At 49.4% G+C, this 57,671-nt stretch carries 44 protein-coding genes and 21 pseudogenes (2 of these 65 cut by a window edge); 28 read left to right on the top strand and 37 right to left on the bottom strand.

Annotation, left to right across the window (positions count from 1 at the left end):
- From AC0T7J_RS21140 to AC0T7J_RS21125, 4 genes and pseudogenes are all read left to right on the top strand, one after another.
- Window positions 1-659: pseudogene (locus AC0T7J_RS21140) on the top strand (SDR family oxidoreductase) (it extends 82 nt beyond the left edge of the window).
- Between the two features lie 25 nt (window positions 660-684).
- Window positions 685-897, top strand: a pseudogene (locus AC0T7J_RS21135) (methyltransferase); the annotation flags it as partial.
- 1,160 nt (window positions 898-2,057) lie between these two features.
- A complete protein-coding gene (gene bamA, locus AC0T7J_RS21130) occupies window positions 2,058-4,484 on the top strand; it encodes an outer membrane protein assembly factor BamA (RefSeq protein WP_473796714.1) in 2,427 nt (808 codons plus the stop codon).
- Window positions 4,485-4,819: 335 nt separating this feature from the next.
- Complete coding sequence (locus AC0T7J_RS21125; protein ID WP_473796711.1) at window positions 4,820-5,749, top strand: glycosyltransferase family 9 protein; 930 nt, start codon at window positions 4,820-4,822, stop codon at window positions 5,747-5,749.
- An 883-nt stretch (window positions 5,750-6,632) separates the two neighbouring features.
- On the opposite strand, the gene AC0T7J_RS21120 is transcribed toward AC0T7J_RS21125, so the two are convergent.
- From AC0T7J_RS21120 to AC0T7J_RS21095, 6 genes and pseudogenes are all read right to left on the bottom strand, one after another.
- Window positions 6,633-6,893, bottom strand: a complete 261-nt coding sequence (locus AC0T7J_RS21120) for a glycosyltransferase family 9 protein (protein ID WP_473796708.1) — start codon at window positions 6,891-6,893, stop codon at window positions 6,633-6,635.
- 954 nt (window positions 6,894-7,847) lie between these two features.
- Window positions 7,848-8,588, bottom strand: a complete 741-nt coding sequence (locus tag AC0T7J_RS21115) for a DUF481 domain-containing protein (protein WP_473796789.1) — start codon at window positions 8,586-8,588, stop codon at window positions 7,848-7,850.
- Between the two features lie 222 nt (window positions 8,589-8,810).
- Window positions 8,811-9,197, bottom strand: coding sequence for a hypothetical protein (locus AC0T7J_RS21110; RefSeq protein ID WP_473796705.1), 387 nt, complete (start codon window positions 9,195-9,197; stop codon window positions 8,811-8,813).
- A gap of 40 nt (window positions 9,198-9,237) precedes the next feature.
- The gene (locus AC0T7J_RS21105; RefSeq protein ID WP_473796786.1) at window positions 9,238-9,729 is read right to left on the bottom strand and encodes a tannase/feruloyl esterase family alpha/beta hydrolase; all 492 of its coding nucleotides are present in this window, start codon (window positions 9,727-9,729) and stop codon (window positions 9,238-9,240) included.
- Window positions 9,692-9,850 carry a hypothetical protein gene (locus AC0T7J_RS21100; RefSeq protein ID WP_473796798.1) on the bottom strand — a complete coding sequence of 53 codons (159 nt, stop codon included), beginning with the start codon at window positions 9,848-9,850 and terminating at the stop codon, window positions 9,692-9,694. Before AC0T7J_RS21100 ends, AC0T7J_RS21105 begins: the two co-directional genes overlap by 38 nt.
- Before the next feature lie 668 nt (window positions 9,851-10,518).
- Window positions 10,519-10,999 (bottom strand): annotated as a pseudogene (locus tag AC0T7J_RS21095) (integrase core domain-containing protein); the annotation flags it as partial.
- Between the two features lie 63 nt (window positions 11,000-11,062).
- Between AC0T7J_RS21095 and AC0T7J_RS21090 the strand changes: the two are divergent.
- A pseudogene (locus AC0T7J_RS21090) lies at window positions 11,063-11,392 on the top strand (DUF3313 domain-containing protein); the annotation flags it as partial.
- Window positions 11,393-11,898: 506 nt separating this feature from the next.
- Window positions 11,899-12,387 carry a GNAT family N-acetyltransferase gene (locus AC0T7J_RS21085; RefSeq protein ID WP_473796702.1) on the top strand — a complete coding sequence of 163 codons (489 nt, stop codon included), beginning with the start codon at window positions 11,899-11,901 and terminating at the stop codon, window positions 12,385-12,387.
- 50 nt (window positions 12,388-12,437) lie between these two features.
- Here AC0T7J_RS21085 and AC0T7J_RS21080 read toward each other — a convergent pair whose 3' ends face one another.
- The 4 genes and pseudogenes from AC0T7J_RS21080 to AC0T7J_RS21065 form a co-directional block, all read right to left on the bottom strand.
- Window positions 12,438-12,854 (bottom strand): GNAT family N-acetyltransferase, encoded by a 417-nt coding sequence (locus AC0T7J_RS21080; protein WP_473796699.1) that lies wholly within the window; start codon window positions 12,852-12,854, stop codon window positions 12,438-12,440.
- 251 nt (window positions 12,855-13,105) lie between these two features.
- The gene (locus tag AC0T7J_RS21075; protein WP_473796696.1) at window positions 13,106-13,330 is read right to left on the bottom strand and encodes a thioredoxin domain-containing protein; all 225 of its coding nucleotides are present in this window, start codon (window positions 13,328-13,330) and stop codon (window positions 13,106-13,108) included.
- Between the two features lie 421 nt (window positions 13,331-13,751).
- Window positions 13,752-15,422 carry an alginate lyase family protein gene (locus AC0T7J_RS21070; protein WP_473796693.1) on the bottom strand — a complete coding sequence of 557 codons (1,671 nt, stop codon included), beginning with the start codon at window positions 15,420-15,422 and terminating at the stop codon, window positions 13,752-13,754.
- Window positions 15,423-16,167: 745 nt separating this feature from the next.
- Window positions 16,168-16,335, bottom strand: a pseudogene (locus AC0T7J_RS21065) (IS3 family transposase); the annotation flags it as partial.
- Between the two features lie 65 nt (window positions 16,336-16,400).
- Between AC0T7J_RS21065 and AC0T7J_RS21060 the strand changes: the two are divergent.
- A pseudogene (locus AC0T7J_RS21060) lies at window positions 16,401-16,770 on the top strand (transposase); the annotation flags it as partial.
- 123 nt (window positions 16,771-16,893) lie between these two features.
- Window positions 16,894-17,085, top strand: a pseudogene (locus AC0T7J_RS21055) (phage integrase family protein); the annotation flags it as partial.
- Between the two features lie 139 nt (window positions 17,086-17,224).
- Here AC0T7J_RS21055 and AC0T7J_RS21050 read toward each other — a convergent pair.
- The 4 genes and pseudogenes from AC0T7J_RS21050 to AC0T7J_RS21035 all read right to left on the bottom strand — a co-directional run.
- The gene (locus AC0T7J_RS21050; RefSeq protein ID WP_473796691.1) at window positions 17,225-17,539 is read right to left on the bottom strand and encodes a CcdB family protein; all 315 of its coding nucleotides are present in this window, start codon (window positions 17,537-17,539) and stop codon (window positions 17,225-17,227) included.
- A 2-nt stretch (window positions 17,540-17,541) separates the two neighbouring features.
- The gene (locus tag AC0T7J_RS21045; protein WP_473796688.1) at window positions 17,542-17,778 is read right to left on the bottom strand and encodes a type II toxin-antitoxin system CcdA family antitoxin; all 237 of its coding nucleotides are present in this window, start codon (window positions 17,776-17,778) and stop codon (window positions 17,542-17,544) included.
- A 417-nt stretch (window positions 17,779-18,195) separates the two neighbouring features.
- A pseudogene (locus AC0T7J_RS21040) lies at window positions 18,196-18,674 on the bottom strand (DUF4113 domain-containing protein); the annotation flags it as partial.
- 135 nt (window positions 18,675-18,809) lie between these two features.
- A pseudogene (locus tag AC0T7J_RS21035) lies at window positions 18,810-19,215 on the bottom strand (integrase core domain-containing protein); the annotation flags it as partial.
- Between the two features lie 4 nt (window positions 19,216-19,219).
- Here AC0T7J_RS21035 and AC0T7J_RS21030 point away from each other — a divergent pair.
- Complete coding sequence (locus AC0T7J_RS21030) at window positions 19,220-19,840, top strand: sensor histidine kinase (protein WP_473796783.1); 621 nt, start codon at window positions 19,220-19,222, stop codon at window positions 19,838-19,840.
- 132 nt (window positions 19,841-19,972) lie between these two features.
- Here AC0T7J_RS21030 and AC0T7J_RS21025 read toward each other — a convergent pair whose 3' ends face one another.
- Complete coding sequence (locus tag AC0T7J_RS21025; protein WP_473796685.1) at window positions 19,973-20,272, bottom strand: relaxosome protein TraM; 300 nt, start codon at window positions 20,270-20,272, stop codon at window positions 19,973-19,975.
- Window positions 20,273-20,894: 622 nt separating this feature from the next.
- Here AC0T7J_RS21025 and AC0T7J_RS21020 point away from each other — a divergent pair.
- Window positions 20,895-21,427: pseudogene (locus AC0T7J_RS21020) on the top strand (lytic transglycosylase domain-containing protein).
- 22 nt (window positions 21,428-21,449) lie between these two features.
- Here AC0T7J_RS21020 and AC0T7J_RS21015 read toward each other — a convergent pair.
- The 10 genes and pseudogenes from AC0T7J_RS21015 to AC0T7J_RS20970 all read right to left on the bottom strand — a co-directional run.
- Window positions 21,450-22,270, bottom strand: a pseudogene (locus AC0T7J_RS21015) (DUF932 domain-containing protein).
- A 123-nt stretch (window positions 22,271-22,393) separates the two neighbouring features.
- Window positions 22,394-22,972 carry a hypothetical protein gene (locus tag AC0T7J_RS21010; RefSeq protein WP_473796682.1) on the bottom strand — a complete coding sequence of 193 codons (579 nt, stop codon included), beginning with the start codon at window positions 22,970-22,972 and terminating at the stop codon, window positions 22,394-22,396.
- A 717-nt stretch (window positions 22,973-23,689) separates the two neighbouring features.
- The gene (locus AC0T7J_RS21005; RefSeq protein ID WP_473796679.1) at window positions 23,690-23,980 is read right to left on the bottom strand and encodes a helix-turn-helix domain-containing protein; all 291 of its coding nucleotides are present in this window, start codon (window positions 23,978-23,980) and stop codon (window positions 23,690-23,692) included.
- Window positions 23,977-24,309: pseudogene (locus AC0T7J_RS21000) on the bottom strand (type II toxin-antitoxin system RelE/ParE family toxin). The gene AC0T7J_RS21005 and the pseudogene AC0T7J_RS21000 overlap by 4 nt, the downstream one beginning before the upstream one ends.
- Window positions 24,310-24,427: 118 nt before the next feature.
- Window positions 24,428-25,019 (bottom strand): annotated as a pseudogene (locus AC0T7J_RS20995) (N-6 DNA methylase); the annotation flags it as partial.
- A 779-nt stretch (window positions 25,020-25,798) separates the two neighbouring features.
- A pseudogene (locus tag AC0T7J_RS20990) lies at window positions 25,799-26,083 on the bottom strand (MOFRL family protein); the annotation flags it as partial.
- A 20-nt stretch (window positions 26,084-26,103) separates the two neighbouring features.
- Window positions 26,104-27,294: an IS4 family transposase gene (locus AC0T7J_RS20985; protein WP_473796676.1), complete on the bottom strand. Its 1,191-nt coding sequence runs from the start codon at window positions 27,292-27,294 to the stop codon at window positions 26,104-26,106.
- A gap of 80 nt (window positions 27,295-27,374) precedes the next feature.
- Window positions 27,375-28,358, bottom strand: a pseudogene (locus AC0T7J_RS20980) (glycerate kinase type-2 family protein); the annotation flags it as partial.
- A 2-nt stretch (window positions 28,359-28,360) separates the two neighbouring features.
- Window positions 28,361-29,454, bottom strand: a pseudogene (locus AC0T7J_RS20975) (tartrate dehydrogenase).
- Between the two features lie 14 nt (window positions 29,455-29,468).
- Window positions 29,469-30,231, bottom strand: a pseudogene (locus tag AC0T7J_RS20970) (MFS transporter); the annotation flags it as partial.
- A 580-nt stretch (window positions 30,232-30,811) separates the two neighbouring features.
- On the opposite strand from AC0T7J_RS20970, the gene AC0T7J_RS20965 reads away from it, so the two are divergent.
- The 3 genes from AC0T7J_RS20965 (at window position 30,812) to AC0T7J_RS20955 (ending at window position 34,100) form a co-directional block, all read left to right on the top strand.
- Window positions 30,812-32,461: a methyl-accepting chemotaxis protein gene (locus tag AC0T7J_RS20965; RefSeq protein WP_473796673.1), complete on the top strand. Its 1,650-nt coding sequence runs from the start codon at window positions 30,812-30,814 to the stop codon at window positions 32,459-32,461.
- A 719-nt stretch (window positions 32,462-33,180) separates the two neighbouring features.
- Entirely contained in the window at window positions 33,181-33,330 is a 150-nt protein-coding gene (locus AC0T7J_RS20960; RefSeq protein ID WP_473796670.1) for a hypothetical protein, read from the top strand.
- 593 nt (window positions 33,331-33,923) lie between these two features.
- Window positions 33,924-34,100, top strand: coding sequence for a hypothetical protein (locus tag AC0T7J_RS20955; protein WP_473796667.1), 177 nt, complete (start codon window positions 33,924-33,926; stop codon window positions 34,098-34,100).
- 1,148 nt (window positions 34,101-35,248) lie between these two features.
- Here AC0T7J_RS20955 and AC0T7J_RS20950 read toward each other — a convergent pair.
- Window positions 35,249-35,539 (bottom strand): hypothetical protein, encoded by a 291-nt coding sequence (locus tag AC0T7J_RS20950; RefSeq protein ID WP_473796664.1) that lies wholly within the window; start codon window positions 35,537-35,539, stop codon window positions 35,249-35,251.
- Between the two features lie 822 nt (window positions 35,540-36,361).
- On the opposite strand from AC0T7J_RS20950, the gene AC0T7J_RS20945 reads away from it, so the two are divergent.
- On the top strand, window positions 36,362-37,237 hold the full coding sequence (locus AC0T7J_RS20945; RefSeq protein ID WP_473796661.1) for a LysR family transcriptional regulator: 876 nt from the start codon (window positions 36,362-36,364) through the stop codon (window positions 37,235-37,237).
- Window positions 37,238-37,832: 595 nt separating this feature from the next.
- Here the strand turns inward: AC0T7J_RS20945 and AC0T7J_RS20940 are convergent.
- The 7 genes and pseudogenes from AC0T7J_RS20940 to AC0T7J_RS20910 form a co-directional block, all read right to left on the bottom strand.
- Window positions 37,833-38,929, bottom strand: a protein-coding gene (locus AC0T7J_RS20940; protein ID WP_473796659.1) for an IS3 family transposase whose coding sequence is annotated in 2 segments (ribosomal slippage) — window positions 37,833-38,668 and window positions 38,668-38,929 — 1,098 coding nt in all. Because the reading frame shifts where the segments join, the coding sequence is not laid out codon by codon here.
- Window positions 38,930-39,006: 77 nt separating this feature from the next.
- Window positions 39,007-40,112: pseudogene (locus tag AC0T7J_RS20935) on the bottom strand (IS3 family transposase).
- 94 nt (window positions 40,113-40,206) lie between these two features.
- A complete protein-coding gene (locus AC0T7J_RS20930; protein WP_473796656.1) occupies window positions 40,207-40,851 on the bottom strand; it encodes a LysE family translocator in 645 nt (214 codons plus the stop codon).
- Window positions 40,852-41,387: 536 nt separating this feature from the next.
- Window positions 41,388-41,726 carry a hypothetical protein gene (locus tag AC0T7J_RS20925; protein WP_473796653.1) on the bottom strand — a complete coding sequence of 113 codons (339 nt, stop codon included), beginning with the start codon at window positions 41,724-41,726 and terminating at the stop codon, window positions 41,388-41,390.
- Entirely contained in the window at window positions 41,723-41,968 is a 246-nt protein-coding gene (locus tag AC0T7J_RS20920; RefSeq protein WP_425028380.1) for a hypothetical protein, read from the bottom strand. Before AC0T7J_RS20920 ends, AC0T7J_RS20925 begins: the two co-directional genes overlap by 4 nt.
- 36 nt (window positions 41,969-42,004) lie before the next feature.
- A complete protein-coding gene (locus tag AC0T7J_RS20915) occupies window positions 42,005-42,928 on the bottom strand; it encodes a DUF1281 domain-containing protein (RefSeq protein WP_473796650.1) in 924 nt (307 codons plus the stop codon).
- A 516-nt stretch (window positions 42,929-43,444) separates the two neighbouring features.
- A complete protein-coding gene (locus AC0T7J_RS20910; protein ID WP_473796647.1) occupies window positions 43,445-43,729 on the bottom strand; it encodes a helix-turn-helix transcriptional regulator in 285 nt (94 codons plus the stop codon).
- A gap of 537 nt (window positions 43,730-44,266) precedes the next feature.
- Here AC0T7J_RS20910 and umuD point away from each other — a divergent pair.
- Entirely contained in the window at window positions 44,267-44,686 is a 420-nt protein-coding gene (umuD, locus tag AC0T7J_RS20905; protein ID WP_425012993.1) for a translesion error-prone DNA polymerase V autoproteolytic subunit, read from the top strand.
- A gap of 14 nt (window positions 44,687-44,700) precedes the next feature.
- Window positions 44,701-44,802: pseudogene (locus AC0T7J_RS20900) on the top strand (Y-family DNA polymerase); the annotation flags it as partial.
- Between the two features lie 116 nt (window positions 44,803-44,918).
- Here AC0T7J_RS20900 and AC0T7J_RS20895 read toward each other — a convergent pair.
- Window positions 44,919-45,356: a GNAT family N-acetyltransferase gene (locus AC0T7J_RS20895; protein WP_159870772.1), complete on the bottom strand. Its 438-nt coding sequence runs from the start codon at window positions 45,354-45,356 to the stop codon at window positions 44,919-44,921.
- A 464-nt stretch (window positions 45,357-45,820) separates the two neighbouring features.
- Here AC0T7J_RS20895 and AC0T7J_RS20890 point away from each other — a divergent pair.
- From AC0T7J_RS20890 to AC0T7J_RS20880, 3 genes and pseudogenes are all read left to right on the top strand, one after another.
- A pseudogene (locus AC0T7J_RS20890) lies at window positions 45,821-45,952 on the top strand (DNA polymerase V subunit UmuC); the annotation flags it as partial.
- A gap of 73 nt (window positions 45,953-46,025) precedes the next feature.
- Window positions 46,026-47,009 carry a tyrosine-type recombinase/integrase gene (locus tag AC0T7J_RS20885; RefSeq protein WP_473796642.1) on the top strand — a complete coding sequence of 328 codons (984 nt, stop codon included), beginning with the start codon at window positions 46,026-46,028 and terminating at the stop codon, window positions 47,007-47,009.
- Window position 47,010: 1 nt separating this feature from the next.
- Window positions 47,011-49,133 (top strand): annotated as a pseudogene (locus tag AC0T7J_RS20880) (tyrosine-type recombinase/integrase).
- Between the two features lie 72 nt (window positions 49,134-49,205).
- Here the strand turns inward: AC0T7J_RS20880 and AC0T7J_RS20875 are convergent.
- Both AC0T7J_RS20875 and AC0T7J_RS20870 read right to left on the bottom strand, forming a co-directional pair.
- Entirely contained in the window at window positions 49,206-49,673 is a 468-nt protein-coding gene (locus AC0T7J_RS20875; RefSeq protein ID WP_473796639.1) for a GNAT family N-acetyltransferase, read from the bottom strand.
- 107 nt (window positions 49,674-49,780) lie between these two features.
- Window positions 49,781-50,677, bottom strand: coding sequence for a PhzF family phenazine biosynthesis protein (locus AC0T7J_RS20870; protein ID WP_473796636.1), 897 nt, complete (start codon window positions 50,675-50,677; stop codon window positions 49,781-49,783).
- Between the two features lie 273 nt (window positions 50,678-50,950).
- Here AC0T7J_RS20870 and AC0T7J_RS20865 point away from each other — a divergent pair, with 273 nt between their 5' ends.
- Window positions 50,951-51,403 carry a GNAT family N-acetyltransferase gene (locus AC0T7J_RS20865; protein ID WP_473796633.1) on the top strand — a complete coding sequence of 151 codons (453 nt, stop codon included), beginning with the start codon at window positions 50,951-50,953 and terminating at the stop codon, window positions 51,401-51,403.
- A 411-nt stretch (window positions 51,404-51,814) separates the two neighbouring features.
- Here AC0T7J_RS20865 and AC0T7J_RS20860 read toward each other — a convergent pair whose 3' ends face one another.
- Window positions 51,815-52,351 (bottom strand): GNAT family N-acetyltransferase, encoded by a 537-nt coding sequence (locus AC0T7J_RS20860; protein ID WP_275103466.1) that lies wholly within the window; start codon window positions 52,349-52,351, stop codon window positions 51,815-51,817.
- 361 nt (window positions 52,352-52,712) lie between these two features.
- Between AC0T7J_RS20860 and AC0T7J_RS20855 the strand changes: the two genes are divergently transcribed.
- From AC0T7J_RS20855 to AC0T7J_RS20820, 8 genes are all read left to right on the top strand, one after another.
- Window positions 52,713-53,633 (top strand): alpha/beta hydrolase, encoded by a 921-nt coding sequence (locus AC0T7J_RS20855; protein WP_473796629.1) that lies wholly within the window; start codon window positions 52,713-52,715, stop codon window positions 53,631-53,633.
- A 366-nt stretch (window positions 53,634-53,999) separates the two neighbouring features.
- Window positions 54,000-54,335, top strand: coding sequence for an integrative conjugative element protein, RAQPRD family (locus tag AC0T7J_RS20850; protein ID WP_187493239.1), 336 nt, complete (start codon window positions 54,000-54,002; stop codon window positions 54,333-54,335).
- Window positions 54,335-54,577, top strand: a complete 243-nt coding sequence (locus AC0T7J_RS20845) for a TIGR03758 family integrating conjugative element protein (protein ID WP_110412171.1) — start codon at window positions 54,335-54,337, stop codon at window positions 54,575-54,577. The genes AC0T7J_RS20850 and AC0T7J_RS20845 overlap by 1 nt, the downstream gene beginning before the upstream one ends.
- A gap of 29 nt (window positions 54,578-54,606) precedes the next feature.
- Window positions 54,607-54,996 carry a TIGR03745 family integrating conjugative element membrane protein gene (locus AC0T7J_RS20840; RefSeq protein ID WP_258996256.1) on the top strand — a complete coding sequence of 130 codons (390 nt, stop codon included), beginning with the start codon at window positions 54,607-54,609 and terminating at the stop codon, window positions 54,994-54,996.
- Between the two features lie 13 nt (window positions 54,997-55,009).
- Entirely contained in the window at window positions 55,010-55,375 is a 366-nt protein-coding gene (locus tag AC0T7J_RS20835; protein WP_067437301.1) for a TIGR03750 family conjugal transfer protein, read from the top strand.
- Window positions 55,372-56,028 carry a PFL_4703 family integrating conjugative element protein gene (locus AC0T7J_RS20830; RefSeq protein ID WP_067437299.1) on the top strand — a complete coding sequence of 219 codons (657 nt, stop codon included), beginning with the start codon at window positions 55,372-55,374 and terminating at the stop codon, window positions 56,026-56,028. The genes AC0T7J_RS20835 and AC0T7J_RS20830 overlap by 4 nt, the downstream gene beginning before the upstream one ends.
- Window positions 56,028-56,945, top strand: a complete 918-nt coding sequence (locus AC0T7J_RS20825; RefSeq protein ID WP_473796624.1) for a TIGR03749 family integrating conjugative element protein — start codon at window positions 56,028-56,030, stop codon at window positions 56,943-56,945. The genes AC0T7J_RS20830 and AC0T7J_RS20825 overlap by 1 nt, the downstream gene beginning before the upstream one ends.
- Window positions 56,935-57,671, top strand: partial view of a TIGR03752 family integrating conjugative element protein gene (locus tag AC0T7J_RS20820; protein WP_473796621.1) — the start only. The gene runs 805 nt beyond the window's last position; the window shows 737 of its 1,542 coding nt (coding positions 1-737); its start codon is at window positions 56,935-56,937; its stop codon lies beyond the right edge, outside the window. Before AC0T7J_RS20825 ends, AC0T7J_RS20820 begins: the two co-directional genes overlap by 11 nt.

Below are 57,671 nucleotides of genomic sequence, written 5' to 3'. Positions count from 1 at the left end.
CGGAAGGTGGCAATGTAGCCATAACCGGGCTTAATGAAGAAAGACTGGAGCGTGCACGCAGTCTGCTTCCTGCAGCTTCGCTTATTCTGAAAAGCGATGCTGCAAGCGAAACTGACATACATGGGCTGGGTGAGGCTATTAACGACTAGGGCTCACTTGATGGATTATGGCTAAATGGCGGCTTTGCTGAAGTAGGCTCTCCGGAATCTGCAACGGCAGATTCTTTTAATCGTATGATGAATGCTAATGTGCGCGGTCCGATGCTACAGCTGGCAGCCCTCTCCGAATCGCTTAATTCAGGCGCGTCCATTTTGGTAACTTCTTCCTCCTCTGTCTGTGAAGGTGCGGCGATGACAAGCCTGTATGCAGCGACGAAAGGTGCCGTTATTGCTAAGGTCAAAAGCTGGGCATCTGCGCTGGCTGAACGCGGTATCCGCGCCAACACATTAGTGCCGGGTCCGATTGAAACCAACTTCAGGTACTTTATGCCAGAAGAGTCACGTCAGCAGTTTGAAGATTTTGTGGTAAGCCAGGTTCCTTTAGTCCGTGCAGGAAGAGCAGAAGAGGCCGCTGCAGTTGCACTTTTCCTTCTGTCCGATGACGCATCTTATGTTACCGGCAGCCAGTATGCTGTAGATGGTGGACTGGTTCATTACTAAAGTTTTTTAAGGAGAGTAAATTCATATGCGCATTCCGGATTATCCTTCACAAGATTCCGATAAATGGGCTCAGGTAGATGCCTGGTTTTCTGAAAAGCTAGCCCCTGAGGATTCAGATTCAAAATACGCTCTCGCTAATAACTCAGATCAAGGTTTGCCTACACATGACGTATCCTCTTTGCAGGTAAAAATACTGGCTATTTTCATGCAAATGTCACGTGCCGTTCGTGTTCTTGATACTCCTCTTCAGATTCCAGCAGCGCCAGCAACATGCCCTCAAGACGGTGCTTTCTGAATTTTTCCACCTATTTGAGGATAGCCTAGTCAACCCGGAAAGCAAAGAGTAGCATCCGGCGGCTTTTCCTGCGAAGAGCATGACGTAACCCGCTGAAATGAAAATGTCAGAACAGGCGAGACATACCGGAGAACAGACCCTAGGTGCTGCATATCTGGTCAACATCCTGAATTTAATAAGTAAGCAGCAGAGAGTAATAATTCATGCAAACTCCGGCATCGCTTTACTACCTGCAACAGTTATTGTCAATTTGAGCGGGCAAGGTCAAATTGACATAATGTTGTAATAGGACGGTTGGTCAATAAAAAAAGCAAACAGGCAGGTGAGGTGACAGTAAAGACCATTATGCCGAATTACGCTGCTATGCACATTACGTCAGCATTCTGATAGAAGCACACGCGATAAAGATTATTTAAACGACATAAATAAAATAACTCTAATATTAATAAATAATTATGGTTAGATTATCATATCATATATTTAAAGTAATGGCAAGTCGCCCGTCATAATATATAAAACCTATAGACTTAACACTCAATATATAAATGAATGGGCACAAAAAACACCTTTCGATATGATTATTAAGCAGTAAATTCACAGTGGCGAAAAAAATATTAAAATTATGTATTTCTACGCCGATTTAAAAGATGATGAGCCTAAAGATCTTTTTGATAATTTTTTTCTGTGAGAAAAAATGGATATCATAATGTGTCATCAATATGACACCCTACGATATGACAACATAAAAGATTTTAGCATTTTTTGTCAAAATATTTATCAATGGTAAAAATAAATTTGAATGCTTAACCTTGAATTAGAACAAGCCCAAAAAACTTTCAGCCGCGCATCATTTCGCTGGTATTACTTTCAGATGCCAGATAGAACCTGAAAAAAATCATACCCGATAACTGAAAATTCATCAGGTTAATTGCATTTTATTGTAATTAAAATGAAAAAACATTTAGTTGCAGGAATTTAAATTGATACTAACTGTCTCATAACGCATTACTTATACCAAACAACATATGTCTATGACATCTTGCACCTTTCTTTTTAAAAGCAATATGTATGGCCTTTCAGACTGATCGTCAGGACAATCAAGAATGAGAAAGTTAATTACCGGATTACTCTTCATCGCGACCTCTGCTGCGGGCTCAGGTGTACTTACGATAAATAACATTGAATTCGAGGGGTTGCAGAGAGTTACCAGAGGGGCAGTGCTGCTTACAATGCCGGTTCACGTGGGTGAACAGGCGGACGATGAAGAAATTCGTCAGACCATTCGCGCCCTTTATGCATCCGGTAACTTTGATGATGTCCAGGTGTTACGCGATGGGAATAGCCTCATTGTCAAAGTGAAAGAACGTTCAGCGATTGCCAGCATATCTTTCTCCGGTAATAAGGCGCTTAAGGAAGACCAGCTCAGGCAGAACCTGGATGTGTCAGGTATCAGAGTGGGTGAAGCTCTTGATCGCACCATGCTTTCAGATATTGAAAAAGGACTGGAAGATTTCTATTACAGCTCCGGGAAGTACACGGCCAGCGTCAAGGCGGTTGTTACGCCACTGCCCCGTAACCGGGTAGATCTTAAATTTATATTTAATGAAGGTGTGTCGGCAAAAATTCAGCAAATAAATATTGTCGGCAATCAGGCTTTTCCTTCCGATGAGCTCATCTCTCACTTACAGCTCCGGGACGATGTACCCTGGTGGAACCTCGTCGCCGACAGAAAGTATCAGAAACAGAAACTAGCCGCCGATCTTGAAACGCTCAGAAGTTACTATCTGGACCGCGGCTATGCGCGTTTCGCTATTAATTCCACTCAGGTCAGTCTTACACCCGATAAGAAAGGAATATATCTGACCATTAATCTTCACGAAGGCGATGTTTACCATATATCGCAGGTCATATTTACCGGTAATATGTCCGGACATGCGGCGGAAATCGAAAAAATCGCTAATTTCCCGAAGGGATCACTGTATAGTGGCGCGGCCATAACGGCCAGTGAAGAAGCTGTGAAATCAATGCTCGGGCGCAATGGGTATGCGTTTCCGCAGGTCAGCACGCAGCCCGAAATTAACGATGCAGATAAAACAGTAATTTTACATGTCAACGTCGATTCTGGTCGTCGCTTTTACGTCCGCAGGATTAAATTCAGCGGCAATGATACTTCGCGGGATGCCGTCCTGCGCCGGGAGATGCGGCAGATGGAAGGTGCCTGGCTGGCAGGAGACAAGCTTGAACAGGGTAAGGCTCGGCTGAACCGCACGGGTTATTTTGAGAGTATGGATGTCGACACCCAGCGCGTGCCGGGAAGTCCGGATCAGGTTGACGTGATCTACAAAGTGAAAGAGCGCAATACCGGAACGTTTAATGCCGGGCTCGGTTATGGTACGGACAGTGGCATCAGCTATCAGCTTGGCGTCAGCCAGGACAACTGGCTGGGGACAGGTAACACGGTAAGTTTTAGTGGTACAAAAAACAGCTATCAGACCTATGTTGAAGTCGGGGCAACCAATCCTTATTTCACCGTGGATGGTGTCAGTCTGGGTGGGAAACTCTTTTATAATGACTACAGCGCAGAAGACAATGACCTGTCTGAGTATACATTGAAAAGTATTGGCGCGGGCAGCACGCTGAGTTTTCCTGTCAGTGAAAACAGTAACCTGAGCACCGGATTTGATTATGTTTATAACCGCGTGAGCAACATGTCTCCGCAGGTTTCAATGTGGCGCTATCTGGGTTCACAGGGGATCCATCCTGCCGTAACAACTCGTACGGTCGATGATGACGGGGCGAGCGATGCGACCTACACCGCCAATGATTTTTTCTGGAATGCCGGCTGGGGATATAATTCACTGGACCGCGGCTTCTTTCCTACGTCAGGTTTAACGGCCGGGTTCAATACCAAAGTCACCGTTCCGGGTTCAACCAACAGTTACTACAAGAGCACGCTGAACGCCAGTGTTTACCTGCCGATCAGCAGTGACCACCGCTGGGTACTGATGGGCCGTACAAAAGCGGGATATGCAGATGGGCTGGGCGGCAAAGAGGTGCCATTTTACGACAACTTCTACGCTGGCGGTTCCAGCTCTGTACGCGGTTTTTCCTCGAACACTATCGGACCTAAAGCAGCTTATTACCGCTGTAATGGCTCTGAGAGCAGTATCAGTACCTGTCCGGTGACGAAATCCAGCGATGCGGTAGGGGGAAATGCGATGGGGATTGTAAGTGCGGAACTGATTACCCCGACGCCGTTTATCAGCGATCGTTACGCGGACTCGCTCAGAACATCGTTTTTTGTAGATGCGGGGAGCGTGTGGGATACAAAATGGCAGAATACGGTCGAGACGCGTGCGGCGGGCATCCCGGACTACGGCGATCCAACCAAGATCCGCGTATCGTCAGGGGTGGCCCTGCAGTGGCAGTCCCCTCTGGGACCGCTGGTCTTTTCTTACGCTCTGCCTCTTGAGAAATATGAAGGGGATAAGTCAGAACAGTTCCAGTTCAACATTGGTAAGACCTGGTAGCAACTTATCTGCCGGGGGATCTCCCGGCTTTATTTAACCCTGCGCTCACTCCGTCCAATTTTATACAGGCAGGTAGAAAATTATCTGGAATTCTTATGAGATTAAATGTTACGCAGAATACAGAAAGGGCGAAGGCAACTTATAGAAAAATCATTCATCTGTTTTTCATAAGCATTACAAATTTATCTTAAATCTTACTTTATATTTGTTGTTTCATGTTTTGATAGAATGATTTTATCAACTACCATATATATCGTCTGGTGAGACAAACCATTCCCTGACTGAGACACTTATTTTCTTCGCCGGCGTGCATGCCGGCTTTATTTGGAAATAATATGAAGATACTCATTATAGGTGCCGATGATGTGGTCACTAACCTTTCGGCTACGCCTTTTCTCAGAAAACTGGCCTGTAACGATCTCATTAAAATCGATATGCTGATTAGCACAGAACAGCAACCCTTATTTATTACTAATCCTGATATCAGAAAAATATTCAGAATAAACGCTACGTCCTGTCACTCACGATGCGGGAGTTTGATTTCCCGTGTGAGTTTACTGAAAACACTCATGACCATGCGTCAGGAAAGGTTCGATTGTATTATCTCTCTCAATTCAGTCAGTACCCGACAGTACAGAATGTGGAAAATACTCAGTGACGCAATGTGTGCCGGTTATTTCCAGGATGCTGACTTTATCGACTACTGTTACAAGCTGACTGGAGCTGATATTCTTGAAGAGTCTGAGAGAGTGCAAAGCCGAAAAGCCTCTTTGAAGCTGTATCCTGATCTGCAGTCTGCCATGTTGATAGCCAGATGCTACTGCATCTCTCTGACGGCTAATAATATCGGGATAGTCATTAACTCCGTAGTACGTGCCGGCTGGACCTCAGTGCAATGGGCAAAGCTCATACGTGAATTTGCAGTCCGGGGACGCGTTTTCCTTATATCAGCCGGGGATAAATCTATATCTGGCCGCCAGGACAGGGCACTCATGGCCGAAGCTGAATTGTTATGCAGCGACGTGGTCGTGACGGTGGTGACTACGACAAACACAGCCGATTTTATTGCCATGATATCCCTGTGTAGCAGATTAGTCAGTGCAGATCGGGACGCGGCCTGGATGGCCGCATCGCTGCACGTGCCGGTGATTTATCCCGGAACACACCCGGTGTGGGACATTCCGCCCGAATGTCAGCGCGTCAGTCACTCTGATGCAGAGGGAGTTTTCAGTACAAGTATCAGCAGTAATGGCTTTTACGGCTGATTTAAATCAGCGTCATACAGGTGGGTTCTGCCCGCCTGTCTATCCATTATTCCAACCGCACTGACTTCTTAAGAAGCTTTAGCGTAAGGGGCTTTGCACGACTTTTCTGTCCATGCTGATACCTCATAAGATGGGATACACAGGCTTGTCTCTCGGTCTGCCGGAAAAGGTAGCACATGCTGGTAGCCGGAGAAATCTACGTTAAAATGGCTGAAAAATTCGCCAATCATTTTTTCTGCATAGACTTCATTTATCCTGGTTTACAGAAAGTGCATATCCTTTTCTCTGAAGACAGCTTACCCCATGACTTTGCCAGCTTGGTAGGTCAGCATTCTGAGGATTTCTTTTTCTGTAGTCGTTTCAGGAGTGATCATATGCAGCCTCTTCCAGTGCGTTGATGAGTCTGCTTGTTACCATGCGAATAAAAAGCTGTCGCCTTAATGTCGTCGCCCGGATGCATGGGATTCGAATTGTCGCCGGGTGACCAGAAAGAAACGTGCGGCATCGGTAGTGCTCAGCGATAAGGCGGCCAAGCGTGATAAAGTTACCGGCGGACTACTGCTGGCCCGGTTTTCGCGCGCTTATCTGCAGAGCGATGATGCGCTCGCCTGGCGCAACGTCACAGGTCATCCTAACTTCGTTACCAGATCAGGGTTTGGGTAGACGCTACTCTTCCCGGGGATAAATCGGCGCAGCGGCGGCGCTTCCGTTACGGCTGTACCCAGCCTGAAAAGCCTTTGAGCAACGTGAAAGGTGCCCTTAGCCCGGGACACAAGCTTATCAATCAGCGGATGGGCTTCATCCCCGAATGCGATAACGCGCTGTGCGCCTGTGCCGGCAGCCCACCAGGCAGAATGCGGATCCCAGGACGATTAAGCGATGATTACCGCGCATCGTATTTTTCCTTTCTCAGCCTGAATATCGTTTTTACTCGTATGGCGGCGGCCAAGATAACGCCGACCAGGTTCTTACAGTGTTTGGATTTGCTGTACTGATGCACCTGGTTATGGCTGAACACCGGCGAGGCATAGCTGTTTGCCAGCACATCGGTGGTCACTCCGTAGATGGTGTACAAGTGCTCAATGAGCGGCGTGGCAAGTATGCTGTCGCCTATATTATCTCTGAAGATGACCAGTAACTTCACCTTAAATTATCTCTCTGAAATGATTAACGAAGGGTCAGATTCCGGACAATCATTTACGTTCAGCGAGGCTTTCCGGTTTTTTACCGAATTTCAAATACCGTGCATTAAGCTTACAATTGACATAACTTCTGCAGTCGCTAATTAATTTTTTCTTAGAGTAATTGGCATTAAGTTGTGCGTGAAGTTTTAGGCCAGAGAACTTCGCTGAGACACTGTGCAATCGCCCTGAGGCTGGATATGGTTAAAGCTGTTGAGACCGAAAACCATCCTGGCGTCAAATAAGTCTTACTGTCCAGTTTTTTTGAACTGCGCTGACGGGGGCTGACCACTGCGCAGGAACAGGGTCACCGGCGCGCTGAGTGTCCGGCATTAATCTACTGTCATTATCCGGAGTTTTTTGCTGAGGCAAGGCCGGCTGAGCGGATGGTGGCCATCGCTGAAGCGGGTGTAAATTACTTGCTTTCCGGAACGGTTGTGATGCTCAGGACACTGCCTGACATTGTTCCGGTGACTGTGTATAAGCCCCGGAGTGAAAGGTATTCGGAGGTGCCCCCGGAAGGCTGATAAACGTTCTGCATCATTCTCTCTGCTGAAGTTCGCCTGGCCTCAGGAATCAAGTTTACTGTTCAGGGCCGCCATCCGTCCAAAAACAGGCAGACTGCTGACTCTGCCTGCTGTCTTTATTTCGCAGATGCTTAACGTTAGCCCGGCCCGCCTCCGGGTCCGGGTCCGCCGCCTCGGGTCCGCCACCAGGGCCCCATCACGGTCATACGCAGCCTGAAAGTGATACTGTGCAGCTTAACGCCAGTAACAGAAGAACCATTTTTCTCATCTTCATCTCCTCAGAAGCTTTCTGCGCATCAGACAGGATGTCAGGCCGAATGCGTAGTTTGAAAAGGAATTAGCAGGGGAGCGAACATTGTTCTCCCGGTTCCGGAATGGAACATTACTGCGTCAGGGAATGTTATAAACAATGGACACCTGCGCTTTTGTGTCGGTTTTATCCGGCGCTGTGGAAGGCGGCCTGGAATTGTGCGTGTAGTTATATGTCACTTTCAGGGCGAACCTTTTATTCAGATTGACTCTCAGGCCGGTTTCGGAATTGAGAGTGGAATCTCTGGAGGCAACCACTGAAACGCCCTGTATAAAATAAGCAGAGTCAGTAAGCCTGTAAGAATAGCTAAGGGCTGTATAGACAAGCGCATTGGTCGTTCCGCTTCCGTCAGTGAATTCATCATGCCTGATGCCAGGGCCGGCCTCAGCGCGCAGAGTATGAAGCGGTCCGCTGAATATCTGCCAGCCGTATCCTGCTACCGTGGTGTAGCGGCCGCGGTATCCGTTGAATCTGTCGCCTGACCACCCGCTCTGTCCGAAGAGGAAATTTTTTCCATCCAGGTTATGGCGCAGGCGCAGGCCCGCCTGATATTTCTCAGAAGAACGGGTGTCATCAGAGCTGTAGTTGTAAGCTTGTCCCCAGAGGCTGTAAGCGTTCGCCTTATCAAACCAAGTCAGCGTCGAATCAGCCGAAATGGTGGACGTCCGGGAATTACCTTCCTGATGGGCGTAGCTGCCCTGAACGTTACCTGCAAAATCACTTTTAGCGATGGAAGGGTCATCAGTAACGGTGAAAATGTCGACGCTGGCCGTGGCCCCGGCCGAAAAAAGGCTTAGGGCAAATAATGGCATGCCACGCATTAAGGTCAGTACTTTCAATTCATCAGCTCATATGTAAAAAACAAAGCTTATATGGACTGAAAATCTTTTCCTGCGGGAACCTGCTAAGGCATCGTAAAATTCTTGGAGTTTTCCATAACTATGAGTAAATCTGGTCACGTCATGGCGTGACCAGACCTACAGCGCCTGATTTAACAAAATAGCAATATTCTCTATACGCGCTCTGTCAGCTGCACAAACCTGTCACCGGGATACCAGCCTGCCATTAACTACGCTGTACGTGCGCTGGTTATCAGGCCCCAGAAGGCTGCTTACCGTTGAGGCCGTCTTAAGGCTGTCATAGTCTGCTCGCACCAGGACGTAATTAGCGGCGTTGCGCGGGTCCCCCTTGCCGCGATAACGTGCCACATACGGGTAGGGAAATACAGGCCGCGTCATGGTGAAGGCCGCAGGGGATTCTGCATAAGGCAGCCCCTGCTTCTGTTCCCCGTGAAAGTGCGCGGATGCGTCCTGAACGCCTGCCTTGTCCGGAGGAGTTCCCGCAGGCAATCCCGAGGGTTGCTGCTCCACTAATGCTGTTTTACCTGCGGTCAGACTGGCCGGCACCACGCCTTTTTCCGTCCAGTCCATCAACGCTGAAAGCAGGTCGACCTGGTCCGGTCCCTAACCGTTAGCGCTGGGCCTCCATCAGCGCCTCACGTCCTCCGTCTGAGCACCCCATGAAATAGGCATATTGTTGCGGTTGTCCGTAGAAAGTCCGCATAACCGCTTTTGTAAATTGTGCCGTAACATGCTGCGCGCGGTAGGCAAAATCAATACGCTTCTGAGAGTCAAGCGCCCTAGCAGCGTCCATCATACTGCCCGAGTGGCCCATGTCGGTTGAGGATACGGCAAATTCACCGTTCATCGCCGGTATGCAGCCTTTTGCATTGGGCAGCCCAAGATTAATCTGGCCGCATAGTCCCCCGCAGCCGACCTGAAGCATGCACTGAGTCCACTTTGCTTCAGGTAAAGCTACCTGCACTCCGACAGAGGGTGAAAGCGTTGCGCTAACCAGACAGAAATTGCCCTGCGGGTTTTTCAGCTTCCGTGCGGAGGTGATGCTGACTCCAGCATCTACTCCCTCAGTTATGCTGGTTGCGCCCAAAGCCCTGCATGACATTACCGGCATTATGGGCGTCAAGGAATGAGAGGCTGCTTCGACCTGAGTCAATCCGGCGAGAAAAAAATAAAAGCACCGCCAGAACGCCAGGCACATATGGGAAATTCAGTCTGTCATTCATTTGCGGCTCCATAAGGTTTAGTCGGCACGGGCATCTAGGCTGGCATGCCGATCTGGTTGGTTCACCGGTAGAGGTCAATTGAGTTAGTCAGATATTTAACACAACATGAAAAGATTAATAAGGGATAAGTATTTACTTCTGAGGATTTTCCAGCATTCTCAGTGCAGAGATCAATGATTTATTCGCAGAGAAATGCCGAGAATCAATTTTTTCACATAAGAAATGAATTACCAGTTTATTGCAAATCTGTTAATAAACGCTGGGGTATAAATGGTAAATCCGGAACATATATCAGTTATCCTTGCGATCTCGCTTATGTCTGTAGTTTTCCCATTCCATATGTCCCCAAATCGAAAGCATGATGCAGTCCAACGCGTTAAGATAGGGTGGGGAGTAATGCCCAAACGGGATTAAAATAAGGGAGCTCAGTGAAATGCTTCCGGCGAGTCTGACGCCCCACTTAATAATTTCATGCATAGCACCACCTCGTTTATAGGATTTTATAAGCATGCTTCAACCGCCCTGAGTTTTCAATTACCCCACCTGCAAATGTTATTTTCTTTAATACTTCATGACAAAATAATGACAGTGATGTCCTAAATTGTACTACCATTCTTGTTAAATATAATTACATAAGTTCACGTAATGCAGATGGCTTGCCCCAATTATTAGATACAATGATTAGTTGGTAATGCCAATTTATTTACTTTCGGATTACCATTTTTCCATACTGCTGCGAATTCAGCAGGAATCTGGTAATTCAGCAATGAATGAGGTCTGGACTCGTTATACTCCTGTCGCCAGTCATTCATAATTTTCAAGGCATGAAGAATATTAATGAACCAGTGTTCATTCAGGCATTCATCCCGAAAGCGACCGCTGAAACTCTCAATACGTCCGTTTGGCTGGATAAGTCGCAACTGCACACCATGCTTAAAGGCACATTGCTAGAGCGCGGCAGGTAGATCCCGGGCCCTGATCGATTTTGATTGTCGCCGCATAGTCACGAAAGATCGCGATGCTGTCCAGAATACGCGTGACCTGAACGCCTGAAATACCAAAAGCGGCGGTGATCGTCAGACACTCTTTTGTAAGATCGTCCGCATAAGTCAGGCACTTAATCTGACGACCGCCGGCAGGTGTATCCATGCCTCATGTGGCTTATGAAGACATTACTAACATCGCGGTGTATTAATCAACGGGGAGCAAGTCAGCGCCGGGAATGCCCCTTCTCTCCGGCTAAAGCTGACGCTGACCGGCGCGGATACCACGCCACAGGTTGTGGGGACCTTTACGAAATTCGACCTGGCTGGCGGCCCTTATAATATTGTTCAGTCTGTGCGAGGCGGGCGCGGACTGATGAGCGGTTACGTCAACTATGCTGTGGAAGTGCAAGATGCCGCGACCGGTGAACTCCTGCTGGCCTACGTAACGGAGCAGTATCCTAATGCCATGAACGTGGGAGCTACGTTTGGCTCACTGAGTGCGGCCGAGACAGGAGTGGACAAAGGCGCTGAGCAGCTGCTGGAAAAACTGCGCTAAAGCAGGCGATAACCAGATCATGACGGCCTGTGAGCACAGGGATCTGTCAGTGTAGCGATCGCTGCACTGATGGGAAATGAATGGATGCAGGCATTGTTCATAAAAGCTACCCCCGCATCAAAAAAATCTGTGTTATGAATTCCCAATGTCCGCTCTTCGCTTAAAGCGGATGTGCCAAGAGTAACAGGCCTTCCCTATGCTCGTAGCAGACTAAACAGCTATCCTCATTCCCGGCAAAGCTTACTCCGTATATGGCGTAATGCAGGTCTGGATAACATCGTTCCCACGCGTAGCTGAAATGGATATGATTGCTCCAGAAAATCCAAGTCTGTTCTTATCTATAAATATATCCGCTCTTCGCTCATAGCGGCCTCCAGCTCAGTTAGCTTGTCCGCTTCGTGCCAGAAGCGGAAGTTTCACATGCACTCCTATGTAAAATACTGAAAGCCATCATAGATGGAACATTATGTTAAATTCAGTAGTTAAAACTGAATCTAGGATAGCGAATGTTCAGCATTTCAGAAGTAGATAAAAGTGATTCTGACCAGCTGTGGCTGGTAAGCGAACTCGATGCCTTTCAGAACGCATTATATCCTACAGAAAGTAATCACTGCCTGGATCTTTCAACAGTTACTGATGAGCAGCTCCGGTGCATTATCGTACGTGATGAAGGTGGCTTACCTGCAGGTTGTGGTGCTTTGCTATTTCATGAAAATGGCTCAGCTGAGATTAAGCGGGTTTATATTCGACCGGAATATCGGGGCAGGAAGCTCGGAGAACAGATAGTCAGCGCGATCGAGACGATTGCTTCAAAAAAGAATTCGAGCCTATTGCAGCTTGAAACAGGGATTCACCAGCAACCGGCGATAGCACTTTATCGTAGATGCGGTTATGAGATATGCAATCCATTCCCACCTTATGCAACAGATCCGTTGAGTGTTTATGCGTGCAAAAAATTCTTTAAATTCATGTTGTTATGGTACTTAAGGGTGTAGATGTAAAGTTATAATGTCCGCACCCCCACCTATGAACAGGCTATCTGGTTTTATCTGAGAGGCTTTTTCATTGAAGGTGATGTGTGAGCCACAAAACCATTCCGTTCATAAAAGGGTATCACCTGCTGTCGGGCATCAAGGAACACGAAGTTCATATCCCTGCTTTCTGATTCAGTAGTGGCAAAATCCAGCAATTTTTTCCCTATCCCTGTGCTTCTTAAAGCCTCGTCTACGATCAAATCATCAATATGGAGATGTGATCCTCTGGCCAGAGTATGAACGGGACGGAAACCCATCAAGCCAAGCATTTTCTCATTGCCAAATGCGCCAACAAGTTCATAACCGTTCAACGTCTGAATTCTGACGCTTTCGATAAATTTTTCTTTGGAAATGTTCCGTAGCTGTGAAATCAAACTGTGAGCATGATCCCATTCTAGCGGCAGTAACTTTCTGATTGAAATGTTCATAGTGCCTTGATTTCCATATAGGTTTCTGATTTTATAAGCTTATGAGCAATGATCCGCAACAGTGAAGTTATGTTTAACGTATTAGAACATTCAGTTGTCATAAGTGAAACGTCTGCACCTCGCTCATAACGGACCTTAGCCTGCAGTCAGTCCACCTTCCGCCACTAGAGTTATTAATCCTTCCCGGCAGCGCGAGCAACGGCCTGCTGCAATATGCCTTCGTTGACTACGCCGGGTATTACGGTGGTGTTCTAAACAGTGGGATTTTCTGCCGGCATGACGATAATGCCCGGCGTACCGGTGAGTCCAAGCATTTCCGCTAGCATGTTACTGCTCTCTAATTGTCGATCGGAATCGGCACTGTCATCGTCAGAGGAGGCACCGGCACCGGCTATTGAGACCACCTTTGCGATGTCTTCTGCGGTAAGCTTCCCTTCGTTATGCCGGGTTCCGGAAATCCCGTTGTGGTAGGTCATGTAGGCATCCGCGCCCTGCTTTCGATAAATACTCAGCCCCTTTAAGAGGCCTGCGTCGATTCCGGATGTCGCCTCGCATGAATCGGGACATAGCTATGCTCATCATTGTCAGGGGGCGTCCCTGTAGTGCCGTGACCACCCCAAAGACGGGCGTAAAGCGGAGCAGGCAGGGGCGAACGCGCAGGCCGCACGCGCCGCCGGAGCGGACTGAATGTCCCGCGCACGGCGGGACGGGTGAGCAGGACGGGAAGTGGCAAAAGACGAGGAGCAAAGCGACTTCCTTTTCAAATTTATAATAATTTCGGCAATAACGTCTAATTAAGCTTCACATTACTTATTTAACCTTTACTGGTACCGCCAGTGAACCGACTTGGCTTTAAAGCGATTTTTTATATATTCAGCTTTTAAATCATCAGCTTTTTTAATCAGAAACACCCAAATCTTTCGGGTTTGGATAAAGTATTAGCCATCTGCTATTGTCATTTGCAACCCTAGTTGCGCTCGCAGAAATACGATGAGTATTTGGATCCATATACACATAATGATTATTATCTAATGATAATAACGTGCCATTACCATTCCCGCTATCTGTATAAACAAATGTTTCTTTGTCAGAGATTTCATTAGAAGATGCAATTATACTACCATCAGAAGTTACAGATAAATATTTACCAGTATATATTGAGCGAAATGCAAAGTGGTTTTTAGTTATATACACCATCTTAAAAGCAGTTTTATTTGATGGCGTAGTTTCCTTTGCTGTTACTGGTACTGAATCGCCGCTTACGCTAATCATTTCCCCTGAATCATATGAGTTTGTGCTAACACCTGAATTTTCCATTATAACGTACATATCATTTGAAATGGATGGTGAAGTAGCACTTAGTAAACCTTCATAGGATGGGGAATCGAAATAGAATTTTCCTATAGGCAAACGACTAATCACTTCTTTTGCATACGGTAGTTTAGTGTCGGATACACCCGCCGTGGTGAATAAACTGATAGCTCCTCGATATATTGGCCTGAACTCCCCCCTGAAACGAGAAGAAATAGTTAGCCCCGGTGTCCAGGAATTATTTTTTCTCATGTCATCAAGTGTATACCCCTTTCCTGCAATTGGTGTATATGGAACTGAATATCCCAAATTATATTTAGCGATATATTCCACCGCATTTAATAATGGATAGCTATCATTAGGGTAGCTTACCATATCTGCACCAGATTTATTAAATTGGCGTTGGTTGTATCCCATTTGAGCAGCTATTAATAATAAACCTAAACCACCTTGCGCATGTGCCTGGTCACGTCCACTTTCTTGTAATTGTCCACTATCATTTTGTATATAGTGAATCACTGAGCCGTTGCCTTCTCCATTTTTAAAGTATTCAACAGCATTATTATATAAAGCGGAGTCATTTTTCCATACTCCAAGACTCATATTGTATACGATGTCTGCAGCATCCCAGTTTCCATTCGCCCAACCGCCATTAACCTGACCATAGGTGCTAGTTAAAGGGTAAAAAACGTCTGTCATCATTTTAGTAAAGTTACTGATATCGGAAGAAGACCACCCGCTATTGCTATAACGTAATAATTCAGCTGCATTTAGTAATTTATAACCATTGAGACTGGCGGCAAGTTGTGCGTCTTTCCCCTGGATGGATTTTAGAACCAGAGACCATTTATTGAGGATGTTTATAGCCGCTTTAGAATAGGCAGTATCACCTGTCAAAGCCCATTCAACTGCAAGCAGGAAGGCGGCTGAAGCACTGTTTTCTAAACTTCCATAGCCATCATTACCATGGGCCGTGTCGTTTCTATATACAGTTTCTACCGGATCAGAAGAATATAAAGAACTCGCCAAGTAATTAGACTGTAATATTTGCCAGTCAGTATTCCAAGGGTTTTTCTTGTTAGTTAAGGCATTCTTCATTCTATCCAAGTCAGCTTGGGTGTAGATCATACCAGGATGGAGAAAAACTGCGCTGTTATCCTGTGCATGACTTAATGGAATCCTAACTGTAGTTAATAATAATATCACAACAAATCCTAATGAATTTTTTGTGAATCTCTTTTTCAAGTAAGCACTCATAATTTCCCCTATTTCCTATAACTTCAGCCTATAAATTTTATTGATGTTTTCAAATTTTATCATTGCTGCTTTAGAAGCATAGTATCTGAATAGTTAAAAAAACAAGACTGGATAATTTTTTAAATTTGACTTCCTGCATACTTCATTAGTAGATGACACTAGATAGCAAGATTCCATTACATTCTATTGCATTCTATTGCATTCTATTGCATTCTATTTTTCCTGTTCACCTCATTAGCTACGTTAATGTTTCACCATCATTGCAGCAGAGATTAATAATGCAATCAATTTAAATATTGGTGGAAATTGTCAAATTCGTCCGTTTAGTCTTTACATTTCACTAAAATATAATATTTAAGCCCATAAAATTTTACTGTGCGAAAGCTGAATTAAATAAATTATCCAAATAAATGAATTGCTTTTAATGCTTTTTTTAATAGGTGTCATTAAGTCTATGCGTATATAACCGCTTCAGCTCCACTCATGTTTTTTCTCTTGGCCAAAAATCAATGCAGTTGCAGTTCAAGTACGTTCTGTGGTGCTCACATCCGTAAATCCGAAACGACCGAAGCGCTGCTGATGCGTTAACCTTTCAGGAAAATACGGGCGTATGCAGTCGTACTGCTAGACAGGTGAACCTGCTCGGCATCACCAACGCATTGGAGCTGGCACGTACCCTCCACGCTTTTATATATACGGAAGACTTTTCGGTGGTGCAGACTGGAAAGAATGGTGCGTGAGCTGTAAGCGGCAGACGTTCTGTTGCCAGACTTTACGACGTCGTCTGCGTTTTACGCCCACAGCCCGCTCAGATAATAAAGGCCGTAAACCCGCTTGTGGTTAACGCAAAGACCTTCACGCCGCATAACCGGTAATTAAAACAACGGCGTTCAGGTGCCAATTCTGTGATGCGAAGTGAATCGCCACAGGTTTAACAGACACCACCGGGTCATTTAAGATGACTTAAAAAAGGTGCCCATGAGCGGTAAGCGTTATCCCGAAGAGTTTAAAATTGAAGCGGTAAAATAGGTTGTTGTTCGCGGCCATTCCGTTTCCAGCGTGGCAACACGTCTTGATATCACCACGCACAGCCTCTATGTTTGAGTAAAAAAGTACGGCCCTGACTCGTCAGCCAACAAAATTCAGTCTCATGCCCAGTCTGAGATCCGCCGACTTCAGAAAGAACTAAAGCGGGTTACCGATGAAAGAGACACATTAAAAAAAGCCGCGACGTACTTCGCAAAGTTGTCCGACTGAGGTACTCCTTTATCCGTGACAACAGATTGTGCTGGCCTGTACGTATGCTCTGTCGGGTGCTGGATGTCATCCCAGTGGGTTTTATGCCTGGCTTCAGATAATGGCTACGAAAACAATAAGCATGTCATTGCTCCTTCAGTGCCACAGCCTGAGCTCAGCTATTCAGCTGCGACTGGCGCGCTCTGCCTGTCAGGCTTATGTACAAGCTCCGGGAATTGCCCGGGGGGATTTCAGCCTGGCGCCGCCCTACCCTTACGTGCAGCTGGCCACGCTCAAGCAGCGCGGCGAGAAAGGTGCCCACGGCCCAGGCAGGGCACTGTCAGGTGTGGGCCCTCACCGGCTGATTCCTCTGTCCGATCCGCAGTACGTGGCCCAGTTGGAGATGATGGCCGCGACGCTCAAAATAAATCACATTTAGGGGTCTGATGCTCAGTGGAACGAAAACTCACGTTTGTGTTTCATAAAATGCTGGCATGGATCATTAGGGGCAGATTGTTTGATAGGGTTCTGGCTTAGAACCCCTAAGGGCCACATCGTAGGAGGCATTAGATACCGTCGAGAAGAAAATCAATAGCAGCTTTGATCTCTGCACGATAAAGAGATGCATCGCAGAACACAGCCCCCAAAGCACGAGCGGGAATGCTCGCCATTTCATGCGTCATTACGGCATATTCGTTGTCATCAGTCAGTCTAATAAGCGGAACCAGCCGTTCAGGGCGCGTGCTGCTCGGGTACTTTTCAACAGGCAGCAAGGGGATCACAATCCTGCGGTTTAACTGCCCGATAATATCGCTGGTAACATTGAGCAGCAGGGGATAGACGGCGCTTTTCCCGGTATTACTGTATACAGTGAACTGCATTCTTAAAATGTCCTGTACTCATCGCTGAAACAACCGTGTTCATCATGAAAGCGGTTTAGAGCTTCCAGCGCTTCGCTGTTTTCCTCCTGCCATTTTTTTGCCTCGTACTGACGAAGTTCACTGTCGAGGGCCGTGGTCAGAGTAGCACTGAGATTAATTCCGGCCTCACGCGCACGGCTGAGTAAGTCACGTTCTACGGTCATGGTAACGCTTTGTGTTGCTCGTTGAGTTATAGCCATAAATACCCCACGTTAAATCCCGTGTAATTAACACTGCTAATCACACGTAGTATAACACAGGAAAGTAATTTTGAGGGAGAAATAGCTTAACGTGAGTTTTCGTTCCACTGCGCGTCAGCCCCCTTTTAAATGAAGAAGTGTTGATGGAAATACAGCAACTACTGACGCATATGCGTCGGCAGGGGATAATGCTTATAACTATTAGCCAGTAAGCCGATATGTTTAAGGGGCCTGTCCAAAGACGCCGTCCTGCCTTTGAAGAATGGCTTTATCAGCTTGCTCATGGTGACGCTACCGCGCGGGCGTACTTACCATGGAAAACGCCGGGCAGGCCTCTCTACGCTGTTGATGAATTCTGGCAGCACTCTTCTTGAGATATGAGGGCTTGAGGCGTACACAACACTCTCCTGGAACCGGCTACATCACGCGCGCTAGCGGGATGTAGCTCCAGCGTGTGGTCCACGCCGGTGAGAGCATGTCCCGCTTCATTTCCATTCCGTATTCACGCCCTGACCGGCAAACCACAAAATGCCCAGCCCGGATTGATTGATCCCATCCAGAACCTTCATCAACTGTGCACTGTTGGCACGTGGCTTATCCTCATCGAACTGGTTGAGTTGACTGACGCCGTTCGGCGTAAAGTCATCGAGCATTATCCCGGCCTTCATGTAACGTCGTCCTTCAGGCCATATGCGGTCGAGCGAACGCATGGTCGCGTCAATCACATCGCGCGAGTCCTGCGTCGGAATAGTGAGGTTCTCACCGGCGCTATTGCCATAAAATATCTCACTCTGCGCATGCGGCGAGGTTCGAATAAAGACGCTGATGCGCTGGCAGTACTGGCGCTCCTTTCTGAGCTTCTCCGCGGCTCTGGTTGCATACTGACATAGCGCCTCCTGCATCAGCACCTTTGACGTAAGCAGCTGATTTGCTATAAATGCTGCCTAATATCTCATCGTTCGCATTGCCAAGTGAGGTAATTTTAATTATCCATAAAGATGGTGACATGGCCCCAGTATTAGATACAACGATCAGTTAGCAATGTCGGTTTGTTTACCTTCTGATTTCCCATTTCCCAGCCCGCTGCAAATTCAGCTGGCGTCTGGTAATTCAGCGATGAATGTGGTCGACACTCGTTATAATCCTGCCGCCAGTTATTAATTATTTTCCGGGCATGAAGAACATCGCTGAACCAGTGTTCATTCAGGCATTCATCCCAAAAGTGGCCAATGAAACTCTCAATAAATCCGTTCTGCGTTGACTTGCCAGACTGGATTAAGCGCAACTCAAAACCATGCTCAAAGGCCCATTGATCGAGCGCGCGGCAGGTAAATTCCGGGCCCTGATCGGTTCTTATCGTTGCCGGATGCCACGAAAAAGCGCGATGCTGTCCAGAATACGAGCGACCTGAACGCCTGTAATCACGGAAGCGGCAGTGTCCATTCAGAAAATCCAGTTATCTTCTGATATGATCAATGTTAGAGGGGGTGTTTTAAATTCTGAAAAATATCTTGCTAAAATCACATGCCACTCTAATAAGCTTTATCAGCAGACAAAAGAAATACTTGAGTTTTCTAAAATAGAGATCGGTAATGTTGGTGTTAATAACCTAAGCTTTTATACTGAAAACGCTTTAAACGCTGGCTTATCTCTCTACAATGAAAGCAATACCAATAAGATAGAATGCAACATATATCCGCAGAACATTCTCATCAATGCAGATAAACAAAAAATCACATCAATAATTTATAACATTATTGACAACGAAAATAAAAACAATCATTACGGGTTGGTTAAAGTGCGGCTTAGAGTGGCTAAGTCGCACTTATTTGTAAGAGTCAGTGACACAGGCTGTGGGTTTGATACCAGAAAACTCAATCTGCTTTTTCAGCCATTCAATCAGGGCGCTGAGAGTGAAACCCGACAAGGTCTGGGCCTGGGACTGTCAATTGTTAAAATTTATCATAAAACAATGAAGAGGAATGTCAGTGCGCGTTCGAAAATTAATGAATCAACCTTTATGATCAGAGTGCCTGTAACTGCAATTGATAAAGAGTCTTAATTATCCTGAAAGAAGTCCGCCGTGCCCGGACTCCTTTTCCATTATTCGCTCTCGTCTGGTTTAACGAAGTGCCTGTTATCTGCATCGCTTTCTGAGTTGTCTATTTCAGTCAGGTACTGGCTCAACAGGGAATCAATACGCTCCGTCCCCCCCGCCTCCCGTTGAGTTGACATAAAGCTCAGTCATCATCGTTAGTAATATCATTATGCCTTCTTTACTGCCGCTGACTTTACGAAGCAGCTCACGATTAAACTCACGCTGGTTAAACGTATCTTCTGTGTTTTTAGCTTTGTGCATAATCAGGCCTAACCTGAGAAGTTCATTACATGTGGAGGAAAGACTGACCTCAGCAGGACTTGCTCCATTCTGTATGTCCAGAAGATAAATATCCCTGATTTCCTTTTCAATTTTATCTTTGACGTAGATACCCATTCTTCCCGTTAATTCTTCTCCTGAACGTATTATTTAGGATTTTATAATAACTTTCCCAATTTGTGTCATGTTCTCCTGTCCGACCCTCCTCGCTTTTCAGCTCTATGAAGCACTAATGTGCATGCAATTTGAGTCCTATACAGGTAGTCGTAAGCGACACCATTATGTCGTAGGGTGTGACACTGTACGATATACAACACTATGATTGAACTAATTAACAACACTCCTACGATATAACATCGTAGCAAGCAATGACAACAGGTAGTAGAAACCTACGATATCATGTCGTAGGAAACGACACTACTTTGTCGTAGTAACCTACGATAAAACAGATACATACAAGTTAAAGCAAATACCAAACTTCACATAAGCGTATGATTTTAAAAAAAATAACTGCAACATGAAATCTTGCGTGGGGTGTGATGAAATCTTACCCCCGAAGAGCGGCTTGGTAAATAACGCTATCCTGCTGAATTCTTTATATCCCTAACGGGGTTTATCTCCAGCCCGCCAGCGCAACGTGCGCGTCTGTAACGAATTATCTTGCAAGCGATGATCTGAGCGGGTATTTTCCACACGAACCCTCCTGGCGCTTTACGCGCACGTACGTGAGATTATCAGAATGAAAATATTTGCTGCTCTCGCGCTTGCCGCTGTATTCAGCGCGCAGGCTGCGCCGGAAATGTGTTTCACAAAAGCCGGTCAGGATTTCGGTATTGATCCGCGTCTCCTGATGGCACATTCCATTCAAGAATCACGCATGCGTAATAATGCGCTGAATACGAAAAGCAGCGGCGGCACGCATGATGTCTGCAATATGCAGATAAACAGCTCTCACTTTAATCGGCTGAAAAAGTTTGATATTACGCGGGAAAGGCTGCTGAAAGATCCGTGCATCTGCATTTATACCGGTGCGTAGATCGAGGCACGAAATTTCAGACAGTATGGCAGAAACTGGGACAGCGTCGGGATGTACAACACCGGCCCGAGTCCGAAGCTGATCAAACAGCGTCGTGAATATGCTGCAATCATCAAGAGTATTTACCGGGTACTCATTGCACGGGATGAGGTTTACACTGCAATGACAAACAGAATAAGAAAACGCCCGCGCCTGAAAATTTCTTAGCTGCGGACGTAATGCCTGACAAAAAATAACCCCGGCATGCCGGGATTATTTTCATGATCTGATTTTTGCGAACTCCTCCGCCATCTTCCACAGCGCCTGATTCAGCTTTATATCGCCGTCGATACCTATGACTGCCCGGGTCGTGGTTCTTTTTCCCTTCGCCGTTCTGCCGGGCACACCCCCCTTGATCAGGTTCTCCTGCGCGATATTAAACGCGGTCCACAGGTCGGTGCCTTTGTCATACCAGGCGCGCGGCTTAATAATACGCTCAGCTGACACCGGCGGCTCTTTGCCGTCATATTTATATTCCAGCGCCAGCTGGCCCAGCAGGCGGCGTTCTTCACTGTTAACCTGAATGGATTTCATCATGCTGATATTATTTTCCACCTTATCGAACACGCCCAGCACCTCATAAGCACCTTCAATAACCTGCGAGACAATATCCCCTTGTGTGGCACGCTGATTTCACCAAACGATTTCCAGCACACCAAGCCATTCGTGCAGACCTGCCGGAAAATACCGGGGATCATTTTATAACTGCTGGAGCCGTCATGGCTTTTCAGTAATACGATTTCCGGCACCTCTTCGCTGCTGTTATTATTTCCCCGGCGCAGGCGGATCATGTGTTTGGTAAATTCGCGTCTTTCCGGATCGCGGACGCGCGACTGGCTGGCATAAAAAGGTTCGAACCTTTCTTCACGCAGTTTATCCAGCAGTGTAATGGTCGGAATATAGGTATAACGCTCAGAGCGTGAATCATGCTTTTCGGCTGAAAATGCGCTCGGAACAATGCGCATCAGCTCATCATTATTCAGCGGGCTGTTTTTACGGATAGCAGTCGGGGCTGCATAGCGGGAGGAAAAACGGACCATAATTAATTACCTCATAAAGAAATAGTGTCAGCTGTCAAATAAAAAAGCTTATATAGCGGCCAGCGATTCGCTGAATATCAGATATCTCACTTCCCCTGCAGAGCGCTGCAGGGGAGTGTGTTTTCATCCTCTCAGGTGCGAAAATTGCCAGTGGCAGAATGGGCTGTATTCGTTAGTCCGGGGCAGGTTTTGCTTCGCATATTTAATCAGCCCTTCATGCTCAGACCAAAACAGATCAAGCGCCGCAACATTCAGCTCACCTGCGGCTTTGTAAACGTTAGTAGTCTGGTATTCGGTATTTTCCGCATACTCTTCTTCACCTATCGGATTAGCTGAATGCACGATCCGGGTTTCATAGGTTTCCGGTGTAGAGCCTGCCGCTGGAGCATAAACAAAAACCGTGATCTGCAGTTTTTCATGCGCGTTAATCAGCAACATCTCGATTCCTGAGCGGAATTTTCCCGTATTAAAATCTGCCTCTTCGCGCGTAAAGGTTGCCGCCGTCAGATACTCCAGATTCATAGCAAAATCGCTACGCAGCGCCGCGGTGTTCACATTGAACTGCGGATGATCCTTTAAAAATAGACTGCGACGTAAGGCACGGCGGATAGCTTCATAGCTGATTTCTTCTGATGGTTTTGCCGTTAAAGAAGATGATTCTTTAGATTCTGAAGCCGGGGTATTGACGTTCAGCTTTGACATGTTGTGTCTCCCGTGTGGTTTATTCGATGTTTCTCTGAGTTCCTCGCCGTGAGGGCAGAACGGGCGCGCGGGGATCAGGCTGAGCGCAGAGGGAAACGGCAAAGCTGCAGCCCGAAGGAACCGGGTGCAGCCGATTAGCTTGCGTCTCTTGCGCGAAGCGCCCGTGTGCCAGATTTCTGCACGGCGAGGGATTCAGGAAACGAAACAGAACGCGGGAGATGAACAGGGCACAGCACCGGACGGCGGCCCTTTGCCGGTCCGGTCTTCAGCGGCCCCGATTACGGGGCCAGTGAACGCACCGGCGGCAGCCGGTTGCAGCCCCTGACCTCAGCCATCAGGCCCTATGTCCGAAACCCGAAGGGGTTCGGCGGAGCTTACCGGCAAAGCCGGTTAGCGCAGTAGGACTGACGACCCGGCAACGCCGGGGAGCCGAAGGTGGCCATGTCCCGGCAGTGGTAGTGGTAGTGGTAGTGGTAGTGGTAGTGGTAGTGGTAGTGGTAGTGGTAGTGGTAGTGGTAGTGGTAGTGGTAGTGGTAGTGGTAGTGGTAGTGGTAGTGGCAGAATCAGCCCGGTTATCAGAAACAGCAAGCTATCAGCATCAGATGGGAAGGGATGAAGACGGTCAGGTGAAAGGGTATAGCCGGTGCGTCAGCACCGGGTTTATCCTGACCCGAAGGGGCTACCGCCCTGGCAGTTTGCGCGGGGCAAAAAGGCAGCTCACGCTGCCTCTGGTTCGCTTATCTCAATACTGGTTATGTGCAGTCCGGCATGTGCCATCATGCTGACCAGCTTATCAATCGAGAAGCAGTTAATTTTGCCTCCTGCCAGCTCTGACACTCTTGGCTGTGAAACGCCCAGCGCAGCGGCGGCAGTAGCCTGATTCAGGCCATTACGTTTGATCCAGCTATTCAGGCGGCTCACTAACACGGCGCGAAGTTTCATATTTTCCGCCTGCTCTGGCGTTTCACTGATAGCGTCCCACACATTATCAAAAGTCTGAATATTCATTTTTTACGCTCCTCTGCCAGTCTGCGATAACGATTCCGGGCAAGTTCCACGTCACTCAGGCTGGTCTTCTGTGTCTTTTTCTGGAAGCAGTGCAGCACATACACGGCCTCTTCAAATTTGGCGACATACATGATCCGGAAAATGCCGTCATCACCCCGGATGCGTATTTCACGTGCTCCCTGACCGACTGAAGCAAATGGCTTCCAGTCGTCCGGCTCCAGTCCCTGCTGCACCAGGTCAAGCTGATACCCTGACGCGGTGCGGGCCTATTCCGGGAAAGCCCGTAAATCCTCAAGACTGCTGTCAATAAAACTGATTTTCTTACGCATTATCCCCTCATTATACATAATTTCGTATGTTGTGTAATTTCTGCATGCCTCATGCACCCTATACCACCCGTAATTCCGGCTTCCCTGTCATACTGTTCCCTGCTGTTTTATCCGTTGCCTACATTGCCCTGATAAAAGCCAGCATCGCCTTGATCCGGCGCTGGCTTTCAAGCCGTTCTTCAAAATCATTGATGATAATAAGCCGGTGTACAGCGCACCCGGTTAAACTCCAGCGTCAGTGTATTTCCGGTAACAACCTCGGATGCAATGCCCAGCAGGGAAAGCTGTATAAACGCCATATCCGCCGCGACAGGATCGATATCAATGCAACTGACGAACATCTGAACGGAAGGGTTAAGCCCGCCTTCAATCAGGCACTCTGCTTAAGCGATCACCATTCCCCCGGCTCCGCAGGTCGGCTCTGACAGGGTAAACATGCCTTCCCGCCGGATGGTATCAATCACGCCTGGCATCAGCAGGCGGGCCATCATTGACTGGACGCTGTAAGGCATAAAATACTGCCCCTGGCGATCGTCGCCCAGCTCAAGCTCCATAAAAATAGCGCCCAGAAAATCATGAAACTGGGACTGAAGCGCACATACCATCAGCGTGAACAGTTCGTGCATACTACGCATGTCAGCGGCGCTGTAGCGTTCGCTGATTTTCCGGCAGCGTTCAATGCTTTCCGGCGTTCTGATCCGGGCGATGTCGCCACGCATGAATCGGGACATAGTTATGCCCCTTAAGTCAGGAGTACCCCTGGGGTGCCGTGACCAACACGCAGACGGGCGAACATCTGAGCAAACAAGGGCGGACACGAAGCCACACGCGCCGCCAGAGCAGACTGAATGTCCCGCGCACGGCGGGGAACGGGTGAGCAGGCCGACGACATCTTCGCTTGTTTGGGAAGCAGCCCGGCTACAGTAAGGGCACGGCACTTTACCTCTGCCGTTTTCCGGCCGCAGAACGGGAAGCGGCATAAGAAGCAGAGCGGAGCGTCTTCCTTACCCCTTACTGAAGAGATGCCACCGGTCAGGGCGGCATCGGGAGAAAATAGCAGGGCCGGTGGCCTTCCCGGCGACAGCCTCCGTGATCGCAGATGACAGGCGCTTGTGGTGAGCCGCTTACCCCCTCTCATCGAATACGTCCAGCGCGCTGATATCTCTGCCCATCCCGGCATCAAGCAGATACAGGCAGTTTAACCAGACGCTGCCCTGATTAAACTGCCAGTAGAAGCCTTGCGAGCAGATTGGGCGCTCAGGTGTCAGACCTGGAAAGGTCCGTTATGAGCGAGAAGCGGACTAAATCCATGGGCTTGACTGGCTTTATTAGGGAGAATGGATTTTCAACCGCGCAAACTGGACGCGACAGACTGTAGCTTTCCATGATGGAGCATCAGGGGAAGCCGGTAGAACCGTGACAAACTGGCTTAGGCAGAACAACGCTAAGCATAAATATTGCTCTCCCGGAACGCAGGAGAGCAAAAGGCTCAGGCAATCAATATTGCCCGGATGTCATTTACGTTGGTTAAAGCCGGGCCGGTTATCAGCAAATCCTCAAGGGCGTGAAAATAGCTGTAACTGTCATGTCCATCGAGATAATTAACCGCATTAAGGCCACTCATTTTGCCGCGTGTCAGTGTGTCCGGAAAGATCATCGCGCCCGCGGCATCTTCAGTGCCGTCAATACCATCACTGTCGCCAGCTACTACCCAGATACCGTTTTCACCCTGCAATGCACAAGCAAGGCTGAGCAAAAACTCGGTGTTGCGCCCTTAGGGATCCCCACTAACCATCAGTAGATGAGAACCATAGATCTATTTCGCTGGATAAGTAGCTTTAACGACTTATCCAGCGACGTTCTGGCAAATAATTGTGGAGAATGCCGCAGCACGTTCTCCGACAATTTTAACAACGATATCACCCGGCGGCATTCCGTTGTGTTTGCCTGGTATCTCCGGTGTAATCCTTTGTTTTCGAAGCAGTACCCATTCAGCCACATAATTATGCTCGCCAGTGTTGCAATCAGGCTCAGTACAGAAAAACGGCCTACACTCTGACTTCCTCCATGACGTAAACCAAAACCATAACGCGCATTTTTTTCATCCCGGAAATTCTGCTCTATCTGCATTCTTCGGCTGTAAATTTTCATTATCTGCTTTGGGCTATACGCCGTCGTATTCGTGAAGATAAGCCATGGTGATTTAGCAGAGGTTCGGCCTTTAATTTCCTGGCTGGGGCGGCGCTTTTGCTCTTTGGTTGTTCGTCCTTTTCGGCCTTTAGCTTTCTGTTTATAAAGATAAAAATGACCGGCATGCCGGGCGTCCTTACCGCGCACCAGAAGTCCTTCACCTAAATACTCAGGCCGGCCCGTCGCGATATTTCCAGCCTCACTGACTTTCTCCCATTCCGTTTTCACCCGATAATAATGATTACCCTGCACCCGGCTTATGAACGACCATCCCCGCTGACTGATTTGTCCAAACCATCGTCCATGAAAGCCCGCGTCAGCAATAATGGTGACTTCCGTTGCCGGATTAAGGCAGCGTGACAGTGAAGTGAAAAACTGCTCATGCACATCCGGACTGCCCTGTTGGGATTTGGGCACCACCCGGCTCATGAGGGGAAGGGAACGACCATCGCAGGCGAGGCTGGCACGCAAAAGCTGAAATGCTTCGCAGTGGTAACTGCTCCAGTCCACCAGAATAAATACGCGGGGCATATGCTGCAGAATGCGGCGGGTTATCAGGCTGAAAACGACAGGGACCTCATCATGGAGACGGATGTTGCCCAGTAACCTGTCAGCCCGTTTAATTTTATGTTTAACGTGAGCATAGCCGGAAAGATGACGGCCAATACTGGTAAGGGTAAGACTGGCCCCATTAATAACAGCGGAGGTGGCATCAACAAGGGCCTTCTGACGATAGACGTGCAGAGGGGCAAGCGCATCACGAAAAAACTTCTGGCATAATGAGCGGGCAGGCATAGAGGAATCTCATTGAATTGGTCGCACAATCAATAAGATCACAAATCTCTATGCCTGTCTCATTTTATGGGGATACCTCAGGTGTTGCGCCCGCCTTTTCCGGGCTGAGCGTTGTTGACAGTCACGGTGGTTTCACCACCCGACAACAACACAGCAGGACCAGAAACCGAATGCCCATACTGCTTCACCGACCTGGCGATACCGGCCATGACCAAGGCAACTTCACGGCTTTCACCTTCAATCGCATCGCCCAGAATAAGCGGCGTGAGTCCGTGATTGCGGGCAGCGACTGCCGCCTGCTCTAATGCCAGCGCAGGTGTAGCGATCAGCCTGACTTCACTGTTCGCAACGTTTTTCACCGGGCTGGCCGGCTGGTTTAGCCGTTCGCGGACAGCTTCGGGGATCGCGATATCGTAGCGCTGCAGTACCCGGAGCGCATCATGCGGCATACTGTGGTCGGCAACGGTGGGGCCAGACGCTACGTCTGCGGGATTATCGCCAGGCACATCACTGATAATTAGTGATACGATACGTGCCGGTTGCGCCAGCACCGCCAACTTGCCGCCTTTCACCGCGGAGAGGTGACGACGTACCAAATTCATCTCTTTGATGTTGGCGCCACTGTGTAGCAGAGACCGGGTGATGTTCTGCTTATCGGCCAGAGTTAATCCCGGCGCGAGCAGCGCCATCAGCGCAGAACCCCCACCGGAAAGTGCCAGCACCAGATCATCCGGTGTTAATCCGCGTAATGTCTCCACCATCAGCATTGCGGCCGTTTCACTCATCGCATCCGACACGGGATGTGCCGCCTCGATAATGCGGATGCGGCCCGCGGGCACCGCGTGACCGTAACGCGTCACTACCACGCCTGACACATCCACATCTGGCCAGGCCGCATCTACCGCTGCCGCCATCGCTGCTGAAGCTTTACCGGCACCTATCACCACGCAACGGCCGCGAGGCTTTTCCGACAGGTTCTGAGGGATCACCGGCCCGGCGCGGGCGCTGTCGACAGCCTGCTGAAAGATATCTTTCAGGATCGCTGCGGCCTGTTCATTTTTCATGGTTATGCGATCTCGGCAACGTCAACTTTGGCTTCGATAAATTGCACCATAGCGCGGGTGACGTCAGCAGTACTGGCGGTGCCGCCGACATCTGGAGTCAGAATACCTTTTTTACACACGTATTCGATGCCTTCCATGATCAGCGCAGCGGCGTCGCGTTCGCCCAGATGCTCAAGCATTTGCACGGCGGTCCAGAAGGTCGCAACCGGATTAGCGATACCTTTACCGGTGATATCAAATGCTGAACCATGGATCGGTTCAAACATGGAAGGGAACCGGCGTTCCGGATCGATATTTGCGGTAGGTGCCACGCCCAGACTACCTGCCAGCGCACCGGCCAGATCAGACAGAATATCGGCATATAGGTTGGTGGCAACGATAGTATCCAGCGTCTGCGGATGCAGCGTCATACGATGCGTCATGGCATCGACCAGCATTTTGTCCCACTTCACATCCGGGAACTCCAGCGCTACTTCCGCGGCAATTTCATCCCACATCACCATACCATACCGTGACGCTGGGCATTGGATTTGGTCGCAACAGTCAGCAGCTTACGCGGACGTGACTGCGCCAGTCTGAAGGCATAGCGCATGATGCGCGTGACCCCAACGCGGGTGAAGATTACCACTTCGGTACCCACCTCTTCCGGTAAGCCCCGGTGCGCACGACCGCCGTTACCGGAGTATTCACCCTCAGAGTTTTCACGCACAATGACCCAGTCAAGATCGCCCGGACCACGGTTCCGTAGTGGTGAAGTCACGCCAAGCAGGATTTTGGTTGGTCGCACATTGGCGTACTGGTCAAAGCCCTGGCAAATCGGCAGACGCAGGCCCCACAGGGTGATGTGGTCAGGCACATCGGGTGCTCCCACCGCGCCGAAGTAAATTGCGTCGAACTTCTTCAGCGTGTTCAGTCCCTCTTCCGGCATCATCACGCCATGTTTTTTGTAGTAGTCTGAACCCCAGTCAAAGGTCTCAATATCAAACTTCAGCTGAGGTTCGCGACGTGTCAGCGCATGTAGCACCTCAACTCCGGCTGAAATGACTTCCGGACCGATACCGTCGGCGGGTATGGCTGCAATTTTGTAGTTACGCATAGTTACTTCTTCAGTCAATGAGGATGAGGAATCTCTGTCGTTTGCGGTTTATTTGCTCTAGCAGAAAGAATCAGGACAATCAGAGCTGAGAGAGCCAGCAGTCCCGCGACAAAGTAGAGACCCCAACTGTAGCTGCCGGTTTGTTGACGGATCACGCCTATCATAATTGGGCCGACAAAACCGCCGAGATTGCCGATGGAGTTGATAGTAGCGATGCCCGCTGCCGCTGCCGGTCCGCTGAGAAACACGGTTGGCATGCATGCTACACAGTGGAGGTTTCGATGCGCTGATACCTACGGTGACCAGCGTTAAGGCGATAATAACGGAGAATAGCGTGCTAACGTTACCGGCGTAAATCAGTCCGGCTGCTGCCAGCAGACAGGCGCCAATCACATGCCAGCTGCGCTCTTTAGTACGGTCGGAATGACGTGCCCACAGGATCATGGCGATAACGCCTATGACAGCCGGGAAGGCGTTAAGGAAACCAATTTCAAGCGATGATGCACCGAAGCTGCGGATGTTTTGCGGCGACCATATGCCAAGCGTGTACAAGCCAGCGGATGTACCGAAATAGACCATTGCCAGTGCCAGTGCCAGCACGCGCTTATCCGCCAGTCTTTGCCATGCGCTACTGTGGCTCTGTTTTGCCGCACGTGCCAGCTCCTCGGCCTGCATGATGTTTTCCAGCCAGGTGCGAGCCGGGCGGTCAGTAAGGTAGAACAACACGACAACGCCGAGCATCAGCGTCGGGACGGCTTCCAGTAAAAACATCCACTGCGGGCTGGAAAAAGTGTAGCAGTATTAGGTGCAGCTATTTAGGAAATATAATTAAATTAAAGAGTAATTAATTTTTATGAAGGTAATCGCTTAGGATTTAAAAAATAATATTGCCACATGAAATAGAAAGCAAATAAAAAAAAGCCCGCAGCATGCGGGCGAAGGGCACGTATTAGAGTCGCTATTTTTATGGCATTATAAAATCGCCTTTCCAAAAAAATTATACATTTATGATTTATGATGTCAACATGAAAAGCAGGTATAATTTTTTGAATAAAACCAAGAATATATATTTATAATATAAATATCTAGTGGAATAAATTAGATTCCCCCAAAATTAGTTAGAAGCCAAACTATATTTAGCTTCTGCCTTAATAGTCAAACCGGTACAGATCATCAATCTATGAGTCGATAGGTACCACCATACGATAAATAGTATAAACATTTACTAAACCTTGCCGATAACAATGATAGTGCAATAAGATACTGAGTTATCCAGTGCACTTATGCTCCTGTTAAACATAAAGATTTACACATTAACCCCTGCATCATTGTTGATGTCTTACACTTGAGAATCAGTATGAATAATATAAGAATAGGAGTTCGGCTTGGTGCTGCCTTCGGTTTTATGGCGCTACTCGTCATGTTTATGGTGCTGATCGGCATCGTAAAAATAAGTTCTCTCGGAAAAGCTACCGATGAAATATCTGGTAGTCGGTATGTAAAAGCCTCTACGTCCCTTTTGCTGCGCTATTATACATCTGATATGAGCCGCCTTGCTCGAAACGCTATTCTTTACAGCGACATTACCCTTAGAGAAAAATCCATCAGAGATTATCGTGGGGAAAGAAACGAAGTAGATAATCTCATTAGCCTCATCGATAAACAGGTAAGCTCACCTCAGGGAGAGGTGATTTTTAATCGCCTTCAAGCCCACGCTAAGCTCTTCTTACCATTTATTGATGAAGTGGTAGCACTCGCACAACAGGGAAAAAGTGAAGAGGCTACAAAGATGCTTTTTGGTTCCCGCTACAAGTCTCAAAATAATTTTATGGAATCACTGAAAGAAATGCAGACCTTTCAGGAAGGACGTATGAATTTCGCTGCTGTTCAAGCGCGTGATGACCGTTCCAGTGCCATAATGATTTTAATTGTAGCTGGCGCAATTGCTCTACTTTTAGCGACGGTATCAGCCTGGTTTATTACGCGGAGTATTACGCGTCCCCTTAAGGATGCCGTTGAAGCTGCACAGCGCGTTTCTCGTGGAGACCTAAGTTCCGTGCTCCATACTGACAACCGGGACGAAACCGGTAAACTGTTGTCGGCCATCGGTGAAATGCAAGACTCACTGATTAATACTGTGAGTATAGTTAGAAATAACGCTGAGAATGTGGCTTCAGCCAGCACCCAGATTGCTCAGGGTAACGCTGACCTCTCTCAGCGCACTGAGGAACAAGCCAGTGCGCTTGAACAGACTGCAGCGACAATGACGCAATTAGGTATGACAGTTAAAAATAATGCCAATAACGCCCGTCAGGCAGGCCAGCTGGCTGTAAGTGTCCGCGATGTAGCCAATAAAGGTAGTGAAGCGACAGTTGCCATTACTGGCACAATGAAGTCAATCAGCGAAAGCTCAGGTCGCATTGGTGAAATAACTGCTGTTATCGACAGCATCGCTTTTCAGACGAACATCCTTGCACTGAATGCAGCCGTGGAAGCGGCCCGAGCCGGTGAACATGGCCGGGGCTTTGCTGTAGTAGCTAGCGAAGTCAGGTCATTGGCGCAGCGTAGCGCTGCAGCTGCGGGGGAAATACGTCAGCTGATTGCCGCCAATGCAACTACTGTGGGACACGGTAATAAACTGGTAGTGCATGCTTCTGAAACCATGTCCGGTATTCTCTCGGCGGTTAGTAAGCTGGCGGATACGGTTGAAGAAATTAATTCTGCAAGTGCCGAGCAGGCTCGCGGAATTGAACAAGTCGGCATTGCCGTTATAGAAATGGACACAACAACTCAGCAGAATGCCTCGCTGGTTGAAGAGTCGGCCGCCGCCGCCTCAAGCCTCAGAGAACAGGCAGAGCTTCTCCTCCAGGCAGTATCTGTGTTCAGCTTAGGCAAACATGGAGCTGCTGCTATTCAAGTGCCTCCAGCCTTAGTTAGGCCGGGAATACATACTGAGCTCGCCAAAGGCCACAAGGAAGTCGGGAACGACGGCTGGACACAATTCTGATGACTACACAGCGCCTCTCATTGGCGCTGTGTGCTTGAGTGATCTATGTGCAGCGATTTCAGCTGTCTACGACAAGTCATAACTCTATATAAGTGCTGACTCTCCAAAAAGATTAAATAAATTATGATGTAACCTCAAGCTTGCTCTGTGGATTTTCCTGAAAGCAGATAAACCTGTGCTGCAGTACAGTCACTATACATAAAGCGAGGTTTTAATGAAATACGCCCTGCAAGCCGCAGATCCGACGGGACATTTCAGCAGACACAATTTGCTATTTACAAAGCTAAGGGCAGCTAATGGGTTAATCATTGAGGACCTGTTCATAATGGATTAATCAATAACCATAAATTAATTAAGATAATATCTTTATCAATCACTTTGATGGTGAGTACTTGTAGTTATTAATATAGCTCGTCAGTCGCGTGTAGCAACTTCCCCTGCAATGTGAACTTATTTCAATGCAATTGACTGGCAAAACCTGAAAAGTAGTGTCTGTTTTGCAGGGCATTAGGCAATGATATTCGCTGAATTATGAAAGAAGGCCGGCAGAAATAGCTTTATGCCAAACTTGCTAGCAAGCTGAATTGTCTCTGTCAGCTCAGCAACGAGATAATATTTGCTCAAAAAGACTTCTTTAGTGTTCAGCAGATAATTCTCACCATTAAACTGCAACATATTAACTATGATATTCTGAGCGAATCTGAACGAAAAGGAGGCATATGGTAAAACTGCGTCCAAAAGTACCGGAACTGTTTGTTAGTAAAAACAATCTTGAAACAGGCTTTGCTGAGAATGGGCATCAGGTCATACCGTTTACAGATTGCACCACCACAGATCTTCTGTCAGTTGATATTGTGCTAAACGTTTAAGGTAATCATTTCAATATAATCATTGAGTTATAAAAAACTTAAACTATGCCAATCATAAATTTTCAACCCTAGATAATTCACTTTCAAGTAAAACATTACATAAATATTTATTTATTTATTTATTTATTTATTAACATGCTGCCATAATAGAAATGGCAATAAATATAACTTTTCGTTAATTTCAATCCAGTTAAGAGCTTTTATTTAGTTAGATGAATACGTGTTTCGCACGCATGCTTCGATATAGTAGAAGTGTTAATGAAAATCATATTAATAACAGTAATTTTTCAAATAATAAAACGCGCTCACAGAATTTAACTTTTGAAGCAATTGGAAACATGAGAGTTTATGAAAATATTTTATTTCTTTCATTGGCCTCTCTATTTTCGCAATTATACCTTCCGTTCAACAAATATTTTATTCACTCGTGATTCCTTAATAATTAAAACGAATTTAATGTAATGGCGAACAAAGTCAGAGAGCATCCCAATCCATGGGCATCTTATTATATGTTATTGCGTAGTACAGTCATGATTACTTGACCTACCAAGCTCATCCGGTAATCGTGCTTTACTGGGGAACAGCACGAGGCCATGCAAAAGAACATTATTCCAAGCTTTTATAATGATGCAGCTGCTGCTTTTGCTTTGGCTATCGACTGGCGAATCAGTGGGGATAATGCCAGGTCCGCAAGAGCTGCGGACATTCTCACGCAGTGGGCAGATATGCTTAAGGATATTGATGGAATTTCAGATAAGTTTCTGGCTTAGGCCTTACATGGGTACCAAATAGCTGTTGCTGCTGAAACACTAAAGGCATCTACAGCATTTACTTCGTTAAAAAAAAAGGAAGTAAAAAACATGCTTCTAACTGTTTTTCCCGGATGAACTAAGCGTTTCTTAAACATCATAATGGCGCAAAGAAAAATTACTCTGGGCTAACTGGGATCTATCCAACATCGCTTCACTAATGGCAGTAGGCATATTTACTGACAGGAATGATCTTTATGGGGATGCGAAGTACTACTACATTCATGGCAATGGAAACGTTACCATATGAATGCGGCCTCGAAAATTTACTCTGAGGGTCTTGTACAGTAGCATGAAAGTGGTCGGGATAAGGGGTATTCGCTTCTTGGTATTGGCCTGACCGGGATCATATGTCAATTAGCCTGGAGCCAGGGTGATGATCTCTTCAGCTCATACAATAATCGCCTGCTAAGGGCCGCCCGTTACGTTGCTGAATATAATTCAGGTCGCCGCATACCATTTACATCTCACCATAATATTGATGTGGTTCAGAATTCTATCTTCGATGAAAGCCGTGGAAAAACCGCGCTATAGGGACTCTTATTTACGGACATTATGTCAATACAATGCATCTAAAGGCACCAGAAGTAAAAAATAATATGGACAAAAATGGACTTGAAGAAGGTTATGTAAATTATTGCTTCACGAGTGACGGATACGATCAACTTGGATATGGAACACTAACATCCCTTAAATAACAATCTAAATGCATCATATTTTCTATCTCTTAAAATTTCAAAAGAGTTATAAAATTTTGTAGTGAATCAAAAGGAATTCAAAAAAATATAAATTATAAAATAGGTAATTTAATTTCAGTCGGTTAATCTGCGTACTGCACAATCACAAATACCGATATTACCGAAGGTAATTCTTCAGATACAACTTCCAGATCAGGAAAGAGGTGTGTTTTACTATCCGAAAAAGTACATTCAGGATATTTAATATTCCCCTTCGCTGACGCATACATATCGAAGAACAAAGCATAAGGATGTCTTCAAGCGAAGTATAGTACGAGCCTGTAAGGTTACGGCTAAAAATTAAGTTTAAAAATAAATAAATGACCAAAATAATTGGAAAAGATATTTAATTGACACTCTTAATTGAATAAATTAATTACGACCGTCGGAGATAGTTACTAAGGTATTATAAAATTTATGCATACAGAGAATTGCTCTGCCAGTCATAACGATCTCAATCAGCATAATTTCATCTGTTGCTCTGACCCGTTCAAGAAAATCTTTATCCAGCAAATAGGGCGTGAGCAGACGATATGCTTTTTGCAAATGGATGAAATTATTTATAAATGTGCCCGCATGCTTGTCTTTTCCTTCGCTTAACTGCAACAGAAGCGCATCTGTCTGATTCTTTAACTTTCTGAACTCTTGATAATTTTTATCCACTTTATTATTCCTCATTCAAACTAAATGTCAGCAAGAACTACTTATAGACTAATAAAACGATAGTACATAAAAAACGATGTTAGTTATTTATAAAATAAATTATTTGTAACCTCATTCATATTTCAGTTAATTTTTTAAAAAAAATTTTAATACATACACTGGTTAAATTAAAGTGGTGATAATTTGTAAATATTTCTATCGTTTAGTTCTTACATGAACTTTCAGCAAAAACACCCAATGTTTCAACAAGATTTACTAACATATTTCCATGCATCCTGAAGGCCAACGGTGATGACGGAATATTGTAATAAATCACTGAATCATTATCAGACAGATAGTTTTCAATGTTATTATGTTTTCACTCAGAAAGTCGGTCACGCTAGCTAACTCCTATCTTAGATGCCTTATACTCTTCCAGGCAAGAATGCTTTTGGCTGGTAAGTTGATGCATCAAACTAAACATAAGCTGATAATCCAGGGTTAACTAACCATTTTTTATTATAATTCATTGGGTTATAATTCTGCATGCACCTTCACTATCCATTAATTTGTATTGAATTTTCAAAAAAAAGCATACACATGAAAAATATAAGAACAACGATGTAAAACTGTATTGGACTGAATTTACACAATCATTACAATGAATCAGGTTTAATTTTTATAAATTAGAGGTATATATTTATTTTTCGAATAAAATCGAAGGTTTTCTTTAATTTGACTTAATTGCTTTTTATTTTTAAATTAAAATTAAAATATCCTACCAATCATATTAAATTGCATATAGATTACGGAGTGGTTAATAATATTACAGGTGTGAAAGTAATGAACCTTAAGGATCTTGAATACTTCGTAGCCCTAGCTGAGAAACGAAGTTTTAGTAAGGCAGCAGAATTGTGTAATGCATCGCAACCCACTATCAGTAACTCGATTAATAGGATGGAAAAGGAGCTTGGCGCTTCGCTTTTCAAACGTTCAACAAGGACAGTTGCTCTAACAAAAAAAGGAAACGAAATACTCGCTTATGCGCATTCAATACTGGTCTGTATGAGAATGATAAGGGATGTAGCCAGTACAGATGCTTTGCTCAACAGATGCATACATCTGGGAATAACGACATCTATATCACATTATCTGTACTTACAGGTCGTTAACACGCTGGAGGGTCTTACTGAACGGCCTGTGAAGGTTCACGAAATTAAGAAGGAGAGTTTCAAAGCGCAGATTGATTCCGGAGAAATTCATTGTATTCTTTCTGCCTGTGACGATAGCTTCTCCTTGTACGAAAAAATTCTGGTTGCTGAATTCACGTATGTGCTCGCGGTCAGCAGCGAAGATGCACTGGCTGAAAATACTGAAATTAATTTAGCTGACTTGAAAGACCGTATTGTTTTAGGTATTCAGGATAGTAACTGTCTGGATACTTCACAGAACAGGATCTTAGTCAATCATGACCTTAATTTTAAAAAAGACCTCATATACTCTACCACAGAAGTTCTTAAAATGGCACTTCTGAAAAAAAAAGCTGTTGCTTTAATACCAAAATATGCAGTTAAAGATGAGGAAGAGATAAAATACATTCCACTCCGGGGGACGTCAATAAATAAAAAATTATATTTGATTTATAGAAGTGACACCCCAGAAAGAAATATTTTTGCCAAGCTTGCTGCCGAAATAGGAAAAACCATTATGCGTGTCTGAAAAAATATTTTAAAAAGAAAAATATGGATTTTATGCTATCCCGCTCAAGGGTTAAAAAAAAGCCCGCGCTTTTGCGGGCGAAACTTACACACATGCGGATAACAGAAAGCCTGAGGACTTTTAACCTCGACTTCTGAACTTATTATATCTTTAGAAAAAATATTGTCAAATTAAACTGGTTATTACCTTTTTAAATAAATTTTCATTCATTAAACAAATTGTAAATAAAAACTTTGTAGCAAATTTATTTAAATTTTGAAGATTCTGTCAGTACTCATCACTATTTGCCTATTGACTGAAGTAAGTAAATTATTTTTCTGCATAAGTAGTTTATTAAATTTATGCATGATAAAGATTCATATAAGACCATGAAAATTCGATAATAATCATTGCGCGCTGAATTTACTTTTTTTGTTCAGCCTGCAGTTTGATTTATGATTGGGCGCGTCAGTCGTGTTTGATCCTAATCATTGCTTAAGCTTTCTTTCATCTTCAGTGACCTGCCCCCAAGATTAGATACAACCTTCAGTTAGTAATGTCGGTTGGTTGACCCGCTCCCCGTATGTGATCCATTCATAATCAGGAATAATCGGCTTCATTCTGGCTGCATATTCTGGCAACCGGCAGATTTTTCGGCAAATTCGGAGGGCGTCATCCAGCCCAGTGCAGAATGGGGACGGCTCTGGTTATAGTGTATGCGCCAGGCCTCGATTTTGCACCGTGCATCCTCCAGAGACATGAACCAGCTCTCGTTCAGACACTCCTGGCGCAGCCTGCCGTTGAAGGACTCCACCGTCGCATTGTCCGTCGGCCTTCCGGGGCGTGAGAAGTCGATACGGATACCCCGTTCATACATCCACCTGTCCAGCATTTTCCCCGCAAATTCAGAGCCGTTGTCGGTTTTCAGCAGCTGAGGTAACGGACGCCTGAGCGCTATGCTGTTCAGCATTTCTGCCACTTCTGTTGAGCGCAGATTCTGCCCCAGGCATTCGCGGGTGTACAGGTCGATAACCGTCAGCAGGCGCAGTCGTCGCCCGTCAAATAACGCATCAGAGACAAAATCCATGCCCCAGACGTGATTCGGATACAGGCCCTGAGGCTGCGGCTGTCGGCGCTGAGCGGATTTATTGCGGCGTGGCCGTTTGAGACGCAGTGACAGCCCCTGTTCGCTGTAAAGCCGGTAGATCCGTTTGTGGTTATCGCGCCAGCCTTCCCGCCTGAGCATCACGTGTACCCGTCGATATCCGTAGTGAATTCGCGTTTCAGTGATCTCACGGATACGCAGGCGCAGCGCGCTGTCATCGGCAGCAACTGGACGATACCTGAACGAACTGCGGCTGAGCCGCAGCGCATAGCAGACCTGTCGTTCGCTGGCACCGTACCGGGCCTGTAAATCCCTGACCCATTCGCGCAGGCGTGCCAGCGTCAGCTCTTTTTTGCCAGCACGTCCTGCAGCATCGCCTTGTCGAGGCTGAGATCGGCAACCAGCCTCTTCAGCCGCAGATTTTCCTCTTCCAGTTGCCGCATGTGTCTGAGTTCGGAAGGGGAAATTCCGCCGTATTTCTTGCGCCAAGTATAAAAAGTGGCATCGGAGATACCCAGTTTGCGGCAGACGTCCGGCACTGACGTACCCAGTTCAGCCTGCTTCAGGGCAAAAACAATCTGCTCTTCGGTGAATCGTGACTTTTTCATCAGCACATCCTCCGTTCAGGGGAGTGTTTATCATGCCGGAATTCTGTTTCTGAATGGAACAGGATTTTGGGTCAGGGTCATGGTTTTTCTTCATATTTCCCGTTTCGCCAGTCCGCTGCAAATTCAGCTGGCGTCGGGTAATCCAGCGATGAATGTGGACGGCACTCGTTATAATCCTGCCGCCAGTCATTAATCGTTTTCCTGACGTGAACAATATCGCTGAACCAGTGTTCATTCAGGCATTCATCCCGAAAGCGACCGTTGAAACTCTCAATAAATCCATTCTGCGTTGGCTTGCCCGGCTGGATTAAGCGCAGCTCAACGCCATGTTCAAAGGCTTATTGATCGAGCGCGCGGCAGGTAAATTCCGGGCCCTGATCGGTTCTTATCGTTGCAGGATAGCCACGAAACAGCGCAATGCTATCCAGAATACGTGTCCCCTGAACGCCTGTAATCCCGAATGCCGTGGTGATCGTCAGGCACTCCTTCGTGAAATCATCCACGCAGGTCAGGCACTTAATCCGGCGGCCGCTGGCAAGTGAATCCATGACAAAATCCATCGACCAGGTCAGGTTCGGCGCATCCGGGCGAAGAAGCGGAAGCCGTTCAGTCGCCAGCCCCTTACGGCGCCGCCTGCGTTTTACACCCAGACCGTTAAGGTGATAGATGCGGTAAACCCGCTTGTGGTTGACGTGAAAGCCCACCCGACGCAATAACTGCCAGATGCGCCGGTAACCAAATCGGCGGCGTTCAAGTGCCAGCTCTGTGATACGTAAAGAGAGCTGCGCGTCAGCAGCCGGGCGCTGAGCCGAATAACGGCAGGTTGAAAGTGACAGACCGGCCAGCCTGCAGGCACGGCGTTGCGACAGACCCGTTGTCTCACACATGGCTTCCACGGCTTCCCGCTTCTGGTCTGTCGTCAGAACTTTCGGCCCAGAGCCACCTGAAGCGCCTCCTTATCCAGCATGGCTTCAGCGAGCAGCTTCTTAAGGCGGGCGTTCTCCTCTTCAAGTGACTTGAGCCGCTTCACTTCGGGGACTTCCATGCCGCCAAACTTCTTGCGCCAGGTGTAAAAGGTGGCGTCTGAAATAGCATGCTTACGGCAGAGTTCCCGGGCAGAAACGCCGGCTTCAGCCTCGCGGAGAATACTGATGATCTGTTCGTCGGAAAAACGCTTCTTCATGGGGATGTCCTCATGTGGCTTATGAAGACATTACTAACATCGCGGTGTATTAATCAACGGGGAGCAGGTCAGATCTCTTCATTAAGCTTATTCATTAATGACGGGTTAAGGCAAGTCTAATGCCCAGCGCAACAAAAGTAGCTCCTACTACGAGATCCAGCAGTTTTTGCATTTTGATATTTTTTGAAATGGCTCCAGTGGCGCCACTGGCCATAATTGCAAACATACTATCAGTAAGATATGCGATAAGCGCGTATGTCAGGCCCAGTAAAAGGAAAGACTCTGCATGATGTTTGCCTTCAGGCAAGACAAATTGTGGAAAAAAGGAAATGAAGAAAAGGAGTACCTTCGGATTTGTTAACGTTGTGATAAAGCCCTTAGATAACAGACCGTACGCATTTGTCTTCGGACTTATCTTAGCCTCAGCGTCGTCTTCCATATTTTTATCTTTAAACGTTCCGAGAATCATTTTCCCGCCCAAGTATATCAGGTAAGCCCCACCAACATATTTTACCGCTGTAAACATCACCGGAGATGCGGCAAGTAGAGCAGTGAGCCCTATTACGCTTGCAATTGCATGGGCGCAGCTGCCTAGCGCCACGCCAGTAGCAGAGATGATGCCAGCACGTCGGCCGTTTGCTACGCTCTGACCAATTACATAGGCCATATCTGGTCCCGGTGTGACCGATAGCAGAAAGACGGAAAGAGCAAACAGTCCAAAGTTAGTGATATCAAGCATGATTCCCTCACAAGATTTGAAGTCAGATGACTCAATTTACCGGGATGGACTTCTGATTACTACTCCAGGGATACTCTTGCCGCGGTCAGCAGGGTGATCGATCCGAATGACACGGCTATTATAGGGTACACCAGCGCGGTCAGTCCGGACCTGATGACGAGCAACCCTCAAAAGGTTATACGGATATCGCCACGCATGAATCTGGACATAGTTATGCTCCTCAGTGTCAGGGGGCACCCCTGTGGTGCCGTGACCACCACAAAGACGGGCGTAAAGCGGAGCAGGCAGGGGCGGACGCGCAGGCCGCACGCACCGCCGGAGCGGACTGAATGTCCCGCGCACGGCGGGGAACGGGTGAGCAGGACGGCGAAGCTTCCCTTGCAGGCGAAGCGGCCCGGCTACCGTGAGGGCACGGCACTTTGCATCTGCCGGTTTCCGGCCGCAGGACGGGAAGCGGCAAAAGAAGCGGAGCGAAGCGACATCCTTATGCCTTACTGAAGAGATGCCGCCAGTCGGGGCGGCATCGGGTGAAAATATCAGGGCCGGTAATCTTCCCACCGGCAGTCGCTGCGGTCACAGATGACGGGTGCATCCGGCGAACCACTCACCTGCCACTCATCGAGGAACCGCAGTCCGGCCAGCGTCTCTGCCTCACTTTCCTGAAGCAGAACGATGCTTTTGAGCCAGACGCTGCCACGGTTAAACTGCCAGTAGCAGCCCTGAGAGCAGACAGGGCGTTCGGGTGGCCACCAGTTTTCGCCCATCCGTTCGCATGCGGCTTCAGCCAGCGTAAAGTCCTGCCCGCTGAGCAGCATGTGGTATTCGTGTGAGGTGCTGCCTGTCTCTTCCTGATAACTGACCAGCCAGATGTTCATTCAGTCTCCCTCCGGGCCTTCACGCTTTCTGCACAGTCGCGCATAAATCCCCAGCTGAGACTGATATCAGCATCCAGCGTCCTGTCCGCCAGTTCGATCGCTGCAGTTACTTCACCGGGCGTAAGTTCCGGGTCAATGTCCTCAAAGTCGTCCGCCATCCAGATGTGAGCCACGCACGGCGTATCCGGGGCAAATCCCGACAGGCTGGCCATCAGGCCCGCCAGCGTAAGTTCTCTTTTCATCATCCTGTCCGGCGGGGCTTACCCCGCCGCCTCCCCTCAGCCGCCAAAGTGTCCGATGTTGTTTACTATCCAGTCCGGTCCGGTCACGCACGTAATACCGTCCTCATCCTCTTCATCCCATTCCAGCTGACTGCTGAGGCTGTCAGTCAGTTCGCCGTCGCTGTAAAGGTCGAACCCGCAGAAACTGCAGCCGCTTTCCGCGTACCAGTGCCCGACAGTCACACTAAAACGCCTGCTCAGGGCTTCAAATACCCGACCATGCGGCGGTGACCAGGGGGTATCAAAGTCCACTTCCAGAAAGTCCGGCCCGCAATCACCCACCTCCAGTGCGTAACCCACCGGCCACTTCACGCCGTACTGCGCGATATAAAACTCATAGCCGCCCGGAATCCCGTCCAGCAGGCCACCGTTGAAGCCATTGATTTCCACATCGAGACGGGTGGGCAGCAGAAGGCGCATGTCAAAATCAGCCGCACCGTCCGCAACGGCACTGCTGTCACCCGTGCGGCTCCAGAATTCACTCACGCTGTCCCCGCTCATGCCTGACCAGTCGTAATGCTTACGCTTCCATAAGCTATTCATCACCGCCCTTGCCTGCTCATCCAGCGCCTCCCACGTCCGGCTGCGGAGTCCGGTGGCCAGCCACAGGTCGTGCAGCCGGTTACAGGTTTCGTCCGACAGTGCTGCGCCGTCGCGCAGGTGCACGAGCCACTGCGTAAAGGCGCGGTTTTCCGGGGTGTCTTCACCCTGCCCCGCCGCCGTCAGCACCGAATAAGGCACATACGTTTCGTCCATCACCGGACGCAGCAGTCCGGCGCAGCCCGCCAGAAAAAGCTGAATACCCTCTGCTTCCGCCCGCGCATACAGCGGCCGCACCCCGCCCGTCATCAGCGCCCGCACCTGACTCACGCTCTCCGCCAGGCCGGTCACACGCAGCCTGTTTGCACACCAGTTCGGCATAACTCTCTCCTCAGTCAATGGTTGCACGGCCTCACCTGCGCCGTGCCGCCACAGCAGCCGGGCGTAAAGCAGAGCAGGCACGGGCGGAAGCGCAAGCCGCACGCGCCGCCGGAGCGGACTGAATGTCCCGCGCACGGCGGGGAACGGGTGAGCAGGACGAGCGCCAGCGTCCCTTGCCGGCGAAGCGGCCCGGCTAACGTGAAGGCACGGTGCAGGCCCTGAAAGAGAAAAGAGAGTGGCTGAGGGAAGGGATTTCCGGCGTCAGGCAACGCTGGCGCGCCGGTTAAAAGCGGAGCGCAGCGATGGCCTTTATGAAAATGACGCGGTTCAGCAGCAGAAAAGGGGAACGGAACAGGCAGAAAGAATGGGAAAGGCCGGCCCTGTCACACGTATGTCACAGGCACATGATGAACTGCCGGCTCTGCTGAAGATGGTATGCGTAAGATGAATCACGCCCCACTGCATTTGCCCGTCCGGTTTATCCCGGGCGGGCTTTTTTCTGTTCGCCACGGCCGCTCAGCCGCGGCTGCAGTTCAGTGCGGCACCGGACCAGCCGTTATCAGACTGCAGGTCAGATTCAGAGCGCGTCCACAGGGCCTGCCGGTTCAGCCAGAATCCGGGCGAATGAGATACCCTGCCCAGCTGGTCCGCCAGTGCCGGGGTCACCGGCAGCTGACCGGCCAGAAAGGCCCGGGCGGCGTCACGGTCCATCCCGCTGCGCCTGCACAGCAGTTTCATGGAGATGTGGTGCTCTGCCATAAGGTACGCCAGAAAGCGGGCAGGAGAAGTGAGATCATCCATAAGTTTCCTCTCAGGATAAAGCGTCAGAAAACATCTGAATGCAGCATAAATCGGCCCGATCCGGGCGAACACGATGAAACAGCAAAAAAACGTGCCTTTACACCGGAGCCCGCCACGCTCGCCGCAGTCACGGCTGAGGCGTACCGCAGCAGCGCGAGGAACGAACAGCCGTGGCGAGGAAGCGTCATTTCACCGTCGCCGGCTGAGACTGCTTACGCTCCTTTCCCGAAAAAGACAGGGGGATCAGTGGATCCGGAAGTCTATCTGCATGCTTTCCATGCCAGGTGCTACTCAGAGCGCAGCTGAAAGCAGACGCTTATAAATACTTTCCACTATTTATCAGAGGTATAATTCTGCTTTCTCTCATCACCGCTTTGCTTTTTCTTGCCAGATAAATTCCGCCCAATAATACTGTATATAAAACCAGTCAATTACAGAGGAGGAATTTATGCACGACTTACATACCGCACCTGTCCCGTCACCGACGTTTTCTTCAGGGAGCGTCCTGTGAAACCCGCCGCGTACGGCTCAGGCCTTATGCTGCTCTGGCCCCCGGTTTTCACCCCGCGGGTACGCGTGCCCCTTTACGCTGATCCCTGTGCAGCAGGCTTTCCCTCACCCGCCGCAGACTATGTTGAAAGTGAACTTGACCTCAACGAGCTCTGCATCCGCCGGCGCGCCTCCACGTTTTTTGTGCGCGCCAGCGGCAACAGCATGCAGGAACTGGGACTGTGTGATGGCGACGTCATGGTGGTCGATCGCGCAGAAGAAGCCTCTCACGGGGACATCGTCATCGCCGAGGTGAACGGCGAATTTACCGTCAAGCGGCTGCAGCTGCATCCCCGTCTGGCTCTCCTGCCGATGAATCCGGCCTACTCCGTCATTTATCCGGATGAACTGCAGCTGCTGGGCGTCGTCACCTGGTTCTTCAGCAGTACAAAAGCGCGCAGGAGGTAGCTATGGCGCTGCCTATGTTCGGACTGGCGGACGTCAACTCGTTCTATGCAAGCTGCGAGTCCCTGTTCCGGCCCGACCTGCGCGGTAAACCTGTGGTGGTGCTCAGCAATAATGATCTGAGTGGTGAGAAACGTTAGTTAATTTGATGCTGTTCATGTCAGCAGCTCTGGAGTGTTGTTTGGTCTGCTATGAGCGAAGAGCTGACGCCCCTGTTGAAAGGTGAAGATGAATTTTATAAGGATTTCTTCATAAATATCCGGCTTGTACCTTCCGGCTCGCAGCCAATACGCCCAAATTCCTCCCAACCGTGCTTTTTGTAAAAATCAGGAGCCTGAAAGCTTATCGTATACAAAAATGCAGCTGTGCAGCCCCTTCTCCGCCCTTCATCCTCGAAACGGTTGAGGATATCTGTACCAAGCCCCATTCTCCGCAGCTCCGGTGGAAGATAGAAAAGATCTATAAAAAGGAGACCCAGTGACGAACGTCCTTGCATTCCTCCAAGTACTTCACCAGTTTTAGTTGATTTTATTAATACAGATAATGGTTTACGGTCACTTATTCCCGTCATTAAATCGTTGAAATGATTAAGCCCTTCTTCAATAGGTAATGATTGTTCCGCATCAGTGTTTTCACAAATCTCAAAACTTATCTCTTCAACCGAGCCATTCATTTCAAAAGTCCTATTTGCTGGATAAATAACTGTTTAAATTTACAGTTGTAGAGTCGAATTTCAAGCCTTTTATTTTCTGCTTTGCCTTTCCGCTGTACAACGGAGGCATCAACGTCCGCTGTTGGCACAAGCCGGACATTGAGTCCGATTGAGCCTGCCTGCTTGAGGCGAACGAGTCTGGCGAGCAGTGCGCAGCCAGCCCTGAATGCCGCTGAGAGTGATACAGATATTAAACAGCACTGCGCCGCCCGGCGTAGCCGGTTACAGGCATATACATCGCGCTGCCACAACATACCTTCCTCTGATCGGCTTAAACCAACTCCCAGCGACAGCCATAGCACTTAACACGCTAGCCGCTAACTTAAGTAAGCCACCGATACAAAACACATAGTAAAAGTTAGTAGTTAAATACTTCTTAAAATCATTAGCTTGTTAATAACTAATTGTTAGCTTCATTCAGATACAATGATGGCTGCGTCATCGCCCGCTCGGCGGGCGCCAAAGCGCTGGGCATCAAAATGGGTGCACCGTGGTTTCAGATAAAGAATGAAGGATATATTGAAAAGATTCATGTGTTTAGCTCGAATTATGGGCTCTAGTAAGTTAAGTGGAATGCAACATTGTGTGAGTAAACTTTAATCAGTAATAATGCTGCCAGAGGTGAACGCAATGCTGATTCCACCGGATGAACATTTCCTGTTACTGGCCGAGCGCTGGCTGAAACTGTTATCCAATCTGGGACGAGCGCAGGCTACGCTCACAGCCTACCGCAGTGCCCTCTGCCATTATTTTGCGTTCTGCAGCCAGCGCAGGATCGAACCTCTAAAGGCCCGGTTTGAAGATCTGGCCGCTTACATCAGCCCTCAGCTACCCGGTATGCCTTTTCCCGCGGCCAGCGCCACGCTCCAGCTCCGCCTGTCTGCGATTCGCCTCTGGTATGACTTTCTGATGTATCTGGATCTCTGCACCCTCAATCCGCTTCCCCGCTCCGGCACGCCTGGCATGCCGAGTGCCGGTCGGGGGCTGGTTCCCCGCCTCGTGAAGCTGCCGCATATTCCTGACGATGCGCAGTGGCAGTCTTTTCTCTTTTATGCCGCCGCTTCACCGCTCCGTGACCGCCTGATGCTGGCATTAACCTACTACGGCGCGCTGCGGCGGTCTGAAGTCACCTCGCTGAGTATCGAAGACTTCGATTTCGCGCACCGTCTTATCCGTATCCGGGCAGAAACCACCAAGAGCCGGCGCGAACGGATAGTCTGTTACAGCCCGGCAGTAATGCCCGTGCTGGCAGCTCACCTCATGCAGATGAAGCGGACCGGAATTGCCAGAGGTGCCCTGTTCCGTTCCAGGTCCGATCGTAATCAGGGTGCGCCACTTACCATCTGGACCTGGAGTAAAACGGTACGGAAATGGGCGCTGGAATCCGGGATGCCGGATATCTCAACGCATACTTTCCGACACCTGCGGCTTACACACCTGGCCCGCGCAGGCTGGAAGCTGCACGAGCTTGCCACCTATGCGGGACACCGCGACCTGGCCACGACACAGATTTATATTCATCTTTCTGGCAGGGATCTTGCTGCCAGAATGGCAGGAGCGATAGAAATGGCAGACCTCAGGATGGCGAACCTTATTTTCTGCGCGGAGAAATAGCATGAGCCCACACACACCGATTGAAAACAGCTGGCGTCCCTTCGACATGACTGAATACCGGCTTGAGACGTCGCTGACCTCCGCTGAACGGACGGCGCTGGTCAGCTCCCACAGCCGGTCCGGTATATTACGGATGAAACCTGCGCCGGACCTCATCAGGCCCCTGACGGACATTGCTGCCGGAAGCGGATGCGGCAGCAAAATCACCGGGCTGGTGATGGCCGGATTGCTGCGCGAAATGCATTCAGCCGGCATGCCCTGCTGGTGCTGGCCTCAGGCACGGTGGCAGACGCTTTGCCGGGAAGTCAGGGAGGGCCGTCCGTTAATGGCCGCCTTTGCCTGGCATCTGGGAGGTCTGCATGACCCGCTCAGCCTGCCCGATATCCGCAAACCCGCGCTTTATGCCTCTGCCATTTTTGGTCAGACTTTTTATCATCAGGAGCTGCAACGGCTTACCGATACGCTGACGGCGCTGGGTTATGCCCCGGCCAGCCAGAAAAATCACATATCAGGCATACTCGCAACGCTGATGATAGTAAACAGGGATCCGCGGCTTGAGACATTTACGCCGGACCTGTTGTGGCAGGTCCAGTCCGGCATGGACGCAGGGACCTCCCGGTATGTCGGGCGGGTTTCACATGGCCTTGCCGCGCTGGGAATTATCAGCGCCCCTATGAGGATGCGAAACTATACAAAATGGTATGAAAAACCGGTGGAAGGAATCGATCCGGCCTGGGTACACTGGTGCCGGCGCTGGCGGGAAACGTCGGTGCTCAGGCCGCGCACCCGTGAAAGCCAGTACAGCTTTATTCTGCGCTGCGGCCTCTGGCTGACGAAGGAGCATCCGCAGGTTCGGGAACCGGCAGACTGGACGATGGAAACGTGCGCCAGCTTCATCGCGGCGGTAGGCCGGATGAAAGTGGATGAACTCCAGCTGGGCACAGAAAGGGGCACCCGCAAATCGGTGCGCTCCGGCGAACCCATGATGCCGCATTCCAGGGCGCATTTTATCTATTCACTGCGCCGTTTTATGATTGATTACGAAAACTGGGGCTGGGGGCGCCTGCGCTTCAGCCCTGCCCGCCATCTTTCCACACCGGATACGTCCCTGTTCCGTCGCGGCGTCAACCCCCGTGTTATTGACGATCCGGTCTGGCTGAAGCTCATCTGGGCCAGCATGAATCTGCGTCAGGAAGACCTGCTCACTGAAATACATTATCCGCTTACCATGCTGCAGGCGATGGCCGTCATCTGGACCCATGCGGGGGTGAGAAAGAGCGAACTGCTCCGCCTGACAACCGGGTGTATCGCACCACAGGCGGACGATATCGTGAAGGACGACGGCAGTATTATTCCGGCAGGATCCCTGTGCTACCTGCATATCCCTGCCGGAAAAACCTCAAAAGCCTTTGTAAAACCCGTGGCGGCCGTGGTGAAAAAATATGTCGATCTCTGGCTGGATGAGCGCCCGGCAGAACAGGCTATGCTAGCCGACGAGCGGACCGGTGAGAAAGTCCGGTTTCTGTTTCAGTACCGCGGTAAGCCAGCCGGCGGTGACATTCTTAACCGTACGGTGATACCGATGCTTTGCACACGGGCGGGCGTGCCTTCAGAAGACAGCGGCGGAACGATAACCAGCCACCGGGGACGGGCATCAGCGGTAACCGCACTTGCCAGCGTACCGCAGGGCATGTCGCTGTACGAACTGATGCAGTGGACGGGGCATTCAACGCCTCAGTCCACCATGCATTATCTCCGTATCCGCCCGACGCAACTGGCCACCTCGTTCGTCAAAGCAGACAGGGTCGCTCACATGATCAGCGTGCTGATTGATCACGATCCTGAAGCCGCCATCCTGACCGGACCCGCTACATATTATGATTTAGGCGATTCGTACTGCACGAATCCCTTCTGGAGCAGCTGTAACACCAGATGGCCTGTATCGGCTGCGATTTCAACCTGCTGAAGGACAGCGCGCGCGGGCTTATACTGGAAAGCAAAGCCTCCGTCAGACGTTACCTTGAAGAAGTTCCGCTCACACCTGATGAGAGAGCGATCGTGGAACAGGACGCAGAGAAAATAGAGCAGGCTCTTGAAAGACTGCCCCTTAAACCCGAAGGGTAAAAAGGACCGCTTTGTGCCAAAAGCGGACCTTGCACTCTTGAAGGGCCTGTTAGCAGGCATTTGGAGCAAATGTTATGTTTGCTTTTGTCTATAGGTATAGATATCAGGCCTGGTGATGGCCCACGCGAAGTTTTTCTGATTTATCGGTTCATAGCCAAACTTTTCATAAAGCCAGGACGCAGTTGTTGTGAATAAGAACACTCTACGAAGCTTTTCAAGCAGCGGATGGTTATGAATACATTCCATAAGCCACCTTCCCAGCCCGTCGCCCTGATGCTCCTCAAGCACATACACATCACAAAGGTACGCGAAAGTAGCATAATCTGTTATCAGGCGTGCAAACCCTATCTGTAATTCATTATGATAAATGCCAAAGTTAAGGCTGTTCTCTGCTGAAGCAGTGACGGTTTCCAGATCGATACCTTTTGCCCATGTGGATCTCGTCAAATACTGATGCACAGCCTGTATATTCAACTTTTCATTGTCTGTACTAATCAGAAAATCATTCATATGCCATTCATGTATCGCTGAAATGCTCACTTTTCACACCTGTCCAAATGATGTAGGGGGAATTAACCTTATCAATCTCTGAAAAAATCACTAAGGCACAACGTCCGCTTTGGCACAGCGAACCATCCACTTGTGCTTCAGGGTAGGTTAAATGATCCTTCCATCACAATAACGGTTTTTCCTCCCACCCTGACGGACGGTATTTCTGACGTGCCGTCATAGCCTGAATACAACACGCTGGCCCGTCCCATGTCTACGCCCTGGCTTACCCGGAGCGAGAGCACTTTCTCATTGCGAAGCTGTGCCAGCAGGGCTGTCACTGCTGCTGTCGCACTTCCTGTCGCCGGATCTTCGGTCATTCGCGGAGTAAACATGCGGGCATGCATATCACACTGGTCTTCCGGAGCAATTTCCAGAGTATAGGCATAAACAGAAACCGCACCATCGAGAGGCAGAACAGTCCGGAAACCCTGTAAATTTGGTACGCAACGGCGAAGTGCATCCCGGGTTGCGAGCTCGACAACCAGAAAAGGCAAACCAACCGAGGCGACAAGAGGCATATGCATTTTTGTCCGAATATCACTGGTTCCCAGAGAGAGGCAGGCGGCTACCTTTTCCGGGCTGACTTCTGTGCGGCAGGATAATGCTTCAGGCACAAGAAGTTCTGCACCGGTGGCCGCCTCATTTTCTTTAATAAGCCTGACCGGTACCAGCCCGGCAGCCTCTTCGAACAGCAGAATTTCAGGCAACGACCTGCCATTTAGTGTGGCCTGATTTGCCAGCACAAAAGCAGTCCCCACGTTAGGATGACCAGCGAAAGGAATTTCACGAGACGGCGTAAATATACGGACATGAGCAGTATTTGAGGAATCTTCAGGGGGCAATACAAAGGTCGTTTCACTGTAGCCAAACTCAACGGCAAGTAACTGCATTTGCTTAGTGGTCAGTCCCTCAGCATCCAGAACGACTGCAACCGGATTACCGCTAAAAGGTTTGTCAGTAAATACGTCTGCAATCACATAGCGTCTTTTCATTAGCACCTTCATGAGTTTATATTCTATAAAAATGAGTAATTATTCAGTATCTCTGTTATTTTTTATCACGCTGTATATATTAGGTACAGATACTTATGCTTTGTACAGGGTGAACTTCAATAAATTGAAGAGGTGATTTTATGCTTATCCGGGTGTTGAAAGAGAATGATGTACAGACATGGAAAATGTTGTGGAACAGTTATCTGTTTTTTTTGACCAGAAACGCGCTCAGCGCGTTTCAGTGGGGCTCGTAACAGATGTTATGGCAATAACATGATCGAGACGATGCGAATTGCAACGATTAGTGATGCCGAGGCCGTTACGAAACTCACAAGAATGGCTTACGCTAAGTGGGTACCCGTGATTGGCCGAGAACCTCTTCCGATGAAGGCGGATCACGCCGCATTCATCCAGAAGAACAGAGTCGATCTTTTGTTCTCTGGCCCAGATTTGGCCGCGCTCGTGGAAACAATTCAGCGCAAGGACGATATCCTGATTGAAAGCGTTGCCGTTGACCCGCGTTTCCAGAAGCGCGGTTACGGAATAAAGATGGTGGCTCATGCAGAGCAACTGGCCGTTCAAGCCGGTTTAGATGTCGTACGACTTTATACGAACTCATTGTTTGAAGTGAACCTTCGCCTCTACGCATCATTAGGTTATCACGTTGAACGCACTGAAGAACGAAACGGTGGCTTAGCAATCCACATGCTTAAGCGCGTGCCCTAGCAGCTGTCCTATGCGATCAGACGACTCGTGTGTCTGGAACCGCAGCCTCCAGACCACGATGCATAACCCGGCTGTAATGTTCACTCCGGGTGGTTCAGCAGATTACCAGCAAGTACTGTACATCGCCCGGACGTGAACGGGGCACGTCCGCTTTTCGCTCATAGCGGACCATAGCTAAATGTCGGTTCGCTTTCTGCCAGAAGCGGTCATTTGAAACATCTACATGCATTAATCTTTAGAGAAAAGCTCTAACTGCGTAGCTACACAGATGCGGCAAAATCATCAAGAACTCTTTTTAAGGGGTTGAGCAGGGATATTGCCGGAAACTTCCCGTTCGCTGCAGAATTGCGCCGAGGCGCTCTGCGGGGGGCGGCAAAGTGGTCTTTTGTTAAAAGCTACTGAGTAGTTCTCTCACTCTTGCTTTTTATTCCATTCGGCGTAAGTCAGCGTAAACAGCATGCTGGCGGGCGTATTTCTCACATCATGAATGTCCTGTACATACCTGAGTCCGGCATTCACCAGGACTTTCTGCGATGCTAGGTGATTTGCTCTTACTAGTGCAGAGATTTCAGGCAGTTTTAGCTCACCAAACCCGTAGTTGACAGCATGATTAGCAAACTCTGTCGCCAGTCCTTTCCCCCATGACTCAACAGAGAACCGATATCCCAGATTATTAATAGCGGTATCGGCATGAATACGGATGCTCAGTCCGCCAAAACCGATGATTCTTTCAGGATTATCCTTCAGCGAGATAGCCCAGTTTCCGAAACCGGAATCTTTCCAGTGTTTAATCCAGCGAGCTAAAACATCGCGGGCATAATCAATATCAGGATAGGGGCCTGCTGGATTAAACGTATTCGTGGCAGGATCGCCATAAATTCTGAAAAGCTCATCTGCGTCTGAGCTGATTACAGGCCGAAGATGCAAGCGGGAGGTGATTAGCCGCAAAATTTCTCCTGAGCGTTTCGATTTATTCAATGAGTTATCTCGCTATTTTTATAACCATAAATCTCAGGATTAACAATATGATTGTTACGTCTATTTGGCAGGATTTGCCCGCCGCCATTTGACGTCTGCTTCTCGCTCATAGCGGACAGTCCCCTGACGTCAGTCCACTCTGTGCCAGAAGCGGACTATTAAAGCCGCAATGCCATTACCTTAAGCTTATTGTAATTGCTGTTGTCTCAGCAAACAGGCATTGCGGTCATGACCTGTCCCCGGTATTGATTTTTAATAGTTTATATGAGCTGTCCTTAGAAATTATACTTGTCGTTCACTGCTCAATTTTCCTCACTCAGGGTGAATTTTTATGGCTCTTGAACCAGAAATTGCAGGTCTTGTTAACGACTTCATCTCTGCTGGTCGCCCGTCATCGCGCAGTCAGACACTCCAGGAACGTCGGGATGGTTATGTCGCAAGCACAGCACTGGCTGGTAGTACTGAGACACGCGTAAATATTGAAGACATGATTATTGACAACATACCGTTGCGTATTTTCTCGCCATTAAATGAAAAGAAAGTGTTACCTACGGTTGTCTATTATCATGGTGGCTGTTTTGTAAGTGGTGGTTTTTTAACCCATGAAAATCAATTGCGGCAGCTTGCTTTCCTGAGTGGCTGCCGTGTCGTTGCTGTGCAGTGTCGTTTAGCGCCAGAACATACTTATCCTGCCGGGCATGATGATGCAGAATATGCCGCTAACATGGTATGGAAACACGCACCTGAGTTGGGAGTTGACCGCAATCATATAACATTAATGGGTGACAGCGCGGGCGGACATCTTGCCCTGATAACAGCGTTGCGAGTGAGAAATTCAGGAGAGTGGTTACCCAGACAGTTAGTACTCATTTATCCTATGCTGGATGCAACAGCATCGTCTGACAGCTACACGTTAAACGGCAGTGATTATGTGATAACTCGTGATACGTTGATTAGCGGTTTCGAAGCCTATTTTCCCCATACTAATTTTAGCCACCCCGAAGCCAGTCCGCTATTCCGTAACGACTTCTCGGGACTGCCGCCTGTACATATTATTACAGCGGAATATGACCCCCTGTGCGATGAAGGTGAAGCCTTGTTTGTTCGTATGACAAAGCAAGGGGTAAAGTGCACGGCACAACGCTATCTGGGCGTCATTCACGGCTTCTTTCAGCTTGGAGGCATTAGCCAGACAGCACGTAATCTGATGCGGGATGTATGCTCCCTTATTCGTTCAGATAACGAACACTGACAGACTGCTTTTTCATCATGTTATTACCTTCTCGGTAAAAAAGAAAAATAGAAAATAAAAGTCGGACGTTATGCTTGTGTCCGCTTATCGCTCATAGCGGACTTTAATGTCTTAACAGCGTAACCACTGCTTTTACCAGGCTGGACGACGTTACCTGAACTCGTTTCGGGTAACGTCGTCAGCAGGCAAGCCGCGAAGCGGTGCGACAGCAGAAGTTAATAGTTACAACACCCTAAAACATTCTAACCACTTCACCCCGCTTCAACCCCTCCCAATTAATTTTCATTTTCGGGTAATGAGTTAACGGCTGACCCGTCCAGCCGGATTCCGCATCCTTACCGCACCAAACAACCACTGGAGGTGCATATGAAATCTTATCGCCCGGTAGCCCGACTTTTTCTGTGTGGCGGCGTGCTGGGCCTTTCATCTCTCACGGCGCTGTCAGCTCAGGCATCTGAAAAGGATGAGCTGGCGTCCGCCCAGCGCATGATCGTTCAGGTGCAGGCGTCGCTGGAGCGTGCACGGGTGGCCGCCGCCCAGGAGGATAACGCGGAGCGTGGGCGCTACTTCTTTGACTACCAGCGCGCTAACGCCGACCTGCGCACCATCAACGCCGGTATCGATCGTTACCTTGAGCCTTCCCGCGCTCAGCCACGCGATCTATCGGGCGTAGCCGGTAACTACCGCCGGGAACGCCCCTGATGGCGATGACCGCCGCGCAGGAAGCGGCCTTTAAAGCCGCCTCAGGAAATCTGGAACCCAGCGGGATGCACCTGCTGTGCCTTGGCCTGCTGATTGGCTTCCTTTTTTTCTGGGCAGCCTGGGCCATCGTCGACGTCTGGTCGGGCTGGTCCGGGGATCGCGTTAAGTCAGCCGCCATGGGCAGGGCCGTGGTCCGCACGGTTTTATTGTTAGTCGTAAGTATCTGGATGTTTTGCAGTTAACCCTTAATCAACCCAATACAGGTGAAATCATGTCTAAATTTTCTTCCGTTCTGTCCCGCGTTTCCGTTAAGGCCAAATCCGCCTGGGCACGCCTCTTCACCGCGAGCCTGCTGAGCGCGTTTGCCGCCGCCCCGGCCCTGGCCGATCTGCCTCAGGTTGAGGGGCCAACCTCAAGCGGCGCCGGCACCGGCCTGATGGGCACCCTGAGCGGGCACGTTGCGGACGGCCTCGTGCTGGGCGGCCTGGTACTCTGCGGCTTTGCCTTCTTCAAAGTGGCCGAGGCAAGCCTGGTGACGTTCGGCGAGGTACGTAATGACCGCGCCTCCTGGACCAAATTCGGTTCCATCGTGGTGGTGGGGATCGTTCTGCTCGTTGCCGTTATCTGGCTGCTGGGCAAGTCCTCCGAAGTTATCAGCTAAGGAGCGCATCCGGATGGCGACCATTCGCTTTCTGCCGGATCGCCTGAACTCTGAGCCTGTTGTTTTTCGGGGGTTTACCACCCCCGAGTTGGGAATGGCGGCGCTGGCGGGGGTGGGGATCGGTTTTGTGCTCTCCCTGCCTTTCGCCTTCATTTTTGGCTGGCTGGCGGTCCCGACGGTGGCCCTGCTGTTCCCGCTCGTGCTGATCGCCTTTGGCGGCAGATGGCTCGCCGCCAGAAAGCGCGGCAAGCCCGAGAACTACCTGTGGCAGCAGGTGGCGCTGAAAATGCGCCGCACGGGCTTCGGCGATCCTTCACTAATCATCGACTCGCGGGGCTGGTCCCTGCGTCGCAGCAAGAGCATCAGGAGCATCAAATGAGTCGTTTTCGCCACGCGGTTAAGGGCCGCGATCAGCATATTTTTACCCTGCGGGCGGCCTGCGTCGTGTTGCTGATACTGCTGATGACCGCCCTGGGCGGCTGGATGCGCGCCCCGGAAAAGCTGACCATTCATAACCCGCCGGACCTGCGCAAGGGCAGCACCCGCCCCTGGTGGGAAATCCCGCCGCCCACGGTATACGGCTTTACCTATTACATTTTTCAGCAGCTCAACGCCTGGCCCAAAAACGGCAAGGTTGACTATCCCGCCCGCATTCAGTCGCTGTCCTCCTACCTCACGCCGCAGTGTAAGGCGTTTCTTGAGGAAGACGCGAAGCAGCGCGGTGAGAAAAACGAGCTTACCGACCGCGTCCGCGTGGTTTATGAAATTCCCGGCCGCGGCTACGACACCAACAGCGTGAAGGTGGTTGACCGCGATAACTGGGTCGTGAAGCTGGACCTGGTCGCGGATGAATACTACCTCACCGAGCCGGTCAAGCGCGTGACCGTGCGCTACCCGATCAGGGTCGTCCGGTGGGACGGCGACTCCGAGACTAACCCGTTCGGCATGGCCCTGGACTGCTACGACGGCATTCCGCAGCGCCTCTCCGCCGCCCCGGAGCTGCCAAAACACACCAACAAGGGGATGTTCTGATGATGTGCTCAACGTTAACGTTCAGCTCCCGCGCCTGCCTGGTGGCGCTGTCGCTTGCGCTGATCCCGGCAGCCATACTGGGCACGGTGCCGGCGCGGGCCGACGAGCTGATGAAGTGGGAGCGCGTTCCCCTGCAGATCCCCCTGAAAACCGGCGCCGAGCGCGTTATTTTTGCCGATAAAAACGTGCGCGTCGGCTTTCCGCCCGCGCTGAACGGCAAGCTGCGCGTGCAGAGCACCGGCGGCGCGGTCTACCTGAAGGCCGACAGCGACTTTCCGGCAACGCGCCTGCAGCTGCAGGACATGGAGTCGGGCGAAGTGATCCTGCTGGACGTCCGCGCCGCCGGCACGGGCCCGACCGAGCCGGTTAAAATCATTTACAGCGGTGACGTCAGCACGGCCGGCAGCGCCGCCACCAACGCTGCCCCGACGTCCGGCGAGGACGCCAGCAGGGCGCCGGCCCGGCGCAAAAAGGTCAGCTACAAGGCGCCCATTCCGGTACTGCTGACGCGCTACGCCGCGCAGAACCTGTACGCCCCGGTGCGCACGGTCGAAGGCGTACCCGGAATACATCCGGTTAATCCGCACCTGCCGTCCCGCATCACCACGCTTTACCCCTCGGCGCCCGTGACCGTGTCACCCGTGGCCGGCTGGGGTGCGGCCGGGCGAACCGTGGTGGCGCTGCGTGTGCGCAACACCTCTTCCCAAAAGATCGTGCTCGATCCGCGGGAGCTGCAGGGCCAGTTTATCACCGCCACCTTCCAGCACCGCTGGCTGGGCGCCGCCGGCACGCCGGAGGACACCACCACGCTGTACCTGGTCACCGCCGGCCGCGCCGATGAGGCGTTCGTGCGCGAGCCGTCCACCGCCCGCAAGGCCGTCCGTTCCGCCCAGAAGGTGATCCGCTATGAAGATTAAATCAAACGGCCTGGTTAAGGTCCTGGTGCCGGCGGTTCTCGTCGCCGGCGGTTTTATCGCGGTCAAAAGCCACAACAGCAAGGCGCCCGAGCCCGCCGCGCAGACGGCGGCGCAGGCCGACTCGGCGCTGGCGAACCTCTCCCCGCAGGAGCTGAAGGCGCTCGGCGTCGAGGGCGACACGCCGCAGGACACGCTGAAAACCATCGTGGGATCCCTGAACGCCGTGCGGCAGCAGCAGGCCACGCTGAACAAACAGAACGCCGACCTGCTGGACGAGAATAAAAAGCTGCGCGAGCGGAATCAGAACGTGTCCGGGCAGGTTAACGAGGCCGTTCAGGGCGTTCAGAAGGGCTTCAGCGACCGCGAAAAGCAGCTGCGCCAGCAGCAGAACGCGCTGACGTCAAAAATCAACGATCTGACCTCCCAGCTGCAGAAAACCGGCAAGGGGCTGGCCGACAAGGCCGGCGGCCAGGACGGCGACATTCCGCTGGGCCTCGGGCTGGACGGCATGGGCGCCGGCAGCGGCGGCGCGGCGGCGGCGGGCGGCGACGGCCTGATGTGGGTAACGCCGCAGGACGGTAAAAGCACCCAGTCCGGGCAGGGCGGCAGCGGCAACGCCTCAGCCAGCGTCGGCGGCACAACGGCCTTTCCGACCTCCTTCATGAGCGAAAATGCCGTTACCCGACAGAAGGCAAACTATGAACAGCAGGTTAAGGGTTCAACCAG

Source organism: Pantoea sp. E956-1 (assembly GCF_982223955.1).
The sequence above is the reverse complement of the archived record's forward strand: the minus strand, read 5'-3'. Positions and strand labels throughout refer to the sequence as shown.

Coding starts and splice junctions, on each gene's coding strand:
- AC0T7J_RS20885 (WP_473796642.1), top strand. CDS start 46,026: ATGCTGATTCCACCGGATGAACATTTCCTGTTACTGGCCGAGCGCTGG.
- AC0T7J_RS20960 (WP_473796670.1), top strand. CDS start 33,181: ATGGTAAAACTGCGTCCAAAAGTACCGGAACTGTTTGTTAGTAAAAAC.
- AC0T7J_RS20830 (WP_067437299.1), top strand. CDS start 55,372: ATGAGTCGTTTTCGCCACGCGGTTAAGGGCCGCGATCAGCATATTTTT.
- AC0T7J_RS20985 (WP_473796676.1), bottom strand. CDS start 27,294: ATGCCTGCCCGCTCATTATGCCAGAAGTTTTTTCGTGATGCGCTTGCC.
- AC0T7J_RS20865 (WP_473796633.1), top strand. CDS start 50,951: ATGATCGAGACGATGCGAATTGCAACGATTAGTGATGCCGAGGCCGTT.
- AC0T7J_RS21125 (WP_473796711.1), top strand. CDS start 4,820: ATGAAGATACTCATTATAGGTGCCGATGATGTGGTCACTAACCTTTCG.
- AC0T7J_RS21080 (WP_473796699.1), bottom strand. CDS start 12,854: ATGAACATTTCAATCAGAAAGTTACTGCCGCTAGAATGGGATCATGCT.
- AC0T7J_RS21070 (WP_473796693.1), bottom strand. CDS start 15,422: ATGAGTGCTTACTTGAAAAAGAGATTCACAAAAAATTCATTAGGATTT.
- AC0T7J_RS20895 (WP_159870772.1), bottom strand. CDS start 45,356: ATGAATGGCTCGGTTGAAGAGATAAGTTTTGAGATTTGTGAAAACACT.
- AC0T7J_RS20835 (WP_067437301.1), top strand. CDS start 55,010: ATGGCGACCATTCGCTTTCTGCCGGATCGCCTGAACTCTGAGCCTGTT.
- AC0T7J_RS21115 (WP_473796789.1), bottom strand. CDS start 8,588: ATGCGTGGCATGCCATTATTTGCCCTAAGCCTTTTTTCGGCCGGGGCC.
- AC0T7J_RS20840 (WP_258996256.1), top strand. CDS start 54,607: ATGTCTAAATTTTCTTCCGTTCTGTCCCGCGTTTCCGTTAAGGCCAAA.
- AC0T7J_RS20910 (WP_473796647.1), bottom strand. CDS start 43,729: ATGGATGATCTCACTTCTCCTGCCCGCTTTCTGGCGTACCTTATGGCA.
- AC0T7J_RS21105 (WP_473796786.1), bottom strand. CDS start 9,729: ATGTCATGCAGGGCTTTGGGCGCAACCAGCATAACTGAGGGAGTAGAT.
- AC0T7J_RS20870 (WP_473796636.1), bottom strand. CDS start 50,677: ATGAAAAGACGCTATGTGATTGCAGACGTATTTACTGACAAACCTTTT.
- AC0T7J_RS20920 (WP_425028380.1), bottom strand. CDS start 41,968: ATGAAAAGAGAACTTACGCTGGCGGGCCTGATGGCCAGCCTGTCGGGA.
- AC0T7J_RS21075 (WP_473796696.1), bottom strand. CDS start 13,330: ATGACCTACCACAACGGGATTTCCGGAACCCGGCATAACGAAGGGAAG.
- AC0T7J_RS20925 (WP_473796653.1), bottom strand. CDS start 41,726: ATGAACATCTGGCTGGTCAGTTATCAGGAAGAGACAGGCAGCACCTCA.
- AC0T7J_RS20965 (WP_473796673.1), top strand. CDS start 30,812: ATGAATAATATAAGAATAGGAGTTCGGCTTGGTGCTGCCTTCGGTTTT.
- AC0T7J_RS21045 (WP_473796688.1), bottom strand. CDS start 17,778: ATGGCTATAACTCAACGAGCAACACAAAGCGTTACCATGACCGTAGAA.
- AC0T7J_RS20915 (WP_473796650.1), bottom strand. CDS start 42,928: ATGCCGAACTGGTGTGCAAACAGGCTGCGTGTGACCGGCCTGGCGGAG.
- AC0T7J_RS21005 (WP_473796679.1), bottom strand. CDS start 23,980: ATGAATATTCAGACTTTTGATAATGTGTGGGACGCTATCAGTGAAACG.
- AC0T7J_RS20945 (WP_473796661.1), top strand. CDS start 36,362: ATGAACCTTAAGGATCTTGAATACTTCGTAGCCCTAGCTGAGAAACGA.
- AC0T7J_RS20955 (WP_473796667.1), top strand. CDS start 33,924: ATGCAAAAGAACATTATTCCAAGCTTTTATAATGATGCAGCTGCTGCT.
- AC0T7J_RS20855 (WP_473796629.1), top strand. CDS start 52,713: ATGGCTCTTGAACCAGAAATTGCAGGTCTTGTTAACGACTTCATCTCT.
- AC0T7J_RS21110 (WP_473796705.1), bottom strand. CDS start 9,197: ATGGACTGGACGGAAAAAGGCGTGGTGCCGGCCAGTCTGACCGCAGGT.
- bamA (WP_473796714.1), top strand. CDS start 2,058: ATGAGAAAGTTAATTACCGGATTACTCTTCATCGCGACCTCTGCTGCG.
- AC0T7J_RS20825 (WP_473796624.1), top strand. CDS start 56,028: ATGATGTGCTCAACGTTAACGTTCAGCTCCCGCGCCTGCCTGGTGGCG.
- AC0T7J_RS20930 (WP_473796656.1), bottom strand. CDS start 40,851: ATGCTTGATATCACTAACTTTGGACTGTTTGCTCTTTCCGTCTTTCTG.
- umuD (WP_425012993.1), top strand. CDS start 44,267: ATGCTGCTCTGGCCCCCGGTTTTCACCCCGCGGGTACGCGTGCCCCTT.
- AC0T7J_RS20850 (WP_187493239.1), top strand. CDS start 54,000: ATGAAATCTTATCGCCCGGTAGCCCGACTTTTTCTGTGTGGCGGCGTG.
- AC0T7J_RS21100 (WP_473796798.1), bottom strand. CDS start 9,850: ATGAATGACAGACTGAATTTCCCATATGTGCCTGGCGTTCTGGCGGTG.
- AC0T7J_RS21085 (WP_473796702.1), top strand. CDS start 11,899: ATGTTCAGCATTTCAGAAGTAGATAAAAGTGATTCTGACCAGCTGTGG.
- AC0T7J_RS21025 (WP_473796685.1), bottom strand. CDS start 20,272: ATGGGTATCTACGTCAAAGATAAAATTGAAAAGGAAATCAGGGATATT.
- AC0T7J_RS20845 (WP_110412171.1), top strand. CDS start 54,335: ATGGCGATGACCGCCGCGCAGGAAGCGGCCTTTAAAGCCGCCTCAGGA.
- AC0T7J_RS21010 (WP_473796682.1), bottom strand. CDS start 22,972: ATGTCAAAGCTGAACGTCAATACCCCGGCTTCAGAATCTAAAGAATCA.
- AC0T7J_RS21050 (WP_473796691.1), bottom strand. CDS start 17,539: ATGCAGTTCACTGTATACAGTAATACCGGGAAAAGCGCCGTCTATCCC.